We start from the raw sequence: 53,645 nt of genomic DNA, 5'->3' as shown, positions 1-53,645 counted from the left end.
CGACGCACACACTTGGCCTATATCGAACCAACTCCAACAAGGTGGGGTTCCGCTATGGCCAGGTTTCTAACTTACGACCTCAACCCAACGCACTACCCTGACATAATCGCGTTGCTGTTAACATGACATATTGACGTTGCCACGACAGGCAGCCTCCAGTGTGTTGACTATCGGGGTAAGTTTCGGATAGAAGATTGTCATTATGCCATGGGTTAAACGTTCATCGACAACTAATCGCTTCTATTGGATTGTCGCCGCGGTAGCATCGGTCATCGTCGGTGTCTCCGCCGGTTATTCCTGGTGGGGCGATACCGCTTCAGTGGTAACCATCGTCGAACAGGAGCTGGCGAACTCGCAAGCCCAGGTGCGCATGTTGGAGAAGCGTATAAAAGCGCTTGAGACCAAGGTCGGCATCGACGGCGAGACCGCTGCCGTAGCTGAACACTCGGTCAAAGCCTACTAAGCGTACCGTACGTATATTCAGCAAAATTTTTTCGCCTACCGAGAGCACCCTTAACTTGACGGGGTGACCATGTTGAAGTTTTCCACCGATCTCATTTTCATCGCGCTGATCGCGACTTTGTGGCTTGGTGCTGGCGACGCCCAAGAACTCAAGAAAATAAAGATCGGCTACCCGGCCATCTCTTACAATCAGATTCATATTTGGATCGCCAAAGACGCCGGCATTTACCGCAAACACGGCCTCGATGCCGAAGTGATTTTTTTTCGCGGCGGCCAGATAGCAACGCAAGCGTTGGTCGCCGGCGATCCGCCCATCGTCAACATTGGTACCGTGGTACAAGCCGGCTTGCAGGGCCACGACATCGTGCTGATCGCGTCGTCGGAGTCGGCGTATAATTATTCGGTAGTCGCGCGGCCGGGCATCAGCCGCGTCGAACAGCTCAAGGGCAAAAAGCTTGGCGTCAGCGGTTTCGGCTCGGCGTCGCATAACGCTTCGCTAATTCTACTTAAAAAGTTCAACCTCGAACCAAGCAAAGATGTCGCGCTGGTCGTCGCCGGACCGACCATGGAGCGATTGAGCGCGGTGGAATCGGGCCGCATCGAAGCGACCATCCTCACGCCGTCGGAGTTGCCGCGGGCGCGCCGCCAGGGTTTGGTCGAAGTTTACGACATGCTCGAACTCAACGTCGAAGTGCAGGGCAATGGTTTTGCCACTTCGCGAGGATTTATTCGCAGTCAACGCGAGATTGCCCTAAGCGCGCTCAAGTCATACGTCGAAGCGATTTATTTCATCGGCCGCAACCGCGACGAGGCGAAACGCATCGCCGGCAAGTACATGCGCACCAACGAACAAGATGTTTTGGACGCCACCGTCGATTGGTTCGTCAAACGAGTCGCCAAACGGCCCTATCCAACGTTGAAAGGCATTCAATATCTGCTCGACGAAGTAGCGCCCAAGGTGGCTCAAGCGAAAAGCGCCAAGCCGGAGCAGTTTGTCGACTTGTCGCTGCTTCAACAGTTGGACAAAGAGGGTTTCTTTGGCGAGATGGCCAAGCGCTATCCATAAAATTTCTCCTGCGATCAACCCTAGTCAAACACGGAGGTACGCTCATGAACCTAAAAATCGGCGACCGTTTTCCCGACATCGAATTGCCTGATCAAGACGGCCAAGTGGTGAAACTGTCCGAGTTGGTCGGCAAGTTTCCATTCATTCTAACTTTCTATCGTGGCTACTGGTGAGCCAAATGCCAGGTGCAGTTGCGCCATTACGTCGAACTACAAAAAGAATTAGCGGTAAACTATTGCAAACTCGCTGTCTGCTGCGTCGATTCGCCGGATATCAACGATGCCTTCCGCACCGGACTCGGCGCGCAGTTTCCGTTCTTGAGCGATCAGGAGCGCAAGGTCGTCAAGCTGCTCGACATGACCGAGACTTCCAAGAGCATGGGCGTGACCGCCATGCCGCATACTTTTTCCCTCATGCCGGATCTGACGATTCACAACCTCTACAACGGCTATTGGTACTTAGGCCGGCCTACTTTGGATGAGCTGCGCGCTGATTTGCGCGCGATGTTGCGCAAAGTTCGACCGGACTACGAAGGGCCGGTGGGCTAGTGGTTGCCTGCTGTTGACCTGTGGGTTGAAAGCGTGGCGGCGAATCGGTAGTATTTTCTCATGATTACTCCCGAAGAGATTAAACAGACGCTATCCCAGGCGCTGCCCCTTGAAGTGATTGAAACCCAGGATTTGACCGGCGGTGGCGATCACTGGCAGGTGATCATCGTTTCGCCCGCCTTCGAAGGCAAAGGTCTGTTGGAACAGCACCGCATGATCAACGAAGTCTTGAAAGTGCCGCTGGCCGATCAACGCATTCATGCGCTGTCTTTGAAGACTTATAGTCCGGCGCAGTGGCAGAAGCTCGGTGCTTAACATTTCGGATACAATTTTCAAAAAAGGAGACAGAACTATGGCCGAAGATGTCATGACGAAGATCGACGACAAGGTAAAGAACAACAAGGTGATGGTCTACATGAAGGGCACGCCGGATTTTCCCCAGTGCGGCTTTTCCGCCCACACCGTGGAAATTCTCAAGTCCTACGGTTTTCCCTTCGCCAGCGACGATGTGCTCGCCGACTCGGCGGTGCGGGATGGGATTAAGCGCTATGCCAACTGGCCGACGATTCCGCAAATCTATATCGACGGCAAGTTCGTCGGCGGCTGCGACATCGTGCACGAGCTGCACGAGCGCGGCGAGCTCGAGCCGATGCTCAAGGCTGCCTTCGCAAAGTAAGAATAAAGAAAAGGGCCCCGGTTCTAAAAGATTCGGGGCCTTTTTGCGTCTAATTGCTAGAAGGAGGGTTTATCTGTGAAGACTAACACTATCGCCGCGATATTTTTGACCCTCGTTATGGCAAGCTCGTGCGCCCTGGTAGGCCAGGGTAATTTCGATCAAGGTTTGAGCCTGTTCAACCAAGGCCGTTTCGCCGCGGCGATTCCATACCTGGAGGATGCCACGCGCGAGAATCCGAATGCCGCCCAGGCCTATCTCTATCTCGGCCGGGCCTATTTGAGCCAGAGCAACTGGCGCGCGGCGATTCAGCCGCTGCGTACAGCCTTTCGCTTGGCGCCGTCTGAGGCCCAGGGGGAGATCGTCAATCTGATTATCGATGCCGGTTTTGCCTCGGCGCTCAACGAATTTCGCCTGGGTGATTTGCTCAACTCGCCGAGCCGAAGCAAAGATATTCTCTAACTCAGCTTTCCAAGTTCGCTATCCCAACTAACATTCCGAAGGAGATTCGACGACTAAATTGTTGTTAACGGCATTTTTGTTTTTCCTTGCCGCGCATCCTGCGTTTGCGCAGTTTGACAAAGTATTGAAGGGTCTCGGCGGTAATCTTCCTAGCCTCGGCGGCAGCAGCGCGCTCAGCGACGCTAAGATCGGCTCGGGGCTTCAGGAAGCGCTCAAAGTCGGCACCGAAAATGCGGTGGGTCAAACCGGCGCGGCGGACGGCTTCTTGATGAACAAAGCGATCAAAATCTTGATGCCCAAGAGCCTGCAGAATATCGAGAAGCCGCTGCGTTTGGTCGGCTACGGCCCGAAGATCGATGAGTTCGTCGTCGGCATGAACCGCGCCGCGGAAAAATCGGTGCCGTTCGCCAAGAAAATTTTCTGGAACGCCATCGCCCAGATGAGTTTTGACGATGTCAAGAAAGTTTTAAGCGGCGGCGACAGCGCGGCGACCGAATTTTTCAAATCGAAGACCACCAAGCAGTTGCAGGAAGCCTTCTTGCCGTCGGTCACCGACGTGATGAATCAAGTCGGCGTCAACCAGCAGTACAATGCGCTGGTAGGCAAGTGCAAAGACGTGCCGTTTTCCAAGAACATCACCTTCGACGCCAACAAGTACGTGACCGAAAAAGCCACCGACGGTATTTTCTTTGTCGTCGCTCAAGAAGAGAAGAAGATCAGAACCAATCCGGCGGCGCGGGTGACGGACTTGCTCAAGGAAGTGTTCGGCAACGTGAAGAAGTAAGCTTTTAAATTAGACAAGAGCTATAACGGCGAGCAGAGTGGTCTGCTCGCCGTTTTTTTTGTCGCGGTGAAATCTTGGCGCCTAACTCAGAAGAAGTTTAACCACGAAAAACACGAAAGGGGGGATTCCGAATTTCGTGAGTTTCGTGTTTTTCGTGGTTAATTCTTCGTCTCGGATCAATTGGCGAGCGACGCCATCAATCTGCCGTAGCCGCTGACTTCCTGCTTCACCTTCGCCATCTTGAGCGCGTGCCAGATGTAAGCCTGCGAGCTGGTGATCACCGGTTTGCCGATTTCATGTTCAAGTAAATCTACGTCGGTGATGGTTGGCCAGCGCGGGCAGGGGACGAATATGCCGTCAGCTTCGGGCGCCGACTCGTAGAGGCGCTTGGCGATTTTATAGGCGGCGTGTTCGTCCATGTCGGTGATGTCGGCGTTTTTGCGCACGCCGTAGCCTTGGATCTTTAGAACTTTAAAACCGGAGGCTTCGAGGAAGGCTTTCATGCGGTCGTTGAGCGTGTCCTCGTGCGGTGTGGCGACGACGAGCTTGTGAATGCCCAGCGATTTGAGCGCGGCGATTTCACCGGTGATGCCGGGTGCGACCGGTACGCCGAATTTGTCACTGAGCCGTTTGCCCATCTCGATGTCGCTGCCGTAGCCCAACTTGGTAAACAGCGGCGAGCCGCCGATGATCACCGAGTCGCACTTGTTGTCGACCAGATCCGCCGCTGCTACTTCGATACTCTGCAGCTGCCGTTCGAGATCGGCATCGACCAACTGCCTGATCGTACCGGTACTGTTGAGCATCATGAAGCCGGCCGGCAGCATCTGATAAAATTCATAAACCAACGTGTCGCCGCGCGACGGCGCGACGTGACCGATTCTTACACGCCATCCGTACATTTTTCTTCCTCCTATAGTTAGTTGCTTGTGAACGAACTCCGATCCGCGTTCGAGCGCTGACTTCGGACCACTGACTTCTGGCTTCTGTTTTCTACCAATTCAACCACGCGCCATTCACATGAATGGTTTGCCCGGTGACATAATTATTTTCATCCTGAACCAGGAAGAGCGCGGCGCTGGCGATATTTTCCGGTTTGCCGGTGTGGCCGACGGGGATTTGCGCTTCGGCGGCGGCCCAGGCTTCGTTGCTGTAGTGGCCGCGCACCTTGGGGGTTTCGATGCGCCCAGGAGCGATGGCGTTGATGTTGAGACCGTCTTTCGCATGTTCGAGCGCCAGGGATTTGGTAAACACCGCGACGCCGGCCTTGGCCGTCGCGTAGCTGGCGCGGCTGGCGTTGCCGGTGAAGCCGTAGATCGACGAGATGCTGACGATCTTGCCGTAACGCGCTTTGATCATGGTCGGCAACACGGCTTGGGAGCAGAGAAACACCGATTTCAAATTCATCTCGATGACGCGATCCCATTCCTCTGCGCTGGTGTCAACGACGTTCTTGCGCTCCGCGCCGCCGGCGACGTTGACCAGGATATCGATCTTGCCCCAGCGATCGAACGCCGCTTTGACCATGTCGTTGACGGAATTTTTTTTGGTCACGTCGCTAACGATTGGAATTGCGTCGCCGCCGCCGCCGGCGATTTCTTTGGCGCGCGTTTTGGCGGCGTCGCCGTCGATGTCGGCGACGGCGATCTTGGCGCCTTCCTTGGCGAAACGTTGCACGATGGCGCCGCCGATACCGCCACCGCCGCCGGTGACGATGGCTACTTTGTTATCGATCGTTCCCATAAGATGTCCTCCATCATTCGAGCTGATGATTTAAGAATATTTCACCACAGAGTTCACGGAGATCACAGAGTTCGGAGCAAGATATGCGAATAGGTCGTCTAAGTCCTGGATGCGTTGCACTTTCGGGTGCTCGAATCTTTGGTTGTAGGGCCGGTGCGGCATCATGACCACGGCTTCGGTTTGGGTCGCCACGTCTTCGCAGTTTTCATGGCGGTCGTCGACGAAAAGTTCGACTTCTAGTTGGCGTACCAATTGAGATTTTACTTCTTGGGTGAAGTGCACCACCGGATTTTCTATCCCATGGCCGCGCAGCCAGTCGCAGGTGATCTGGTTGATATCGTAGGTGTCGCGCACCCAGCGGTGGGTGATGAAGACCACGTCGTTGTCGCGGCCGACCCGATTGAGCGCTTGCCATTGGTCCGGCGACGGCAGCGGCGCGAGCACGCGCCAGAACTCGGCATCGTAGGAGGCATCGACCATGCAGTCGTAAATCAGTTCCTTGGTTAAAAACGGATGGTGTTGAAAGTTGGGGTCGGTGATTGATGCCGGGTCGATGGCCGGGCCGCCGACGCGCTGTTCGAGCTTCTGTAAAAATGGTGTGACAAAATCCGCCAGCACGCCGTCGATATCAAGAGCGATCTTCATCGAGGCCACAATCTAGGCAATATGATGCGAGGCGTCAACCGCGGGAGAAAAATCCGGGTCCGAGTTCCAGACCCTTCACGCCCGCGAGCTTCCTTGACATGCTTCCACGGTGCTGATTATCGTGGCGGCAGTTCATCTGTCACCGAATACAAGAAGGATGCTTCATGGATTTCAATCTGCCCGAAGAATTGCAAATTCTCAAAAACACCGTGCGGCGCTTTGTCGACAAAGAACTGATTCCGCTCGAGCGCGAGTATCGGCCCGAAGGCGAAGAAATGCCGGAACATTTACTTCGTCCGTTGCAGGAAAAAGTTCGCGCGCTCGGTCTGTGGATGCTCGACGTGCCGCAGGAATACGGCGGCGCCGGTTTGGATTTGCTCAGCCGCTGCGTGATTCAGGAGGAAGTCTCGCGCACGGCGGCGCTGCCGTTTCGCGCCAATCCGTTGTTCGGTCCCGACGTGCGGCCGATTCTTTTCTACGCTAACGACGAACAGAAGCAGCGCTTTCTCCATCCGGTCATCGCCGGCAAGCTTTCGGTTTGCTTCGCCCAAACCGAACCCGACGCCGGCAGCGATCCCGCGGGCATGCGCACCAACGCGGTGCGCGACGGCGACCACTACATTCTCAACGGTACCAAGCGTTTTATCAGCGGCGCCGGCCGGGCCGACTACGCGCAGGTGATCGCCGTCACAGATCAGGAAAAGCGCGCCCGCGGCGGCATCAGCTGTCTGATGGTCGACATGAAAAGTCCCGGCGTGGTCTTGGAAAAACAATGGCACACGATGATGGGCGACGCCCCCTGGCAAATCTTTTTCGACAACGTGCGCGTGCCGGTGGCCAATCGCATCGGCCAGGAAGGCGAGGGCTTTTCGCTGGGACAAAAGTGGATCACCTCGGGCCGCATCAAGGGCCACGGCGCGCGTAGCGTCGGCATCGCCCAACGCGCCCTCGACATGATGATCGAGTATTCCAAGGTGCGGGTGACGTTCGGCCAACCGTTGGCGAACCGCCAGGCGATTCAGTTCATGATCGCCGACTCGGCGATGGAATTGCACGCGGCGCGCTCGATGGTGTACGAATGCGCCTGGCGCGCCGACCGCGGCGAAGAGGTGCGCAATTTGTCCTACATGGTCAAGATCGTCGCCACTGAAGCGGCGAGCAAGATCGTCGACCGCTCCATGCAAGTGCACGGCGGCTTGGGTCTCATGAAAGAGTTGCCGCTCGAATGGTGGTACCGCCAGCTGCGCAGTATTCGCATCACCGAAGGAACGCCGGAAGTGCTGCGCTGGCGCATGGCGCAGCATTTGATCCGCAGCCATAAGTAGTAATGGGATGATTGACCGCAAAGTACGCAGAGAACGCAAAGGGGAAATCGGAATGTCTCTCGCAAAGGCGCCAAGGCGCAAAGGTAGAAATTGTTGTCATTTCGACCGAAGGGAGAAATCTGTATTAGATCCCTCGAATCCTCTCGGGATGACGGGCTCTTGCCCGTCACTTTGCGTCTTTGCGCCTTTGCGGGATAAAACTCCGAATCCGAAATCGATTCGCGCAACAAATCAACGTGCGTAACAGAAGGAGAACAAAATGATATCGCAGATCCGCATTTACACGATCAACAAGGGCGAGCTGGATAATTTTCTCAAGCACTTCAAAGACGACATCATCCCGCTTCATCAAAAGATCGGCGTGCCCATCGTCGGCACCTGGGTGAATCGGCCGCAAAATGAATTCATCTGGGTGCGCAGCTACAAAGACAAGGCCGAGATGGAGGCGAAGGGCAAAGAGTTTCAAGCGGCGGTGGCCGCTGCCGGCGTCAAACTCGGCGGCAACGTCGCCAAGATGGAAGTGCGCGAGGTCGAAGCGGCTTTTGCTTAGAAGGTGAACGCGCATCGCTTTATTGCCAACGCCAGTCGAAGAACGAGCGGGTAAGCCCCGTCGTCACCGAGGAGTATTCATCATGGGAAGGATTTTAGTATTCTTGTACGGCCTGGTGAGCTATCTGATTTTTCTCCTTACTTTTCTTTATGCCATCGGCTTCGTCGGCAATTTTGCGGTGCCGAAGTCGAGTGACTCTGGCGCCGACTCGCCTTTGGCCGCGGCAATCGTGATTAACCTCGTCTTACTTGGCCTGTTCGCTGTGCAGCACAACATCATGGCGCGGCCGTGGTTCAAGAAATGGTGGACTCGGGTCATTCCTCATTCCATCGAGCGCAGCACGTTCGTGCTGTTTGCCAGTTTGTTGCTCGATCTTTTGTATTGGCAGTGGCGCACGATGCCCGGTGTGATCTGGAACGTCGAAGGCGACGTGGGGCGAAATCTTCTTCTCGCGTCGTTTTGGATCGGCTGGTTCATCGTCCTTCACTCGACGTTCATGATTAACCACTTCGATCTGTTCGGCTTGCGCCAGGTCTTTATAAATCTTCTCGGCCAGGTGTATCGCCCCCTCGAGTTCAAAAAGTCTGGGTTGTACCATTTGGTGCGTCATCCGCTGATGCTCGGCTTTATCATAGCGTTTTGGGCAACTCCGACGATGACCACGGGCCACTTGCTGTTTGCGGTTGTCACCACGGTCTGGATCCTGATCTCGATTCAATTCGAAGAGCACGACCTGATCGCCGCGCATGGGGAAGATTACCAGAGGTATCTGAATGAGACATCCATGTTGTTGCCGATTCCGAAGAAAAAATGACGGCCGATGTCGCAACCGGTTGTCGCTAGAGTTTGCCGATGACAGCCTCGGCGAACATTTCAAGCACGGACTCCTTCGATTGGCCGAAGGGGATGATCGTCAGTTCGCCGATATCGAACGACAATAGATTTTCTACTTGCCGTCTGACTTCCTCGGGCGTGCCGGCGAGGGCGAAGCGTTCGACCCATTCATCGCGCACCAAGTGCGCATGTTCCGGGCCCATGTGGTGGTAGGTGTCGTAGTGCTGCCAGAGACTTTCCACCGCCTTTAGATCTTCTTCATCGGTAAGTTTACCCATGCGGTGCAATCGGCCGAGATGAGTCATCGCGGTGCGGGCGATTTTTCCTTTGACTTCGTTGCGCGCTTCGCGTGAATTGTTCGCGATGCAGCAGGGCAGGCGGTAGACGACTTTTACTTCGGATGTTGGACGGCCGACTTCGGCGCAGCATTGTTTCAATGTGGCGATGGTGTCGTTCAACGTAGAGACTTCGCCGGTGTAAACGATGCCGTCGCCTAATTCGGCCGCGAGCCGCATTACTTTTGGCGCGCGAGTGCCGAGGTAGATGGGGATTCTCGCAGCGCCGGCGAACACGCAGTGAACGTTCCTGCCGTTCATTTCTACGGTCTCGCCGTTTAAGAGTTTTCTGAGTGTCCGCATGGCATCGGCCATTTCTTCGCTGGTGAGCGGTTTCATGCCGATATTTTCCGGACCGGTGGCGCCGACGCCGATGCCCAGTGCGGCGCGTCCCGGCGCAAGCTCGGCCAGCGTCGCCATGGCGCTCGCCGTCACGGTTAGATGGCGCACTTGCGGATGGGTGACGCCCGGCGCGATTTCAATCCGCTTGGTCGTCGCCGCGATGGCGCCGAGCATCGTATATAGCTCGCGCCAGATCATGTGGGAGTCGCCAAGCCAAAAACGTTCAAAGCCCAAGGCTTCAGCGCGCTGGGCTAACTGCACTCCCTCGCGCGCATTCTCGGTGGCGAACAGGCCGACGCCAAATTTTATGTTTGCCGAGTTCATGTCTTCAACTTTTCCCGCGACGACCTGAGCGCGTGGGTCGCCGCGACATCGAGGGTGAGCGTTTTAGCATCGATGATCACACCGTAATTCTGCTTTGCGCCGTCGATACTAACGTAACGGTCGAGCACGTCGCCGAGGACCCGTTCCGGGTCGCGTTCGAAGGGATCGCCGAAACCGCCGCCGGCGTTGGTCTGCACGCGCACGGTGTCGCCGGCTTTGAGATTGACTTCGCGCACGCCATCGGCGACTTGGACGCCGTTTAAGAAAACATCGCCGACCTGCGCGCTGGCGCCGCCGAAAATGCCCCAGGGCGGCATCTTGCCGCGGAAGCTGCCTTTCAAACTGCGCACCGGCACGCTGGCGTCTTCAAGCGCTAAATAATCCCGCGTGCTGCCCATGCCGCCGCGAAATTGGCCGGCGCCGCCGGAGTCGGGGGTTACACTAAATCGAGTTATGCGCAGAGGAAATTCGCTTTCGTTGATCTCGATCGGTCCGGGACGAAATTGTCCCGCGCCCAACGGCCCGTGAATTAAATTGACGCCGTCGCGCCCGTTGGTCGCGCCTTGCGCGGTGTTCAACAGTTCCATCAACACCCACGATTTTCCCGCCGGCGAGGTGCCCATTAACCGGATTGACCCGCCGCCGCCGGCGGAGGCCGCGGCGCGTTCAGGACAAAATTCACCGAGAGCTTTGACCGCCATGTCGCAAACCAAGTGGGCCAGCGGCGTGTAGTGCGATACGGCGGCGCCGGGGTTCGGACAGACGATGGTGCCGGGACGAAATTTTGTTTCGACGACCTCGACGAAGCCGTGGTTGAAGGCGAGATTGGCGTCGGTCATCGCCATCAGCGCGCAGTAACAACTGTTCTTGACCATCGGCGTGACCAGGTTGACCGCGCCTTGGGCTTGCGCTTCGGAGCCGGTGAAATCGAACAGGATGCGCGCGCCGGTTTTGGTAATTTTCAAATGGGCGCGGATCGAGCGCTTGAGATCGATATTGTCGTGATCGAGCAATCCTTCGGCTTCATGGCTGCCGTCGGGCCAGGCGCGTAAGGCGGCGCGCAATCGGCTGGCGATGCGCTCGATCAATTCATCGCTGGCGCCGCTGACGGTGTCGGCGCCGAAGCGGGCGCATAGTTCTTGTAAACGGCGCGCGCCGACTTTGCACGACGCCACTTGGCCGCGCAGGTCGCCGAGGGTTTCGGTGGGGATGCGGCTGTTGGCGCTGACGATGTTTTCGATGTCGCGATTGATTTTACCCGCGCTGTGATACTTCACCGGCGGCAGCACTAAGCCTTCTTCCCAGAGATCGCGGGCGGCGGTGAGGCCGCGGATGCCGCCGAGATCGGGTTTGTGCGCCAAGGTGCCGCTGTAGCCGACGATCTTGCCGTCGAAGAATACCGGCATTAGCGTGATCGTGTCGGAGGTGTGGGTGACGTTGCCTTCAAACGGATGATTGAATAGCAGAACATCGCCTTCGGCCAATTCTTCGGCAGGAAAATAGCGCGGCAGATGTTCCTTCACCGCCGAGAACGACGCGAAATGGAACGGCAGCTTTTTCGACACGGCGATGGTGCGCAGTTGGGCGTCCAACAAGCCGGCGCTGCCATCTTCCGATTCGCGCAGCACGGTGGAGTAGCCGCTGTGAAATAGCACCATGCGCATTTCTTCGACGATGCTGGCGATCTTGGAATTGACGATCTCCAAGACGATGGGGTCGGCGCGCACGCTCATCGGCTCACCTCGATGACGATATTGCCGAAGGGATCGACGTAAGAATTTTGGCCGGGATGAATCACTGTTGTCGAGTCTTCTTGCTCGACGATCGCCGGCCCGGCGACACGATTGCCGCAGGCGAGCTTTTCCCTGGCATAAACCGGACAATCGAGCCAAGCGTCGAAGTAGGCGCGGCGCCTGCCTCTCAACGCGTTCTTGGCGCTTTCACCTGTGAACGGCGCTGGCTTCGGCTCGGGCCGGGGCACGGGCAGTATCGCGGTCAGATGATAGTTGACGATCTCGACTTTTTGATCGCTGGCGCGAGTGCCGTACTGTTGTTCGTGGCGTTCGTCGAAGAGACGGCGCCAATTGGGCTTGTCCGTTTCATGCAACGCGCCGCAACCAACCGGCACGCTCAGTTCGTATTTCTGAATCGCGTAGCGCAGGTCCAAGGCGCGGGCGAAACGAATTTCCTCGGCGGAAATTTTTTCTCCCTGCAATTCGTCGCGCGCCGCTTGTTCGAGTTCTTCGAAGCGCGTTTGCACTTGCGCGGCCGTGACGGTGGCCAAATCGCCGATACGCGTGCGGATGTAGTCACGCTTGAAATCCGCCACCAGCAAACCCATCGCCGAAGCGACGCCGGGTGCGGGCGGCACGATGACGCGGCCGATCTGCAACTCTTCGGCAAGTTTGGCGGCGTGCACCGGACCGCAGCCGCCGAAGGCGACCAGCGCATATTCGCGCGGATCTTCGCCGCGCGCCACGGTCACCAGGCGCAGCGCTTCGACCATTTGCGAGTTGACGATCTTAACAATGCCGTCGGCGGCATTTATCAAGTCGAGAGCTAACGGCTGAGCGATCCGCGTTTCAATTGCTTGTTTTGCCGCGGCGCCGTTGAGCTTCATGCGTCCGCCCAGGAAAAAATCTGGATTGAGCCAGCCGAGAACGACATCGGCGTCGGTCACCGTCGGCGCCTTGCCGCCGTTGGGATAGCAGGCGGGCCCCGGATCGGCGCCGGCGCTTTGCGGGCCGACCTTGAGCATGGCGCTGGCATCGATCCAGGCGATGCTGCCGCCGCCGGAGCCGATCTCGACTAAGTCGAGTGAGGGCACGCCGAGCAACCATTCGCCGGCTTGAAAGCGCGACACGACGCGCGGCTCGCCGGCTTCGATCAGTCCGGCTTTGGCGGTGGTGCCGCCCATGTCGAAGGAAATTACTTTTTGGTTTCCGGTCAAGCGGCCGATGTGGGCGGCGGCGAGCACGCCGGCGGCGGGACCGGATTCGATAATCTGCACGGGAATTTTTTTCACTACGCCGGTGGTCAAACTACCGCCGGTGGATTGCATGATGTAGAGCCGGCGGCGAAAGCCGCGTTCGCTCAGTGCGCGTTCCAAGCGATCGACGTAGCGCGTCACCACCGGCGCGACGTAGGCGTTGGTGACGGTGGTGGCCAAGCGGGTATATTCACGTATCTGCGGCAGCACTTCGGACGATAAATAAACCTGCGCCGCCGGCGCGATTTCGTGGATCAACTGCCGGACTCGCTGTTCGTGCTGGTCATTGAGAAAGGAAAAAAGAAAACAGACGGCGACCGATTCCGCGTGCGCCTGCGCTAGCGCGCTCAAACGTTCGCGCGCCGCAGCTTCGTCAAGCGTGGTGACGACGCGACCTTGGGCGTCGACGCGCTCGGGGATTTCGATGGTTTTACGTTGGGGTACCAAGAGCCGCGGCTTGGGATAGCAAAGATAGTCGTAGGCGCCGGGACGGATTTGACTCAGCTCAGGAGTTTCATAAATGCCGCTGAAGCCTTCGGTGATGACCAACCAAGTGTCGCCGCCCTTTTGCTCCAAGAGGGCGTTGGTCGCCACGGTGGTGGCGTGGCTGAGCAGCCTAGCGTCTTCGGGTTTGCGTCCAGCGTGAAAATATTGATCGAGAGCTTCGATGACGCCCTGGGTGAGATCCTTGGGCGTGCTTAACACTTTCAAATTGAAAAACTCGCCGTTTTCTTCCTCGAGTACGCAAAGATCGGTGAAGGTGCCGCCGATGTCCGTGCCAATGCGATAACGCGCCATTTAAAAATTGCTCAGCGGTACTGGCCGCGCTGCGCTAGTTCGCGCACCAGGCTGTCGTCCATGAAGCTTTCCGGCGCGGCGGTTTTCGCCTTGGGATCGCTGCTCTGGCGCAGGACTTCAACGATACCGTCTTTATTCGGCTCGGGAATTTTCGCGATATATTCGACGCCGTATTTATAAAGGGTCTCAAGAATTTCCGGTTCGTCCTCGCGCATATATTTCTTGATCACGCCGAGGCTGAACGGTTTGTCGCTGTTCATGCGCTTGATGCCGTCGGAGTAGGCTTTCATGAACGCCAGCGCCATGGGCCGGTTTTTTTTCACAAAGCTACGCGTGCTGGCGATGGTCGAGTAAGGAAAATAGATTCCCGCCTTGGTCATGTCGATGAGCAGTTTGGCGCCGCCCTTTTCGGCGCGCAGGCTGTTGGGCGGCGCGATGGGCGCGGCGAACACGGCGCGGGCCAAGAGCGAAGTTGAAAGGCCGCGGTGGCCGCCGGCGATCTGCAACACGGTCACGTCTTTGGCCGGGTCGAGACCGTGGCGACGCAGCACCTGGCGCATGGCGAAATCGGTGGACGAGCCGAAGCGGGTGACGCCCACCGGTTTGCCGCGTAGATCTGGCACCGTGCGGATTTCCGGCAGCGCCATAAAATGCACCGCGGGGACGATGGAGATGCCGCCGATGTAGATTGAGTCGGCGCCTTTCAAGGCTGACTCGACCGGCGGTTCGCCGCCGGCGAGAACGATGGGCGCTTCGCCGGCGAGCATAGCTTGGATCGCGGTGGTCGCGCTCTGGACATAAACCAGTTTGACGTCGAGCCCTTGTTTGTCGAAGTAGCCGGCGTCGTGGGCGACCCAACAGGCGAGGAATAGGCCGCTAATCGAGGCGTAGACGACGTTGAGCCGATCGATGGCTCTGGCCGATGTCGGCGGAGAAATTATTGCCAGCGCGAGGGCTAGATAGAGCCAGCGTAATTTCATCACAATCTCCTCCTCGTGCGCCGAAACAACGACAGGGCGAAAGAATTTATCGTCGGCATCTCTTTGTCTCCCCGTGCCCAGATTTTGTCAACAAGAGCGCGGAAAGTTTTTCCGCGAACGATAGCGTCTGGCCGCGGACTGTGGTAAAAAAAATGTTCAACAAAATTCCATCCCATAGGAGTGTTCGATGCAACAAGAAGTCTTAGACCAAGTAGACCGCGAGCGTGTCGTCGAGTTGGCGAGTAATTTAGCCAACATCGTCAGCATCACCGGCGACGAAGAGAATGTCGCTAAATATCTCGGCAGCGAATTCGAACAGCTCGGCATGAAAGTCGAGTATCAATATGTCGAAGACGGCCGGCCCAACGTCGTCGGCACTTTGAAAGGCAGCGGCGGCGGCGCGACTTTGATGTTCAACGCGCATATGGATCACTTCGATGCGCCCCAGGAGACTGTCGTCGACGAAGATCGCATCTACGGCCGCGGGTTGGTCAACATGAAGGCGGCGTTTCCCTGCTACATCGAAGCGGTGGCGGCGCTGCAGAAGGCCGGCGCCAAACTCAAAGGCGATCTGATTATTGCCGGCGTCGTCGGTGAAATCGAAAAAGCCCAGGTCGGCAGATTCTACGGCAAGGAATATCGCGGCGCCGGCGTCGGCGCGCGTTATTTGATGGATCACGGCGTGATGGCCGACATGTGCATCATCGGCGAGCCCACCGGTTTGCAATTGCAGATCGGCAACTCCGGTTTGCTTTGGGCGCGCGTCAGCGTCGACGGTCGGGCGACCAAGTTCGTGCTCGCCGCCTGCAAAGTCGCCCAAGCGATTCAAGATTGGGAAAAAGACTACCAGCGCAACAATCCCCACAAGTTCATGCTGCCGACGGTGCAGATCGGCGCCATCGACGGCGGCAACCCGTTCAAACCCGGCACGCGTCCGACGACGGATATCTTCGTCATCGTCAAAATGTTGCCCGGCGCCGTGCCGCTGGCGATCAAGCGCGACATCGAAGCGGTGTGCGAGCGCGTGCGCAAGCGTGAACCGGATATTCTCGATGTCCGTGTCGATCTTTACTTGACCACGCCCGGCTACGAGATTTCCAAGAGCGAGCCATTGGTGAAAGTGATGGAGGGCGCGCATCGGACCGTGTTCAAAGGCCCGGTGCCCTACGCCAAACCGATTCGCTACGGCATTACCAGCGACGGCTCGCGCATTGCTCAGTACGGCGTGCCGGCGATCACCTACGGTCCCGGTTTCGGTACTCATCTCGTCGATCCGACGGAGACCAAAGCGGGCGAAGAATGGGATTCGCCCACCGGCGTGCGCCGCGGCGTCGGCATCACCAACATGGTGAACTGCACGAAAGTCTACGCCATGGCGGCTTTGGATATTTGTAATCGCAAGAAAGAGGAAGTGGCGAAGAGGTAAGGAAAGAGAAAAGGGTTGAGAGGAAAGGTTTGTCCGTGAGTATGTTTCGAATCTCTAGCTTTTCTCTTTTCTCTCAAAGCTCAATGTTATGAATCTAACATTTGCGCACTATCGCAATCGTTTCTGCATGTTTCGCACTTACTACGCGTTGGCCGTCGGTAAGGTGAAGGCGGACGGCATCGATATGAATGTCATCGAGCTGCCCGATCCGCCGAGCAAGGAGCAGGAAGACGCTTTGATCAATGGCGACGTGCAGGCGGCGAACTTATATTTGCCGAACTTTCTGCGCCGTAAGTTACAAGGCGCGCCGATTCTTGGTCTTGCCACCGAATGGAAATCCACCCTGAAAGGCAACGGCGTCTTCGTACGCGACGACGGGCCGGTGAAGACGGCGAAGGATCTTGAAGGACGGCTGATCGCCACTCATCAGGGATTGCACGCGATTCATCAGTACTTGCTGCGCAAAGCCTACGGCGTCGACGATTCGAAACTGCGCTGGGAAGGCCATCCGCAGGAAAAATTGCTCGGTGTCTTGCAGGCCGGCAAGGCCGATGCGGTGGTGCTGCTCGATCAGTTTTTCTTTCGCGGCGAGGTCGCGCCGGGCGTGCGTTGTCTTTACACCGACGGCGAAGCTTGGCAAAAGCTCACCGGCTTCGACGAGATGATCAAGCATATGGTGGCGGCGCGGGAAGATTTACTGCGCGATCACCCCGGCGTCAAGAATACTTTGCTCCAAGCGTTCCGCGCGTCGTTCGCTTATAGTGAAGCCCATCTGGAAGAAGTCGCCGATGTATTTTTGTCGCGCTACGAAGGCGATCGCGAAGCGCTGCTCGCCTCGGCGCGCTATCCGCGCATCGAGTTTACTTTCACTGCAAAGGAACAGCAGCTGGCCCAAGCGGAGATGCAGCTGCTGGTCGACGTCGGCCAGATCCCACGCACGGCGCCGATCGCTTCGTTGTTCGCGACCTAATCGTTTGCTAATGTTCGCCGACCCTACACACCGGCAAGTCGATGTCACAGCTTTGATTCGGCTCGCCGGTGCGTTTGTTTTTACCAGCATGCTTTCATCTTGCGCCAACCTGGCCCGTTCCGACGATGCGGCACTACTACGCCAAACCGCGAGTTTAATCGACGCAGTTAAATTATTCGGTCAGAGCCTCGGCATACAGCCCACCGAGGCGTTACGGCGCACGGCGCAGGCCGGGCCGACGTTGTCGATGCTCTGGCTGTGGATGCAGCGCGACGGCACGCTGGCCTTGAACCGGCCGGTCGATATTCGTCTCGCCATCGGTCTCACTAGTGAAAATGAAGTGCCCAAGCTGGAGCAAGTCTATCGCGTCGACGGTTACAGCGTTTATCATCGCCAGGGCAGCGAGTTCGCCGATCCGCGTTCGGTGGCGACAGTCGGTTTCGCGGAGGAGCCGATTGTCCGGCGCGTCAAAGTGATTTTGCATGAAGATCTGCACGGCGACGTGAATTTCGCTCTGCCTTGGGAAATTGAAGAGGCGATCGTCACGCCGCTCGGGTCCCTCGCGGCGCTGGAATATTTTCGCCAGGCGGGGAACGAGAATAATCTTGCCAACGCCGTTACCTCGGTGGCGGAGGAGCGCAAAGTCTCGCGCGAATTGCAGGCTCTGGTCGCTCAAGCCGAGAAAATCTTTGCTGCGGAAAAAGCCGATTCGGCTAAAGAAAAAATTCTTGCTCTGCTGCCAAATTTTTCCAGCTATCAACGTCAGTTCGAACGGCAGACGCGCGGTCAGCATAGCGGCACGGTGTTGGAAGCCAAGCTCAGCCACGATCTGGCTTACTATCGTTATTTCGATGACATCGCCGGGTTGGCTGAGCGGGCGCCGAGTTTGGCCAAGTTGATCGAAGATCTTAAGCGATTACCGAAAGACGCGACGCCGGTGACGACGGAAAAGTTTTTACGCGAGCTAAACGCGAGTTACGGCGCGGCGTCGAAGTAATATTGCTTATCGCTTGGAATCGCCCTGGATGCCGGCCTGCGCCGGCATGACGAAAAAGTTTTGCCGCGCTGTTTGATCTAATTGTCCAATGGCCAGTTTCCTTAAATCCGATACCAGCCTGGGTGGGCTTGGCGCGCTTTACGGCGGCAGTTTGCTCTCGGGCGGTTGGACAATGGTGATACCGACGATACCGGTTCTCGCCCAGCACTTCGGTATTTCCGCCGCCGCCGCGGCACAGATCGTCACGGCAATTGCCTTGGGCCGTTTCGTCGGCACGCCGATCAGCGGTGTGCTCTTGGACCGCGTGGGGGTGCGCGCGGTGGTTGTTTGGGGCGCGGTGATCGTCAGCGGCGCGGCGTTCCTGGCCGCCCTTTCGCCGTGGTTGGTAGGAATTCTCGCGCTCTGTTTTGTCATGGGGCTCGGTGACAGCATCTGGGCGCTGGGACGTGAAGTCGCCGGCGTCGACTTGGCGCGCCTCGATCAGCGCGGCCGCGTGCTGTCGACGTTGCACGGCACGCACAATGCCGGCACCGCGCTTTGTCCCTGGCTCGGCGGGGTGTTGACCGAGCGCTTCGATTTTCGCGCCGCGTTTCTGGCCTACGCATTGTTCGCCGCCGTGTCGGTTGTGCTCGGCTTGGGCGCGCCCAATGTCAAAGCGAGTCCGGCGCCTGCCGCCAAGCCGCGCCTCGCCACTGGCTGGAATCTCGCGGCAGCGCGTGAACAGTGGCGCGGCTTGCGCGATTTATTTTCGCAAATCGAGCCGCAATTTCGTTCGACCTATATCGCCCTGGTGGTGGCGACTTGGGCGAGCCACTCCTATCGCATCACGATGCAAAGCATGTTGCCGCTTTACGCCGGCACGGCGCTTCATTTTTCGCCGTCGGAAATCGGCCTGCTATTTTCTATTTCCGGCGTCTTCGTATTCGCCATGATTATCCCGTCGGGGATCATCATGGATCGCGTCGGCCGCAAATGGGCGACGGTGCCGAGCACCGGCTTGCCGGCGCTGGCTTTTCTGCTGCTGCCGTTCACCAACAGCTTTATTCAACTGGCGATCATTCTCTCGATCACCGGAATGTGCAACGGTTTGTCGTTGGGCTCCATGTCGGTGTCGACCTTCGACGTCGTGCCAGCCCACGCTCGCGGCCGCTTACAAGCGGCGCGGCGCATGATCGCCGAGATGGGCGGCGCCCTGGCGCCCGCGGTCGGCGGCTTTCTCGCTCACACCTTCAATCCCGGCGTGCCGTTTTTAGTTTACGTCCCGGTGCTGATTTTCGCCGCGGCTTATTTGGCGCTGGCGGGACGGGAAACGTTGGAACGGTGAATCGTGTTCGTGATCGTGGCTCGTGTTCGTTTCCGAATTCTCACGATCACGTTCACGAGCACGAACACGAAAATATCGAATGGTTGATTTAAGTCGCAATAACCCCAAGGCGCTCAGTCTCGGCGCTCTTTACGTCAGCACCTTCCTGTCCGGCGCTTGGGCGATGATTATTCCGACCATTCCCGGGCTGGCGCGGGAGTTCGGCGTTTCCGCCGGCGGCGCGGCGCAGGTGATCACGGCGTTCGCTTTCGGCAAGATGGTGGGGACGGTGATCGGCGGCGTACTGCTCGATCGCAAGGGGACGCGGTTTGGTTTGGTCGGTGCCGCAGCGGTTGCGGCGGCGGCGTCTTTGGGCGCGGTGTTTGCGCCGTGGTTTTTGTTGCTGCTGGCGATCGGTTTTGTTTTGGGTGCCACCGATACGCTTGGCGCGGTGGCGCGTGAGATCGCCGCCATCGATCAAGCGCCGAGCAATCAGCGCGGCCGAATCGTCAGCAGCCTGCACGGCACGCACACCGTCGGCGCGGCGTTCTGCCCATTTCTCGGCGGCTGGTTGACCGAGTTGTTTAACTACAAAGCAGCGTTTATCGGTTACGCGGTCTTCAGTGTGATGTCAGTTTTCTTGGGAATGCTCGTGGCAAATTCTCCGGGCGAAGCGCATGGTTTGTCGTCGGCAGTTGGCGTCGCGAAAGGTTGGGGCTTGGTTGGACTCAGAGAGAGAATCGGCGGGCTCGCGACGCTCTATCGGGAGATTCGTCCGGACCTACGATCGACCTATAGCTCCATTGTCTTCGCCACCATGGTCAATCAGTCCCAGCGCATGATCGTGCAGAGCATGTTGCCGCTCTACGCCGTGCGCTACATGCACCTTTCGCCGAGCCAGGTCGGCATGCTGTTCACGATATCCGGCGTGGTGATTTTCGCCATGATGATTCCCGCCGGATACTTGATGGACCGGGTCGGCCGCAAATGGTGTACGGTGCCGAGCACGGCGATTCCGGCGCTGACCTTTGTTCTGATCCCGCTGACCAGCAGCTTTATCCAACTGGCGTTGTTGATCGGAATCTCCGGTGTCGCCCAGGGATTGTCACTCGGTTCGCTGGCGACTTCGACTTACGATGTCGCGCCGCCTCATGTGCGCGGCCGCTTGCAAGCGCTCCGGCGGACGGTGGCGGAGCTTGGCAGCGGAATGGCCCCGTTGATCGGCGGCTATCTAGCCAACACCTTCAATCCCGGCGTGCCGTTTTTAGTTTATGCGCCGCTGCTGCTTTTGTCGGCGACATTGCTACTCGTGGTGAGCAAAGAAACTCTCGATCGATAACGTCGCGGTTGATGTCGATCGGGACAGGGGCGATAAATCTTTCGCCCCTAAGAATCTCTGACTTTCGCAATGAGGATTTGTCGGATGTGGTGACCGAAGGGAACCGCATCGCCGGTAAGAGGTGGTCGCTCGATGCGGTTCGCGGACTAACCATATCCTACGTACTCTTGAAAAACTCTAACTCATCACCAAGGCACAAAGGGCGCGAGAGGTTTGAGCGCAAGGGCAAGGCACGCCTTGCCCCTACAACTTCGTGCCTTCGTGGTTAATCGCTCTTTAGGTGTTTTGACAGGTCGTGATAAACCAGTTATGCGAACGGTAAGAGGTCACTGCAATGGATCCATCTGAAAACCAACTGATCACTCGCGTCGGCGCCGGCACGCCGGCGGGGGAGACGCTGCGAAAATATTGGCTGCCTGTCGGTTTGTCCAGCGAGATCGATGCGACCGCGCCCAAGTTGGTTCGTTGGCTCGGCGAAGATTTGCTTTTGTTCCGCGATGAATTTGGCCAGGTTGGATTGACCCAGCCCAACTGCCCGCATCGCGGCACATCGCTCGACTACGGTTGGATCGAAGCCGGAGGGATTCGCTGCTGCTATCATGGCTGGGTGTTCGATGTGCAAGGCCGCTGTTTGGAACAGCCGGGGGAACCGCCGGAGAGTAATTTCAAAGACAAGATTCGCTTAATAGCTTATCCCGTGCGCGAACTCGGCGGCATGATCTGGGCTTACATGGGGCAAGGCGTTGCGCCGGAATTGCCTAACTATCATTTTCTCTTGCGCGACGACGGCGAGCGGCAGTTTTCCAGTTACATACGCGAGTGCAATTACATGCAGCAGTTGGAAAATTGCCTCGATCCAGTGCACGCGACGATTCTCCACGGCCGAGCGGTTGATGGTTTTCCCGCGGCGCCGGAGTGGATGGAGACGCCGGAATTCGACGTGACCATGAGCGAGACCATGGCGTATTACGTGGCGCGCCGCAAAGGGCCAGAGGCCGGCACCGAGTGGCATCGCGAAGTGGCCTACGTGCCGCCGATCATGGTGGTGCATCATGGCGGCACGTTGCCCGGCGATCCCTTGGCCGAGATGGTCGATGTCTCCTGGCGCATGCCCATCGACGACTACAACACGCGTTCGATCACTTTGCGATTTTTTCCCCACGCCCAAGGCAAACGCGGCAATCAGGAAAAACAGGCGCGGCCCAAACCGCAGCTGCTCATGCGCGGCACGCGCCGGCAGTGGGACATGGCGAGTATCAACGGCCAAGACAACGCCGCCCAAGTTGGCCAAGGCGCGCTGGTGGATCGCTCACTTGAACATCTCGGCTTCTCCGATCGCGGCGTGATCTTGGTGCGCAAGCTTTGGAAAAATGTCGTCGAACAATCTCTGCTCGGTGAAGAACCCGCCAACTTGATTCTGGATCCGGCGCAAAATCGTCTGGTGCACGTCGATGTGATCGAAAGATTGGTGAAGGCAGAGGAGCTGCGCGATTATGTGCCGAATATTGTCTATGTCAGCTGACGTGTTTGCTCTTATTCCCCCCTTTGAAAAAGGAGGGCGAGGGGGGATTTCTCTGCGCGCGCCGAAGAAAATCCCCCTCTGTCCCCCTTTTTCAAAGGGGGATGTTTTCACTTTACGCTTTTTTGCCTGGATGCTCATAGCCATCATTATTGGCATTCCTCAAACTCATGCTGGTGAAGCGCGTCCGGCTTGGCAGCAAGAGTGGGAGAAGATTGTTCAGGGAGCAAAGGCGGAGGGGCAAGTCACGGTCTACGTGCACAGCACCTACGTTCCGGTGCTCAGTTCGGGCGCTTTTGAAAAAGCTTTTCCTGGCGTCAAGCTGACGATTGTCAGCGGCGTGGAGAACGATCTGGAGCGGCGCGCCGGCAAGAATCTCGCCGATGTTTTCATGGTCGGCGTGCTGCGCAGCTATGATTTCATGGAGGCGAAATATTTGGAGCCGATCAAGCCAGTGCTGCTGCTCCCCGAAGTTGTCGACGAGTCCAAATGGTGGCAGGGCAAACATTTCTACAGCGACCCGGAGAAGAAATTTTTGTTCCGCTATGTCGCTTCGGCGCAGCACGGCCAGATTTCCTACAATACTCAAGCGATTCGGCCCAAAGAGTTCTCCTCGTTCTGGGATTTTCTCCAGGCCAAGTGGAAGGGGAAACTCCTCGTGCGCGACATTCGCTTGCCGGGCACCGGCGGCAGCGCGATTCGGCTATTTTATTATCATCCCGAGATGGGACCGGAGTTCGTGCGCAAACTGTTCGCCGAAATGGACATCACTTTGTTTCGCGACCGGCGTCAGGGTTTGGATTGGTTGGCGACGGGAAAATTTCCGATCTGTTTTTGGTGCGAGGATATCGACAAAGCAAACGCGCTAGGTCTGCCGGTCAATACCTTCGGCCGCATGAAAGAAGGCGCGGGTTTGAGCGCTGGGCAGGCGACGCTCACCTACGTCAATCAAGCGCCCCATCCCAATGCGGCGAAGCTGTTTATCAATTGGTTTTTGTCGCGCGACGGCCAGCTAAACTTTCAGAAAGCCTTGGGCAAGGCGGACGAAGGCTCGCCGGATTCGTTGCGCATCGATATCAACAAAGACGACGTCGATCCCAAGAGCCGGCGCATTGACGGAGTAAAATATTTGGACACCGATCAATGGCTGGCGATGAAGCCGGTGCTTAAAGTGGTGGAGGATGCCTTGGCGCAGGCGGGTAAAAAATAACGTGGCGCAATTTATCGTCTTGATGCGAAGGTTGCTCAAAGCGTCGAGCAGACGCACGGCTCGATTGCCGCTGTTAGTGTTTTTCTGCGCCGCTGCGTCGAGCTTTGCCGCCCAAGCTCCTGCTAACTGGAAAGTCGATTGGGATTCCACTGTTAAAGCGGTTGAGAAAGAAGGCCAGCTGGTCGTCTACGGTCCGCGCGGGCGGGATCAGGAGATGCTCTACGGCGAAATTGTTCCAAAAGCATATCCGAAAGTCCGCGTACACTAAGGAAAATTCGCTGCGCATCGACATACCCAAAGAGGGCATCGTCGAACCGGAATTCTTGCTCGATCCCAAGCGGCAATATCTATTCACCGGCTTGGAAGAGCACAAGAAAAAAATCAACGAGTTCGAGCCCTGGCTGGAGTCGTTGGTGGTCAAGAAGTAATTTCACCGAACGCTCTCCTAACCAAGAAAGGCACTTATGAAACTGGCGACTTGGAACGTAAACTCGCTCAACGTTAGACTGCCCCATGTATTGGAATTCCTTGCCGCGCATAAGCCCGATGCGTTGTGCTTGCAGGAGCTTAAACTCGATGATCCAAAGTTTCCGATAGCGGAAATCAACGCGGCCGGTTATCAAGCGGTGTTTTCCGGACAGAAAACTTACAACGGCGTGGCGATTCTGTCGCCCATGGCCGCGATGGACACAAGCATGGGGATTCCCGACTTCGACGATCCCCAGCGCCGGGTGATCGCCGCGACGGTCAACGGCGTGCGGGTGATTTGTGTTTACATTCCCAACGGTGAGAGCGTCGAATCGGACAAGTACAAGTACAAGCTCGATTGGCTCATGCGCCTGATCGTCTGGTTGAAACAGGAAATGGCCAAGTATCCAAAATTAGCATTGCTGGGCGACTACAACATCGCGCCGGAAGATCGCGACGTCTACGATCCCAAGTTTTGGACCGGCAAAGTGCTATTCAGCGAACCGGAGAAAGCCGCGTTCAAGGACATGATCGCCCTGGGCTTGACTGATAGCTTTCGCATGTTTGAACAGCCGGAGAAGTCTTACAGTTGGTGGGATTACCGCATGAACGGTTTCAAACGAAACCTCGGCGGGCGCATCGACCACATCCTGCTATCGCCGGAACTCGCCAAAGGCTGTAAGAGCTGCACCGTCGACCGCGACTTCCGCGCCAAGGAGAGGCCTTCCGATCACGCCCCGGTGATCGCGGAGATTTAGGATTCGGAAGGTTGGCCGCAAAGAACGCAAAGGTCACAAAAATGACGGAGGATGAGGTCAAGCACTTGTGCGATCGAGTGCGGCAAATTGCCTATGATATTCATGTGTATCTGGGGCCGGGACATCTGGAAAGAGTTTACGAAGCTGCGCTGGTGCATCGTTTGCGCAAGGCCAACATTGTCGTCGAACCGCAACATCCCTTAAACGTCTACGATGAGGATGGAACTCTACTCGGCGAATATTACGCTGACCTGCTGGTGGAAAGCGTGCTGATTGTCGAGATCAAGGCTGGCAGAGCGCTCGCTCTGGAACATGAAGCTCAAATCCTTGGTTATCTTCGTTCGGCCAAACTCGAACATGGATTATTGTTGAACTTCGGTTCGTCCAGGTTTGAAATTCGTAAGTTTGTCTGGTCGCAGTATCTGAATCGTCAACGCTCCTTAAAGTGACTCACGCCGAGGCCTTAGCGAATATTATTTTGTGTACTTTGCGTTCTTTGCGGCCATTCACATCCTATCCGAAATTATACATCTTGGCGCAGTTGTCCCACAACCATTTGCGTTTCATTTGTTCGGTGAAGGGTTGCTTTAAGAACGTGTCGATGGCGTGGGGATATTTGACGTCCAGGTGGGGGTAGTCGGTGGAGAAGACCATGTTGTCTTCGAGGCCGTACTCGGGAATGTGTTTGGCGGTGATTTCGTCGCATTCGACGGCGCCGTAGCAGTTGCGTTGGAAGTATTCCAGCGGCGTCATCGTTAGCTCGGGATATTCCGCCACGCCGGTGGTTTCGGCGTATTCGCCCATGCGCCAGAGCAGCCACGGCACCCAGGAGCAGTTGCCTTCCAGAAAGGCGACTTTTATTTTTGGAAAACGTTCCATCACGCCGCCAAAGATCATATCGCCGCAGGCGAGCATGTTGGCGAAGGGAAAGCCGAAGGTGTTGAACATCGAGAAGGTCGAGCAGATGTGAAAGAACGCCGGCTGCGGTAGATAAACCCGGCCGGCTTCGTGGAAGCCCACCGGTAGATTCAACTTCTCGCACTCGGCCCACAACGGATCGTAGTAGGGATCGCTCCATTTTTTATTGTTGACGTGGTTGGGCCGGAGAAAGATGCCGCGGAAGCCGTAGTCTTTTACGGTGCGGCGGATCTCTTCAATCGATCCGCTGATGTCGTGGGGCGCGACCATGGTGATGCCGAACATGCGCTTGGGATCGGCCTGGGCGAAGTCGTGCAGCCAGTCGTTGTAAGCGCGCGCGATGGCGGTGGCGAAGTCGGGATCGAGGCCGTCGATGCCGAGCACGGTGAGCGCGCGAGTCGGAAATAGAAACGCGACATCGAGGCCTTCGTTATCCATCGCTTGGAGCTGCGATACGCCGTCGAAGTTGCGTTTGCCGGCCTCGCCGTATTTCTCCTGGAAAAAATCCTGGCGGTATTTCGCCAGCGCGGGGTTTTCCGGTTGGCGCGGGATCGGCATCACTTTGCCTTCGACTTCGACGCCGAGGTCGCGGAAGGCGCGGTTCAATCCTTTGGGCGCGCGGTCGATATATTTCTTGTCGATGTAGCGTTGCCATAAATCCGCCGGTTCGAACACGTGCATGTCGGAGTCCATCGCTTTGAAGCCGTTCTTTGCCATTCTGATTTCTCCTTAGTTCGGATGCTGATTCAGGTTCTTGTGTGAATCGTGCGTTGCTTGAAACGGATTTGTTCCCCACGAAGGACGCGAAGGGTTCGTAAGGAGGGCAAGGCTCGCCTTGCCGCTAGAACTTCGTGTGCTTCGTGGTGAGAGGTTTCTTTCTCCTAAGCTCGGGACGTTCATCATTGCACCGGCGATAAATATTTCAGCTCTTCTTTCATCTTGGGCGGCAGCGACAGCACTTCGGCGACCCACTTTTCGCTTTCTTCGCCGGAGACATAATTGATGTCGAGTTTTAGCTTATTGGCTTGCGTAAGAAAATCTCCATCGGCCAGGGTCGCCTTGAAGGCTTGGCGGAGGATCGCCAAGCGCTCCTTTGGGGTGTTGGGCGCGATTGTCAACGGCCGCGAGTATTCCATCTGCGCCATGTACGCGCGATAGGCGCGCAAATGGTTTTCGTCTTTGATCGCTTCGGCAATGAGCGTTACGCCTTTGGCTTCGGTTTCGGGCACCCGGGCGTGAAGGATAAACGGGATCAAACGCTCATCGCCTTTGCCGTCGAGCAGATCCTTTTGCGTTGCCAAGACTGAGTCCCAGTTGGTGCAGTGGCCGTCGACCTCGCGGCGCTGCAAGGCGATCTTGATTTGTGCCGTGCCTTGGTAGCCCGACACCACGGCAAATTTGCTGCCGACCATCTTGTTCAACAACAGCGGCATGTCGATGCTGTGCGAGCCCGGACCGGTGCCGCCCATGCGCAAGGTTTTTCCTGACTTGACGATTTCATCCATCGTCTTGGGTCCAGCGAAACCCATGATCAAACAGACCGGCACGCTCTTGCTCGGCGCGCCCAACCAGCCGAACTTGCGCGCGTCAAACTTGACGTTGCGGTCGCCCATGACCTGGTTGAAAACCAGCGCGCTGTTCCAAATGCCGACCGTCAGGCCGTCGGGCTTGGCGTTGTTGTAGAGATAATTCGCCAGCACCAGGCTGCCGGCTCCAGTCATATTGTCGACCAACGTTGTTGGGTTACCGGGAATATATTTGCCTATGTAACGCGCCAGGGTGCGCCCATAAGTATCGTAGCCGCCGCCGGCGGCTTGGCCGACGATGAAGCGCATGGTTTTGTCTTTGTAGAAATCTTGAGCCGCCGCCCAGCAGACAGTGAGCGACAGGAGAGCTAGGCTCAAAGTTAGCGACCGAAGCGATCTCTGCCATATCGTTTTCATGCTGGGGTAGAATTGCATAAATGGTGCGTCCAGGTCAAAAGCGCTGGCGTCAATTTGAGATCGGCTTCTAACGATCTCGCTAACTTGTCTAATATTGAACAGATATAGCTATGAAGCCTGCCTACAATCTTCGACTAGTGTGAATACTGTACATTGAACAGGAGGTTTCTCATGGCTGCGATTGCTCCGGCGTTGGGAATGATTTTAATAATAGTGGTGATTCTTAAATTGGCGCGGCGTAGCGCCTACAAGGCGAAGCCGGTCGCGAAAGTTTGAAAGGCGGTTACTTGCATCAATACAAAAACCATCCCATTTACGGCATCGGCATTCCTGGGCGCGATAATGAATGGCATTGCCGGGGCTTGGTCTTCGATCCCATCGATCAGGTGACGGAGATCAAGAGATTCGATTTTGCCGAGTTGAGTTTCGCGACCAAGCAGGAAGCGGAAGATCATGGCCTCGATGTCTGCAAAAAATGGCTCGACGATCCCAGCGCCGTCGGCGAGTTGACCCCGCCGCCAACTCCTGTGTGACGGTTGGCCGATCTAGTTTGTGGCGGCGGACCGAAAGTGATCGCGAGCCAAATTGTCGGTTAAATTCCCACCAATCTGCAAGCGATTGATTCAGTTTTGGATTTATCTGTACGGGCAGCGCCTACACCGGCCTGGCAAATGGTTTTGTCTTGGCAAAAATCTTGAGCGAGAGCTGGCTGGTAATTCGACAGCAGGAAGTTTAGCACGGGCGAGATTGCCAGGACGGCGACGGAACGCGACAAGAATTTAGTTTTTGAAATAGGCTGTCCAGATATCACCCTTCGCCGCCGTGACTTCGTCGACATTCCTGGCGGCGCCGTCAGAGTCATAATCGAATTGTCATTCCGAGTGAAACGATGAATACTTCTTCAACGAATCGACATTGCGATAGGTCGACACGAATGGCTGGGACCGCATCCGTGAGTGAATTTTGTGCGCTGCACGGACATTTTGATTTTTTCCTTACCAGTTGAGCCACGCGCCGTTTACGTGAATCGTCTGGCCGGTAATATATCGGTTTTCGTCCTTCACGAGAAATAACGCCGTCGGGGCGATCTCGTCGGGCGTCGCCCATCGTTTCAGAGGTATTGCCGCGGCTTTCTCAGCCCACTCGGCATCTCTGTAATGACCCCGGAGACGGTCCGTGGCGACGCGGCCCGGCGCGATAGCGTTGACGTTGATGCCGTCGCGCACGACCTCCAGCGCCAGCGACTTCGTAGACACCGCGACGCCGGCTTTGGCAGCGGCATAGCTCGCGCGAGTAGCGTTGCCGGTGAAGCCATAAATCGAGGAGATGCTCACGATTTTTCCATGTTTTTGCGCGAGCATCGTCGGCAGGACCGCTTGGGAACATAAAAAACCGACTTCAAGTTAAGGTTAACGACCTGGTCCCACTCAGCATCCTCTATGTCGATGACCTCTTTGATTCGCGAGCCGCCAGCAACGTTCACCAGGATATCGATTCTCCCCCATCGACTCGCAGTCTCGCGCACCATCTGTTGCACCGAAGCTTTATTCGTAACATCGGTGAAGTCGAAAACCGCCTCACCGCCGTTGGCGGTGATTTCCTCGATCCGGCTCTGGGCGGCCTTGGCGTCGATCTCAGCGATAACGATTTTCGCCCCTTCGCGCGCGAAGCGCAGCGTAATGGCGCCGCCAATCCCTCCGCCACCGCCGGTGACGATCGCAACTTTGTCTTTCAGTTCGAGCATGCAAACCTCCAGCTATAGGTTCCATTCCAAGCGAAGCGTGAAACTATCTCGGCGAAATTGCAGGTGCCAGTTGACGATTTGGCTCCGAAGCGTGTCGATGAAAGGGGGCAACAATAATGACCCACGCTCCGTCAACACCAAGAGTCCACTCCATTTGTCGAGCGAATCTAAAGAAAACCACTGAGGCCGTCAACAGGCATGGTGACTTTGCCTTGACTGCCATTGAGATTCCAGCGTATGTCTTGCCCGAAGCTATCAAGCTGAACCGGTAACTTTCAGTTGCGAATTTAAGCATTGGTCACAGGGAGGGGAGCCATGTCCAACCTAAATGGTTTGCCGGTCATCGATGCCGACGCCCATGTGCTCGAAACCGAGCGCACATGGGATTACCTGGAGCCCGCCGAAGAGAAATATCGCCCGCAGCTTTTTTCTAGCCCGAATAACCCGCGGCAGTACTGGGTCGTCGACGGAAAAATCGCCGGCGTTCGGTTCCTGACGCTCAGTGAGCGCGAGCTCCAGACCATGTCGGAAAGAATCGGCCGTAATGTCGAAACTCCACAGGGCGCTCGCGAGTTGCACGATGTCGGATTGCGACTTAAGCACATGGACGAGCTGGGCATCGACATTCAGGTGTTGCACAACACCATGTGGATCGAGCAGGTGTCGCAGCATCCCGACGTCCAGGCTGCGCTATGCCGGAGCTGGAACCGCTGGCTCGGCGACATCTGGCGGCAAAGTCAAGGAAGATTGCGCTGGTCCTGTGTCGTTCCGACGATGGTGATCGACGAGGCGATCGCGCAGGTCAAAGTGGCAAAGCAAAACGGCGCCGTCGCGGTCTGTCTCAGACCGCTGGAAGAGGGGCGACGTCACCTCACGGCCCCTTATTTCTACCCGCTTTACGAAACCGCGGATCAGCTCGACATGGCTATCGCCGTGCATATCGCCAATGGCAATCGCGATTACTGCGATCTTTACCGTTCTACTCCGGCTAGCCCGGTGGCTATGTTCCGGGTGCCCACTGTGGCCGCATGTTTTAGCCATTTTATGAGTGAGGTGACGCAGCTCATCCCGAAATTGCACTGGGGCTTTATAGAAGCTTCAGCCGAGTGGATACCCTGGATCTATCGCGAGGTGGAGATTCGCTATCGTTCGACCGGGAGACAGTTTTCTAAAGACGTGTTTGGTGAATACAACGTCTATGTCACCTGCCAGACCAATGACAACATTCCCCATATTCTCAACTATGCGGGCGAGCACCGCCTGGTCCTTGGCACCGACTACGGCCACACCGATTCGGCCAGCGAGATCGATGCGATCACGGAGTTTAACCGGCTCGAAGGGATCGCTCCCGCGGTGAAGGAAAAAATTCTCTGCCACAACCCCAAGGCTCTGTACGCTTTGTGAGAGGAAAGGTAGCTATGCCGGTGTTGAAGACAATCGTACTGTTACTATTTTTAGCCGCCGTCAATCCGCAATCGGCATCCGCCCAGTCCGTGCGATTGAGTTACACGGGCACGCCGGGCTTTATGACGCCCTTTTGGCTGACTCATGACGCCGGGTTGTTAAAAAAACAGGGACTCCGCGGCGAGATAATCATGGTCAGCGGCGGCGCGCTCAATCTCCAGGCCTTGATTGCCGGGGAAGTTAATTTTGTCAATGCCGCAGGGCCGGCGCTAATCAATGCTGTGCTCAAAGGCGCCGATCTCACGATCATCGCATCGGCCTATAATTTCTTGCCCTACGGTTTCGTCGTCGCAAAGGATATCCGCTCGCCCAACGACCTTAAGGGCAAACGAGTCACCCTCTCCGGATTCGGCGGGCTTGAAGAATTTGCTATCCGCCTGGCCTTGGATAAGTTGGGAGTGGACCCGAACGGAGTAACCTTCCTGCGAAGCGGCGCAGATGCGGTCAGGATTGCCGCCCTGGTGTCGGGCGCGGCATCTGCCATGGTGGTTTCACCGCCGTCGCTTTTCAAAGCCGAAACTCTGGGATTGAAAGTCCTACTGGATTTCGGCGAACTTAATTTTAGTTTCCCAGGATCGATAATCGTGGCCCGCCGATCCTACGTCGCCGAGCAACGCGGCACGGTGAGTAAATTTTTAATGGCGTACATCGAAGGGCTGCATCTGTTTAAGACCAACAAGAAGCTTGCGCTGCAGGTGATGCAAAAATACATGAAACTAAACGACGTAGATCTATTGTCCAAGTCGATTGATTATTATGTAAAGAACACCCCGCTGGTGCCGTTCACCGAAGCGACCGCCGTCAAGAATGCGTCTCCCGCCGATAAGACGGCAACGATCAAACCCGAGGATTTTTACGATAATTCGCTGCTTCGAGAAATCGTCAGTTCAGGTTATGTCGACAAGCTCGAAAGAACAGCTAAATGACCCCAAAACTCTGCGGCGACCGCCAAAGTCGAGCCGGCACCTCGGTGACTCGGTGATCTCAACCTCGAACAATTCCAACAAAATCGTCAAATGGTAGGCGGACATTTCCTCGCGAACCGGCTGACGGTTTTTAGTCGGGAACGTCAGACTCAACAGGCCGGTCTCGCGCGGCGGCAGTCGTGCCGATCGTGGCGATGTTTGTCATTTTCATTTTTTTTCTGTCTAGCAAAAGGGGCGCGCCGACAGGCAAAAATAAAAAGTTGGTGCGAAAATCGTTTTGTTGGCACCACCGGCATCCGACCTGCGCGTTGCATCGGACTGACGAACCCGAGCGCGGTTTTTTGAGTCCATCTTCACCGACAAGCCGACGACAGACCAGCGATTCACGGTTGACTGTCGCTGCTCCTGCGCTATTGTCGCTTTGGGAGCCTGAAATTCATGGATGAAATTCGAATCGTCGACACTACCCTGCGTGACGGCGACATCAGTCTGTGGGCCTATGGCATGACCACTGGCATGATGCTTCCGGCCTTGCGCCATCTCGATGAGGCTGGTTTTGACTCGATCGAATTCTTCTTGCATCAGAGATTTAAAAAGTTTGTCCGCGAGCACAAGGAGGATCCTTGGGATTGGTTGCGTTTGGGGACCAAAGAAATCAAGAAAACCCGGCTGCGCTACCATGGCGGACTGCATAGCGGTTTTGAGTTCATTCCGGATTGCATTCGGCGACTGGTCATTAAGACCATCGTCAAATATGGCGTCCATTTAACCCGTACGTCGAGCTATTGGAACGATTTTACCGAGGTTGGTCACGAGGCGGATGAGCTGCGCAAGTTCGGCATGGAATCGGTCGTGAACCTGATCTATTCGATCTCACCTCGCCACACCGACGCCTATTACGCTCAAAAGGCCAAGGACGCGGCGGCGATCAAACCCTATCGGATTTGTTTCAAGGATGTCGGCGGCATGCTGACGCCGGAGCGCACCCGCGACTTGGTGTGGTTGATCAAGCAAAACATCGGCGATGTTCCATTGGAGTTTCATGCCCACTGCAACAATGGGCTGGCGCCGTTCAACCTCCTCGAAGCGGTCAAGGGAGGCATCCGTATCGTGCACACGGCGATTCCGCCGCTCGCCAACGGATCGTCGCAGCCCTCGGTGTTCAACGTCGCCAGCAATCTGACGGCCTTGGGTTACCAGCCGCTGGTGAACCTCGCAGCGCTGGGGCCGGTGAGCGAGCATTTCCATTTCGTCGCCAAGCGCACGGGCTTGCCGGTGGGCGCGCCGCGTGCGTACGAACAGTCCTGGTACCGCCATCAGGTGCCCGGCGGCATGATCTCCAACTTGCAACACCAGTTAAAATTGATGGGCAAAGGCGATAAGCTCGATGAAGTGCTCGAAGAGACCGCCGTGGTGCGCGCCGAGCTCGGCTATCCGATCATGGTTACCCCGCTGTCGCAATTTGTCGGTAGTCAGGCGGCGATTAACGTGATGGTCGGTGAGAGATACAAAGAAGTGACCGATCAAGTGATTCAATACGCGCTGGGGATGTGGGGCAGGGAAGGCAGCGACAACATGGACCCGGCCGTCAAAGCGAAAATTCTCGACCGAACCCGTGCGCGCGAGATCGCCAACATGGAGCACGCCGAGCCGACGCTGGACGAAGTGCGCCGGCAGTACGGCGGCGCGCACTTGTCCGACGAAGAACTGCTTTTGCGCTACTATGCCGGGCCGGAGTTTGTCGATGCTTTGAAAACCGCGCCGCCGAGAAAAGAATATCTCGATGCGCGCCTGCCGTTGATTCGGCTAGTCGAGGAGATCGGCCGGCGAAAGCGACTCAGCTTTGTCTCGATTTGCAAAGGCGACTTTTCACTTAGCCTGCAAAATAGAAATTGACCGGCCGAGCACGGGTTTTTCGTAAAGAGGAGTTTTACATGGTTAGAAGGATGTTTTTAACTTTACTGGCGATTGTCGTGAGTGGCAGTGTGACGGCGACGGCCGCAACGAAAGATAATCTGGCGATCGGCTATACGGCGATTACCGGGATCAAGGCGGGGCTGTGGATTGCCGAGGAGGCCGGCATCTTTGAAAAGTACAACATCCAGCCCCATCTGATCTTGATCACCTCCGGTTCCAAGATGGTTCAGGCGATGCTCGGCGGCGATCTGCCGCTGGCGGGCGCGGCGGGCAACGCGGCGGTGGACGCGAACTTGGCGGGCTCCGACATCGTGATGATCGGCGCATTGGCCAAGGTGCCGGCGTTTTACATCATGGCGCTGCCGGAGATTAAATCGGTGGAAGATATGCGTGGGAAAGCCGTCGGCGTGACTCGCTTCGGCTCTTCCAGCGATTTCACCATGCGCTATCTCTTGCGCAAAGCCGGCCTCAACCCGGAGCGCGACGTGACCATGATTCAAGCGGGCGATTTGTTTGCGGCGGCCACTATGCTCAAAACCAAGGCGATTGTCGCAGCCGCGTTTTCCAGTCCGATCAATTTAAAAGCCCAGGAGGCCGGCGCGCGGGAGTTGATGAACATGGGCAAAGCGGGAATTTACTTTCCCCACGACGCGTGGATGGCGCGGCGTTCGTACATCAATGCCAATGAAGATTTACTGCGCCGGTTCATGAAAAGCTACTCTGAAGGTGTGGCGAAACTTTTCAACGAACCGGAGCTCGCTAAGAAAGCGATTCGCCGTTTTACCAGGACGACGGATGCCAAGGTGGTCGACGCCGTGTACCAGTACGCGGTGGACTATGTTGAAAAGATTCCTTACAACACGCGCGAAGGTGTCGTCGAAATCTTGAATCAGGCGGCGCCACGCAATCCAAAAGCGAAGGACGCCAAGCCGGAAAGTTTCTACGACGACCGCTTTGTCAAAGAACTCGAGGCACAGGGATTTTACCGGCAGTTGTATAAATAAGTCGCCGGTCGATGAATGGCGTGGCGATTCACATTGACAGTGGGGAGAACCGCGGAGGAGAAAAATTAGAGTTTGTCAGGATAGAATCGTAACCAGGTTGGACGGAGGGTCTATGAAATTTTATACGAATAGATTTATTTCCGTGTGCGCCGTGATTTTGGCGTTAGCCGGGGTTGCCAAGACGACGGCCGCTGAGACCCGCGTCTCCGTGGGCGTCACCGAAACCATGGAGACGTTCAATCCTTATGGGGAGAGCGTGTCGCTGATGTACAGTGTGTGGTGCCAGGTTCTGGGCTGCCTGGGCACTTATGATTTCGAGCAGTGGAAACACGTTGGCCTGCTCGTCGAACGCTGGGAGACCAAAGACCCGAAGACGTGGTATTTTTATCTAAAGAAAGAGAATCGCTTCCACGACGGCTCGCCGGTCACTGCCGAAGACGTCGTCCACTCGCTGCGGCGCACGCGCGACGATCCGTACAGTAAACAGCGCCAATTGATCGCCCCGGTGGCGAGCGAGAGTGTGGTCGACACCTACACCGTCAAAGTGGTCACCAAGGAGGCCACCGCGCCGCTGCTCGATTATCTCTTCGACCGGATCATCATCACCAGCAAAGCGGTCTACGACAAGTATGGTCCGGATGTGGCCGACCGCCAGTATCCCATCGGCGCCGGGCCGTATAAGTTCCGAGAATTGATTCCCGGCCAACGGCTGGTGATCGGCAAAGATCCGCGCCATCCGATGTGGAAGCAGCACAAGCAAGCGCCCGATGAAATCGTCTTTCGCATCATGCGCGAGGCGGAGCAGCGAGTGACGGCGCTACTCAATAACGAAATTCAGATCGCCATGTTCGTGCCCTCTCATATGCGCGAGCGGGTTGAGCGCAGCGTCAAACATAAGATCGTCAAATTCAACAGCGCCGAGGTGATGTTTCTGGCGATGATGCCGAAGTTTAAGCCCTGGGACAACAAGCTCTTGCGCCAAGCGGTGGCGCACGCCATCGACCGTGAAATGATCGTGAAAACAATCCTGCGCGGCGAAGCCGACCGTCTGGAGGGCCCGGTCGCCAGCGGCATGTATGGCTACGATCCCAACCTTCAGCCGCGCCATATTTACAATCCGGAAAAAGCCCGAGAGCTAGTGAAGCAAGCTGGCTTTTCCAACGGCCTCGATGTCGAACTTTTTACGCCAGTGAATCGTTACACCTTCGACAAGCAACTCAACGAAGCGATGGTGCCGATGCTTACGGCCGTCGGTATTCGGACCAAGCTGGTAACGCCCGAGTGGGCGACGCTTTGGGCCAACGTCCAAGTGGGCAAGGTGCCGTTCTACTACATGGGCCGCGGCAGCGTTGTCGATCCAAGCGCCTATCTGTCGCAATACTTCGAAACCGGCGGCTCGCCGCGCATCGGCTATTCGAATCCGAAACTAGACGAGCTGTTATCGCAGGAGCGCCAGACTTTCGATCCCGAGAAGCGTAAGAAAGTCCTCGGCCAAGCGATGAGCTTGATTAACGAAGAGGCGCCGGCGACGTTTCTGTGGCGCCATCAGCTTTATTTCGGCATGACCAAGAACATCGATTACGCGCCGCTCCCCAGCGAGCGGATTTTTGGCTGGAACATCAAGATTAAGTAACAAAGGAGAATCTATGAAGCAGGGGAGTCTTAGGTTGTTGGTGATTGCGCTTGGGTTTTCGGTTGCGCTTGGGTTGTCGGCGAACACAAGCGGCGCGGCTGAGACGCGCATATCCATCGGCGTCACGGAAACCATGGATACGTTCAATCCCTACGCCGACAGCGTGTCGCTGATGTACAGCGTGTGGTGCCAGGTGCTGGGCTGTCTCGGCACCTACGATTTCGACAAGGGTCAGCATGTCGGCTTGGTGCTGGAGCGCTGGGAGGTCAAGGATCCCAACAACTGGCTGTTCCACGTGCGCAAAGGGCTCAAGTTTCACAACGGCACGCCGGTCACGGCGCACGACATCGTCCACTCCATGGGCCGCACGCGCAATGACCCGCAGAGCAAGCAGGTGCAAAACATTTCGGCGGTGGCGAGCGAGAAGGCGCTCAACGACTACACCGTTCAGGTCACGACGAAAATTCCCACCGCGCCGCTGCTCGATTATCTCTTCGACCGGATTATCGTCACCAGCAAAGATCTTTACGATAAGCATGGACCGGAGATCGCCGACAAGCAGTATCCCTTCGGTGCCGGGCCGTACAAGTTCCGCGAACTGATTCCCGGACAGCGCTTGGTGATCGGCAAAGATAAGTCCCATCCGATGTGGAAGCAGTATCCGCAGGCGCCCGATGAAATCGTCTTTCGCATCATGCGCGAACCGGAGCAACGGGTGACGGCCCTATTGAATAACGAGATCCAAATCGCCCAGTTCGTGCCGCCGCATCTGCGCGAGCGCGTCGAGCGCAGCGCCAATCACAAGATCGTCAAGTTTCACAGCGCGGAACTGATGTTTTTAGCGATGATGCCGAAGATCAAACCCTGGGATAACAAACTGGTGCGCCAAGCGGTGGCCTACGCCATCGACCGCGATACGATCATCAAGACGATTCTGCGCAGCGAAGCGTCGCGCCTCGATGGGCCCATCGGCGAAGGGCAGTACGGCTACGATGCCAGCCTGCAACCGAAGTACAGTTACAATCCGGAAAAGGCCAAGGAACTGTTAAAGCAAGCCGGCTATCCAAACGGCGTCGACGTCGAATTGCAAACTCCGGTGGGGCGCTACACGCTGGATAAGCAGCTGAGCGAAGCGATGATTCCCATGCTCAACGCCGGGGGATTTCGCGCCAAGCTCGCCACTCCGGAGTGGGCGACTCTGTGGGCAAATGTGCAAGTAGGGAAAGTGCCGTTCTACTACATGGGCCGGGGCGGCGTGGTCGATCCCAGCGCCGCCTTGGCGCAATATTTTGAAACCGGCGGCTCGCCGCGCATCGGTTACTCCAATCCCAAAGTCGATGAGCTGCTCAAGCAAGAACGGCAAACCTTCGATCCCGTCAAGCGCAAGAAGGCTTTGGCCGAAGCGATGAGCCTCATTACGGAAGAAGCGCCGGCGCATTTTCTCTGGCGCCACCAGTTGCTCTTCGGCATGGCGAAGAACGTCGAATACCGGCCGCTGCCGAGTGAGCGCATCTTCGGTTGGAATATGAAGGTGCGGTGAGGGGAATGGAGTAATGGAGTGTTGGGCCGAGGATTGAGAATCGAGCATTGCGGATCGCGTTCGGTGCTTTTGGATCGACGGGGCGGCCCCAGTACTCCAAAACTCCACCACTCCAGTACTCCAATTCTTATTTCATGCCGATCTGCCGAAAGAAGCCGGCGTCGTCGAGCTCTTTGACCACGCTATTATCGATGAAGTGATCGGGGTTGGCCTTCCTGGCTTCGGCGACGGGGCTTTGTTTGAGGATTTCTAGGATTCCTTCGCGCGGGATATAGGGCGGGCGGGCGATGTAGTCGAAGGCGTATTGCCAGGCGGCTTCGATCAGCTCGTCGCTCTCGTCGCGGGTGTACTTCTGAATGATTTTCTTGCCGAGCTGCTTGTCGGTGATCAAGCGCTGTAACCCTTCTGAATAGGCTTTGAAAAAATTGCTCACGACTTCACGATTCGCTTTCAAATAGCTGCGCCGCGTGGCGTAGGCGGATTGGGGAAAGTAGATGCCGGCCTTGGCGAGATCGAGCAGCGGCTGCGCGCCGGCGCCGCGGGCGCGCACATGGGTCGGCGCGGACAGGGGCGCCGCGACGATCAATTTTTTTGACAGCGCCGCGGCGAGCTCGGGCATGCCGCCCATCTGTAAAATATTGACGTCCTTGTCGGGGTTGAGGCCATGCTTTTGCAGTAAATAGCGCAGCGCGAAATCGGTGGACGAGCCAAAACGAGTGACGCCGAGAGTCTTGCCTTTCAGGTCGGCGACGGTTTTTATTTCCGGCGCGGCCATGATGTAAAATGCCGGCACGTTGGCGACGCCGCCGACGAACACCAACTCGGCGCCGCCCAGCGTGGCTTTGACCACCGGCGTACCGCCGGTCAGGCCGATGGGCGACTCGCCGCTCAGTATCACCCGCGTCGCTTGGAGCGCGGTGGGGATATAGACTAACTTCACGTCGAGGCCGTATTTGTCGAAATAGTTAGCTTCGGCGGCCACCCATAGGCCGGCCATGACGCCGCTGATGGCGGGGTAGATGATGTTCATCTTGAGCTTGGTTTGGCCCGAGGCGCTAGATGTTGAGAGCAGCGGCCAAAGCGCCAGGGCTATGAGCAGTTTAGCGACCATGGGCGGAAGATACTTGGTGCTGAACCAACCTGTCAAACCGGATCGGCGATTGACTGATCGGGCGACTTTGCGTAGGAATGAGTCTGTTCCGCGGCGCGTTTTGAACGCCTGGGATTTTGACTAAGGAGAATTTTCGAATGGCGAAAACAAGAGTCGGTTACGCCTTAGGCTACGGCAAATTCACCAACGTAAGAGAAATGTCCGATGTCATGAAGCAGGCGGAAGAGCGCGGCTTCGAGATGGCTTTTTTCTCCGAGACCGTCGAGCTCATGCGCGATTCGGTGAGTTCGCTGGCGGCGATCAGTTTGGCGACCAAGAACATGGTCATGGGCACGACCCAGATCGTGCGTCTGCGCGGTCCGGTGGTGATGGCGCAGTCGCTGGCGACCTTGGATGAACTTAGCGGCGGGCGGATCACCGCCGCGCCGGGAGCTTGCACCAAGAGCCACGCGCGGGTGCATGCGCTGCCGCAGGATGTCGGCGCGACGCCGACCGAAGTGCTGCGCGAATATATCGAGTCGATGCGTTTGCTGTTCAGCGGCGACAAGGTTTCCTATCACGGCAAGTTCGTCAACTTCGATAACGTCGGCCTAGGCTGGAAGCCGGTGCGCGCGCATATTCCATTTTACGTTCCAGCGACGGCGACCATCGGTTTGAAGCTCGCGGGCGCGGTCGGTGACGGCGTTATTTTGAATGCCGTCTGCTCGCCTGAATATACGGCAAACGCGCTCAAGATCATCAAAGAGTCGGCCGAGCAAGCCGGGCGTGACTTTTCGAAATTCTTTGTCGCGCAGATCATCAACTGCTCCATCGAAGACGATCATAAAAAAGCGCTCGACGCAGTGCGCTGGGAAGTGGCGACCAAGCTCGACCCGGTGCAAATTTCGTTTATCGCCGCGCCGAAGATGAAGGTCGGTGAACCGTACATTCACAAAGAAGATATTCCGCTGTTCGAAAAGGCCCACGCCGCGGGCGGCATGGAAGGGTTGATCAAAGCGATTCCCGACTCCTACGTCGAAGGCATGACCGCCAGCGGCACGCCGGACGAAGTGAAAAAGCGCGTGCAGCAATACCGCGACGCCGGCGTCCAGGTGCCGCTGCTGCGTCCGGCGGCGGCGCATCAGACCCAGCGGTTGTTGGATCTGTTCGCTCAATAGCTAAATGGGTTTCGAGTTCGGCGTTTCGGGTTGCGAGTTTTGACCCGGAACTCGAAACGCGTAACCCGAAACCAATGTCCATGTACAGAGTAGCCATCGATATCGGCGGGACCTTCACCGACATGCTGTTAGTTGGCGACGATGGCAGCGCCGTCATCGCCAAGACTTTGACCACGCCTGGCGATCCGAGCTTGGCGGTGGAGAATGCGCTGCGGCCGGCGTTCGATGATGGCTCGGTGGACGCCCGACAGCGTGGCACATTGATTCACGGTACGACGCTGGTCACCAATGCGCTGATCGAGCGCAAAGGAGCACTCACCGCATTGCTCACCACGGCTGGCTTTCGCGATGCGGTGGAGATCGGCCGGGAACATCGCTACGAGCTGTACGATCTCAATTTAGATTTGCCCAAGCCTTTAGTACCGCGCCATCTGCGCTTCGATGTGCCGGAACGAGTCGCTGCCGACGGCAGCGTGCTACTCTTATTAGACGAGCCGTTTGTCCGCAGGTTAGTTGCTGAGCTGCGCGACAAAGGCATCAAAGCGATCGGCGTTTGTTATCTCAATAGTTTTCGCAATCCCGCCCATGAAAAGCGCACGGCGGAGATTATCGCTGAGATCGCTCCGCTGATCCGCGTGTCGCTCAGCTCCGAAGTGGTCGCCGAGATCCGTGAGTTTCAGCGCACCAGCACGACGCTGGCGAATGTCTACGTGCAAGAGCGGGTTTCGGATTATCTCGCACAACTGCAAGCGCGTTTGGATCAGATCGGATTTCGCGGCAGTTTTTTCGTCATGCTTTCGAGCGGCGGCATTGCCACGCGAGAAACGGCTTCGCGCTTTCCCGTGCGCTTGCTCGAATCCGGTCCCGCCGCCGGTGCGATTGCCGCCGCCGAAGCGGGCATGCGCTCGGGCCATCGCGATCTACTTTCCTTCGACATGGGCGGGACGACCGCTAAACTCTGCGTCATCGACGACGGCCAGCCGCTGAAAACTCACGAGTTCGAGGTTGACCGTGTTTATCGATTTCGCAAAGGCAGCGGTTTACCGGTGCGCATTCCGGTCATCGATATGATCGAGCTCGGCGCCGGCGGCGGCAGCATCGCGCGGGTAGATTCGCTTGGACTTCTCAAAGTCGGGCCGGATAGTTCGGGCGCCGACCCTGGACCGGTCTGTTACGGCCAAGGCGGCACGCAGCCGACGGTGACCGATGCCGATCTCGTTCTCGGTTATCTCGACGCCAATTATTTTCTCGGCGGTAAGATGAAGCTCGATGTGGACGGCACCAAGAAAGCGCTGGAACGCTTAGGCCAGCCGTTGAAGATGTCGGCGGAGCAAGTCGCCTGGGGCATTCATCAGATCGTCAATGAGAACATGGCCAATGCCGCGCGCGCTCATTTGGGCGAGCGCGGCAAAGATCCGCGGCGTATGCCGATGTACGCCTTTGGCGGCGCCGGTCCGGTGCATGGTTATCGGGTCGCGGAGATTCTCCGCTTGCCGGCTTTGATTTCGCCCTTCGGCGCCGGCGTCGGTTCGACGTTCGGTTTGCTCGCCGCTCCGTTGGCGTTCGATTTCGTGCGCAGCGCTTACAGCCGCATGGACGAGCTTGATTGGAATTTGGCCAATCGTTTGCTCGATGAAATGGCCAAGGAAGGTTGTCAGGTTTTAGAAAATTCCGGTTTGACTAAAAAGGATATCAGCTACCGACGCACCGCCGACATTCGTTACGTTGGCCAAGGACATGAGGTGTCTGTTGCATTGCCGGATGGAGTATTGAGTTGGAATGACTTAGCTCGCGTGACGGTCGAATTCGAACGTACCTACGAAGCGCTCTACGGCCGCAAGGGACCGGACGTAGCGCTCGAAGTAATCAACTGGCGCGTGGTCGCGAGCGGGCCGCGGCCGGATATGAATTTGAAACTTGCGCGCGCATCATCGAACAAACGTAGCGATGCGCGCAAAGGTTCGCGCTTGGCGTTTTTTTCCGAAACTAATGGTTACGTCGAAACCGCGATCTTCGATCGCTACGCGCTTGAACCCGGAATGGAATTCGCTGGGCCGGCGATCGTCGAAGAGCGCGAATCGACTTTGATCATCGGCGTGAGCGGCCGGGCGCGGGTCGACGAACGCTTGAACGTCGTTGTTGGAATAGGCGGGATGCACGATGGAAAATAAAGTCATCGATCCGGTTACGCTGGAAGTGATCTGGAACCGATTTCTCTCGGTGGCCAACGAGCAGCAGGACGCGCTGATTCGCACGGCGTTCAGCACCATCGTCCGCGAAAGCCAGGATCTCGCCTGCGGCATGTTCGACACCAAGGGGCGGATGATCTCGCAATCGATCAGCGGCACGCCGGGCCATATCAATGCCATGGCGACGTCGATGAAACATTTTCTTGCGGCGTTTCCGCCAGACAAGTTGGCGCCGGGCGATGTTTTGATTACGAATGACCCCTGGCAAACCGCCGGACAGATCAACGACATCACGATCACCACGCCGATTTTCAAGAACGGCAAGATGGTCGCGCTGTTCGCCAACACTTGTCACAGCGCGGACATCGGCGGGCGGATTCTTTCCGCCGAAGCGCGCGAAGTTTTCGAAGAGGGACTGCGCATCCCGATCATGAAGCTGTTCGACCGCGGCGAGCCGAATAAAATACTCATGCAGATCGTCCGCACCAACGTGCGCCAACCGGATGAGGTGATCGGCGATTTTTACGCCCAGACTTCGTGCAACGAAACCGGCGGGCGGGCGCTGCTTGAAATGATGGATGAGTTCAATCTCGATTCGATTGACGAAGTCGCGGAAGAAATTATCCGCCGATCGGAAATTGCCGTGCGCGCCGAAATCGCCAAGCTGCCGAGCGGCGAATGGTCTAACGAAACCTGGAGCGACGGTTTCGAAGAACCGATCGTCGTCCGCTGCAAAGTGAAAGTCGCCGGCGACGAAATCTTTATCGACTTCACCGGCTCCTCGCCGCAGAGCACGCGCGGTATCAACGTCGTGCTCAATTACACTCACGCGTATGCCAGCTTCGCGATCAAGGCGGCGATCTGTCCCGACGTGCCGCATAACGAGGGCAGCTTTCGCCCGGTGCATGTGAGCGCGCCCGAAGGTTGCATTCTCAACGCCCTCGATCCCGCGCCGGTGGCGAGCCGCCAGGTGATCGGCCATTTCATTCCGAGCGCGATCTTCGCGGCGCTGTCCGGGGCGATGCCGGGACGGCTGATGGCGCCGGGCGCCGATCCGATTTGGCTGAGCGTTTGGCGCGGCCAGAATCCGCCGTTTACTTTGACCGTATTTCAAGTCGGCGGCACCGGCGCGCGTCCAACGAAGGATGGTTTGAACGCCGTCGGCTTTCCCAGCGGCGTCGCCGGTGTGCCCGCCGAAGTGATCGAGAGTTTGTCGCCGGTCGTGTTGAAGCGGCGCGAATTGCGCGCGGATTCCGGCGGGCCGGGAACTTGGCGCGGCGGTTTAGGACAATTGACCGAATTCGCCCGGCGCGGCGACGGCAAATGGAGCGTCAGCTCCATCGCCGACCGCACCGAATATCCCGCGCCCGGTTTGTTGGGCGGTAAATCGGGCGCGCCCGGCGAAGTTGCCATGGATGACGGCAAAAAACTCCACGCCAAGGCGCTCAAAGACTTGACCGCCAAAGATGTCGTCCACGTCAATCTGCCCGGCGGCGGCGGCTACGGCGATCCGTTCAAACGCGAAGCGAAAAAAGTTCTTTGGGATGTCATCGAAGGGTACGTCACGGTGGAAGCGGCGGAAGAAAAATATGGCGTAGCCGTCGCTTACCACGGCAAGGCTGATGCGTTAGTCAGGTTACCTAAGGAGTGGCAAGTTGATGCCGTGCGGACGGCAGCGCTTCGAGGGAACAGGTAATTTCAGATTACAGATTCCAAATTCCAGATTTTCGGTCCGAAGAATTTGGAATCTGGAATTTTGAATTTGCAATTGAGGTAATCTGAACATGAATCTGCAAGGTAGAGTAGCTCTGGTGACCGGCGGCGCCGGCGGGATCGGCGGCGCCGCGGTGCGTGCGCTGGCGCAGGCGGGCGTGAGCGGCGTGGCGATCAATTATCGCAAGTCCAATGACGAGGCTGAGGCGCTTGCGGTGGAGCTTGAACGCAGCGGCGTTACGGCGATCGCTATTCAAGCTGACGTTCAGAGCGACGCGCAAGTGCGGGCGATGATCGGCAAGATTCACGATCGGTTCGGCCGCTTGGATATATTGATTAACAACGCCGGCGTGACGCATTGGGTGAAGCTGGCGGATCTTGAAGGCCTCACGGATCCGATTTGGGATGAGATTCTCGACGTGAACGTGAAAGGCGCGTTTCGTTGCGCCCGCGCGGCGCAGAAACTGCTCGAAGCGAATCACGGCATGATCGTCAACGTCTCGTCGATTTCCGGCGTGTTGGCGCCGTCGACGATGTCTTCACTAGCATACGGAACGGCGAAGGCGGCGCTGATTTATATGACCAAAGGCTTGGCCGTGGCGATGGCGCCCAAGGTGCGCGTCAACTGCGTCGCGCCGGCGTTTACCGATACGCCATGGATGAGCCAGCACTTCGGCGCGGATTACCAGCAAGTGATTGCCAAAGCGTCGGCAGGTTATCCGCTGCAGCGTATCGCGACGCCGGACGATATCGCCGGCGCGATTCTCGGGCTGATCACCGGCGGTGATTTTGTTACCGGCCAGACGCTGCTGGTGGACGGCGGGCTAAGTCTGAGTTGAAAATTCCTTTCCCACCCTCGCCCATTCCGATGGGAGAGGGAAGGGTGAGGGCGGTCACCTGATACCCCTCATCCTAACCTTCTCCCGCAAGGGGAGAAGGGATATGAATAGAAGAATTGCTATGGATAGAATTAAATTGATTGCAGAATTACATGCCAGCCGTTTAGTCGCCGTGGTGCGTTCGAAAACACCCGAAGACGCTCTCTCGCTAGCGAATGCCGCGGCTGCAGGGGGCATCAAGTTTATCGAAATCACTTTTAGCGTGCCCGGCGCGTTGGACGTGATCAAAGAGTTGTCGCGGCGTAGCGGTATTCATGTCGGTGCCGGCACCGTACTGGCTTCACAGCAAGCCGAGCGGGCGATCGGCGTTGGCGCCCAGTTCGTAGTTTCGCCGTCACTAGAATTAAATCTCGTCGGCCTCTGCCACACGGCGAACATCGCGTGCTTTCCCGGCGCGGCGACGGCGACGGAGATCATCGCGGCGCAGCGCGCGCATGCTGACTTGGTGAAGATCTTTCCGGCGGACTTGGCCGGCGGCCCTTATTTCATTCAGCAGATGCACGGACCGTTTCCCGACGTGCGGTTCATGGTTTCCGGCGGCGTGAATTTAAAAAATGTGAAAGAGTATGTCGAGGTTGGCGTGACGGGGATTTGTCTGGGCAGCGCCTATCTTGGCGGCTTGCTCGAGAAAAAAGGCCAGAAGCCGTTCGTCCAGGAAATGCAAAAGTTCGTGAAGGCAGTCGCCCAAGCCCAAGGAAAGAACTCTAAACGAAAATGAAACCGCTGCACTTAACCCTCGCCTGCGAAGACTACGACCGAATGCGGCCGCTCAAAGACGGCATCGTCAAGCCGGAAGGCGTCGAGCTCAACTACATGGTCATGTCGGTGGAAGAGATCTTCTGGCGCATGATGAAGTACGAAGAGTTCGACGCGTCGGAGCTATCGATGGGCGCGTTTCTTACCGCGGCATCGCGCGGTCGCCGGCCGTTTGTCGCGATCCCGGTGTTTCCTTCGCGGACCTTTCGTCACCGCTGCATCTTCGTCAACACCGATCGCGGCGTTAAAAGTATTCAAGACTTAAAAGGCAAACGCATGGGCGTGCCGGAATATTCCATGACCGCGGCGGTGTGGCTGCGCGGTATGTTCGAGCATGAATATGGCGTGCCGCCATCGGCGATTCATTGGGTGCAGGCGGGCGAAGAACATCCCGGACGAAAAGATCGCGTGGACTTTGAAATGCCTGCGGGGGTGACGATGGAAAGCCGCCCGGACACCACGCTCAACGCCTTGATCGAGACCGGCGAGATCGACGCCATGATGTCGCCGCGCATGCCGACCTGTTTTCTCCAGGGCTCGCCGAAAGTGAAGCGCTTGTTTCCCAACTATCGCCAAGTCGAGATGGACTATTTCAAAACCACCGGCCTGTTTCCGATCATGCATGTGCTGGTGATTAAGAAATCGATCTACGAGAAAGAGCCCTGGGTAGCGCAGACGCTTTATAAAGCGTTCTGCCAGTCGAAGGATATCTGCATGCGCGATCTTTACGACACCAATATTTTACGCGTGGCGTTGCCATGGACTTCGGCGGAATACGAAGATACCGCGGCGTTGATGACTAGCGATTATTGGCCTTACGGGTTGGAACCCAACCGCAAAAATCTTGAAACACTCAACGGCTATCTGTTAGAACAGGGACTGACCAAGCAGAAGCTTGTCTTGGACGAACTCTTCGCCCGCGAGACGGTGGAAGGGTTTAAGATTTGATGATTAGGCGGCCAGCCGCTCAAACCGAGATGCGAAAAGTTACGCCGCCTCTGCGTGTAGGCGTAGGCCAAGGACTGTGGCAACTTTAATGACAGTAGCGAAGCTAGGGTTGCCGTTTGCGCTCAACGCTTTGTACAAACTCTCGCGACTGAGTCCCGTCTGTCGCGCAACTTGGGACATGCCTTTGGCGCGCGCAATGTCACCGAGCGCACGAGTAATGCCGGCAACATCGTCGGGAAAGTCGGTAAGCCAGGCATCCAGATATGCGGCCATCTCCTCAGGGGTGCGCAGCTGTTCGGCTACGTCATAGGGAACGGTTTTGGTTTTTGCGATGAATCTCTTTGTTTTTTTTCGCATCGTCATCCTCAAAGGTTACGAGCTAAAGCGATGGCACGCTTGATATCTTGTTGTTGGCTCGATTTGTCGCCGCCTGCAAGCAAGATGATCAATTCACCGCCACGCTCAGTGTAGTAAATCCGATATCCCGGTCCCACATCAATTTTCAATTCGGAGACGCCCGCGGTTAGCTTTCGATGTTGTCCGGGATTGCCATGGACCAACCGATCGACACGGACTTGTATGCGCGCCCGTCCGACGCGGTCTTTCAGCGAATTGATCCAGATCCTGTAACCCTCTGTCATGAGGACGCGCATGTTGAAGTGTAGCCTATGCGCTACAGTTGTCAAGGACGGCGCGGCAAAACCTGTCGGTTAAGAAGTTGCTGCCTCAGCATTCCAGGTTGTTTGGCCGACATCGCGAGAGATAAATTCACTCACCGATAATCCCGCATCTGCCAGGGCGTGAAGACGACGATTTGGGTTGGCACTGGCAATGCCGTTTTACTGAAAGTCGCTTTGTGCGTGTTCAGATATTTATTTGGATAGCCTTTGACGAACATGTCCAACAGATGCGTGCTTTCACGGTAGTGCATCGGGATAGCGATCTTGGGTTTCAACTGCTGCAAGACTTCGCGCGCGGTGTCGGGCGGCATGGTGAAGGTGCCGCCGATGGGGATCATGGCGATGTCGACTTTGCCGAAGGCTTTGATCTGTTCGTCGGTGAGTTTGTGGCTCAGGTCGCCAAGATGGGCGACGCAGATCGCGCCGAGGTCGAAAACAAAGGCGGCGCCTTTGAGGGCGTTGCCGAACTGCTGCTGATAGACCGGCACGGTGTAGACCAAGATGTCGCGCACGGTGGTGCTGATCTTGTTCCATTCGGCGCCGTAATTCGCTAGGCCGCGCAGGATGACCGGTTTGCCTTGAGCCAACTCGACGTAGTTGTGGTTGGGATGTTCGCGGCCGACGGTGACGGCGTGGGGCGCGACGGTCGGCGTTGGATAGAAGCCCGGCGCGACGGGGTCGGTGACGATCTTGGTGCCTTTGCTCGAAGTGATCTGAAAAAAATTGTGACCGAAAAATTCGATCGTCACATCGGGTTCGGCGGCGTAGGCGGGTTTCGTCCAGCTTGTGGCGACGTCCAATTCGCGACATGAGGCATGCGCCAGACTGGTCGGCAAGTAAACTACGAACAATAGTAGTGCCGCGAACGCTTTGTCCATGTTTCGCCTCTTGTTTATGTCGCACCTATCCGAAAGCCCATCTGTTCGGCTTTGAAAAAGTCAGCGACATATTCGTTGGCCGGCTGGCGCAGGAGATTTTCCGGCGTGTCGGCTTGTTCGAAGCGGCCGTTGCGCATGACCGCGATGCGATCGGCCAGCGCCATGCCGTCGGCCAGATTGTGGGTCACGTAGAGCGTGGTCAATCTATTCTCTTTATGAAAGCTGAGAATCTCCTGGCGCATCTTCAAACGGTTGGGCGGATCGATGTTGCTCAGCGGTTCATCCATCAGCATGATCTTGGGCGAGGTGACCATGGCGCGGCCCAGCGCGACCCGTTGCTGTTGCCCGCCGGAAAGCTCGCTTGGCTTACGCTGGAAGAAGCCTTCTTCGATGCCGACTTTCCAGGCTAGCGGACGGAGAAATTCGACGATCTTTTCCTTGGACCATTGGCGCACCCGAAGCGGAAGTGTCAGGTTCGAGTAACGGTTCTCGTCGAATACTTTCATGTGCGGCCAAAGCGCGAAGTTTTGAAAAATCATCTGCACGCCGCGCCGTTCCACGGGCACGTCATTCATCGGCACGCCGCCGATAAAAATCGTCCCGCTGTCCGGCGTTTCGAGACCGGTGATCAAACGCAGCGTGGTGGTCTTGCCGCAGCCGCTTTCGCCGACGATGACCAGGAATTCGCCGGCGTTGACATCGAGGGTGGCCTGATCGACGGCGGTGACGTTAGCGAACTTCTTCGATAGCTGGCGCAGCGAGAGCGATGTCATGGGCCGATGGTAGTCAAGGACTGGAAAAAAAACAATCGCAGAATGCGCTGGCATGGGGCGAATATCTTGGTTATGATGGCGGACAATTCGCCGGTGCCGTGCCGGCAATCTATCGGAGGTTTTATGGCCACTCTCCTTGGACCCGAAGAACTGATTCAAGATTTGCAAAACACTCTACAGCAACGTCATCCGCGGCCTCATCCGATTCGCCAGCTGTTGTTATCCGGCCGACTGACGAAAGACCAGCTCCAATGGTGGGCGCGCAATCAGTTTCATGAGTTCCGTAACATCCATCGCTTCTTCGGCATTCGCTATCAAAAATGTCCGGTGCCCGAGTTGCGCCGCATGCTGCTCGAGAACATGGTCGAAGAAGAGGGCGAGGATTTATTTGGCGGCAAGTATCCCAGCCATCGCGAACTGTGGGTGCAGTTCGCCAACGGCTTGGATATCGCGAGTGACGACATTATCAACTACGAACCTCTGCCGGGAATTCGTGCGGCGCTGGAGATGTATGTGTCGTTGGTGCAGCAGAGCCATTGGGCCGTGGCGATCGGCACCGGTTTGGTTTTCGAAGGGGGCGGGCCGAAACGGATGAAGGAGGAGCGCGAAGCGATCGAAAAGTTTTACAAATGGATTCCCCTCGACAGTCTGAATTTTTTTCGCGCCCATGAATATCATGACGAAGGCCACGGCGACATGGTCACCAACGTGATCAAACGGCACTGCATGGAAGAGAAGCTCCAAAGCGACATGCGCGAAGCCGTGCGCCAACGCGGGGACATTATGTGGCTGCAGAACGATTGCATTTACAATGCGTTTGTCCGGCCGCAGTTGGCGGCGGCGATGATCGAGGAGATTGAAGGGCGACGAGAATAGGAAAAAGTTAAATTGCAGAATGTAAATTGCAGAATTCATAATGGCTGACAAAATTATCGATCTGCGTAGCGATACGGTGACCAAACCCTCCGCGGCCATGCGTCGAGCCATGGCGGAGGCGGAAGTTGGCGACGATGTTTACATGGAAGATCCGACGGTCAATCGGTTGCAGTCGCGCTCGGCTGAATTGTTCGGTCGCGAAGCCGGACTGTTCGTGCCGTCCGGCTCCATGGGTAATCTCGCCTGCATCATGGCGCAGACCGAGCGCGGCCAGGAAGTGATTTGCGAGGCGGCGGGCCACATTTACAATTACGAGATGGCTTCCATGGCTGCGCTTGCGGGAGTTTTGCCACGCGTAATTCCGACAAGCGACGGGATCATGAGTTGGGAACAGATCGTGCCGGCGATCCGCGAGAGACATTACACCCGGCCCCAAACCGCCTTGGTCGCGCTAGAGAATACCCACAACATGGCGGGAGGCACCGTCTACCCAACGGCATTGGTCCAGACGATCTGCGACAAAGCTCATGACGTCGGTTTGAAAGTTCATCTCGACGGCGCGCGGGTGTTCAACGCGGCGGTGCATCTCGGCGAAAACGTGGCCCGGATGACGGCTAAATTCGACTCGATTCAATTCTGCTTTAGCAAAGGACTGGGCGCACCAGTGGGCTCGATGATCGTCGGATCGAAAGAGTTGATCGAGCGCTGCCGGGTGATTCGCAAAATGCTCGGCGGCGGCATGCGTCAAGCCGGTGTGCTCGCCGCGGCCGCGCTGGTGGCTCTGGAAGAAGGGCCGAAGCGGCTGCACATCGATCACGACAATGCCAAGCGGTTGGCCCAAGGCTTGGCGCAGATTCCACGTATCCGCATTCAACCTGAAAACGTGCAGAGTAACATCGTGCTCTACGATGTCGGTGAGACCAGTCTCAGCGCGGCGGCGTTCGTGGGTGGGTTGGCCGAGCGTCATGTCCTCGGTGGAGCGGTGGATAGCCACCGCGTGCGCATGGTCACCCATCTCGATATCGCTAGCGCCGATATTGAGCAGGCGATGTACGCCATCAGTGCGGTCCTCGGCCAAGGTTTTTAGTCCCTCGCGCTGCCGCAAAGCTCAAAACCAGCTTCAATTCTTTCGCGGGCGGCTCTGCCTGTTCTGATATTCCGCTGACTCGCGCCAGGCGTTTAGTCTATGCGCTGCACCGAATCTCTGCACGGATTGCGGAGCTTTTGTCCCCGATTCGGTCAAAAATACGCTGGCATAGTGCTTGCCATCATATGGGTGGAGGACACAAACATGAATAGCGCACGCATCCCTTGGCATATCTTTCTTGACGCTCTCGCCGATCAACGCCGCTCCAAGTTGGAATCCTGGTTGGTGCGTTGGAGTTTCGGCAACGAAGGCGTTTATATCGCCAATCGCAAAAACAGCGTCAGTCGTGAATCTGGCAGCCGCAACGATTCGATAAGCGTCAGGCAACCGTTGATGCTGGTCAAAACCGAAGGGTAGCGTGACTTGTGGAGCATCATAAAAAACGCCGACAAAACGGCCAAGCCCTGATCGAGTACACACTACTGCTCATGATGGTTTCCATGGTGTTTTGGGTTGGCGTTAAAAACAGCGACCTGAGCCAACAATTGGGGCTGGCGTGGAGCCGGGTCAGCGATTGTGTTGCGGCGCCGCAGGCCTGCGACTCGGCATCGTAGGTTGCCCAGCGCAACGAGCTGTATGGTAAATTTTATGCGTCCCCGAAGATTACACTGGAACATGGCAACGCAGCCAAGCGCACCGCTAGCGGATTACTCGTCACCGAGCAAGCCGACGCTGCGAGCGACGCAGCAATTGTTGAAGAGTTGGATCGACAGCTTACCGCGCTTTCCGCGACGCGCGCGGTTCATCTCCAAGGTCAAGCGCATCGCCGCGGAAACTCGCGCGGCGCAGCGTTTCGAAAAGCACTGTGCCAAACAAGTGGTCCTCAACCGGATCAGCACGCAATTAAAAGAGATCGCCAACGGGCTGGAGAGAGCCATCGAGCGGGAAGCCAAGGAAAAAGGCGAAGGGATTTTAACCTACGAGATCGTCCAGCCCGACACGGCGGAGGCGAAAGTCTTTCCCCAGCTGCCCCGAAGTGGCCGAGCGCTGATCATCGAAGACGATATTCGTCAGGCGCCAGGGTTCGCGCAATTGACGGCCCAGTGCGCCGCCATCGGCGTCAAGCTGGAACTGATTGAGCGCTGGTCGAATATCGACTGGAATCCGTTTCTCGGCGGCAACGCCGATTTGGTTTGGCATATCACGATTTCTGGCTGGTAGATCTTCGTTCCTCGCGTCAGCTCAAGGCGTACAACGCTTTGGCGTTGTGCGAGAGAATTTTTTCTTTTACTGCCGGTGCGATACCTTCCATCTTTTGAAATTCGTTGATCGCCGTCACGGCGCTCGACGGGTCGGTGTGGCCGTAGTCGGTGCCGATCACCAGCCGATCTTCGCCACAGCAGGTGACGATGTAGGGCACGTCGTCGTTGGTTTGGCAGGTGACATAGATTTTATATTCGTCGAAAACGTTGGTTGGAAAGCTGCGGCCCTGGGCGCGGTAGCGGATGGCGGTTTCGCGGGCGATCCAGGGGACCCATTGGGCCGAGGCTTCGATGAAGCCCCAGCGTAGTTTAGGAAACTGCTGATGCAGTTCGCTCATGATCACGTCGAAGCAAGCGGTTACCGTCGGCACGCGGAACTGGGCGAAGCGGCCGGCCGGCGCCGTGCGATAGAGATCGGCGTTTTCGGGATTGCCATTGGCGATATGGACGACGATGGAGAGATCCAAATCGCTGGCGGCTTGGTAGATCGGATAAAAATACGGATCCGATAGATGTCGGTCGCCTTCCAGGGGCCGCATGCAGACGGCCACGCCGCCATTCTCCTTGGCGAATTTAATTTCGCCGATGGCTGCGTCGATATCGAGGGCCGGCACGACGCAGGAGTAAAATAATCTTCCATGGCTTTGCTTTGAAATATCGGCGAGCCATCGGTTCCAGCTGCGGCAAACCGCGACCTCGGCTTGTCGCCGGGTGGTAATCTGCTCGATCCAGAAAGTATTGTGCAGCACCTGGACGTCAATGCCCAACTCGTCCATATGTTTGAGCCGGAGCTCGACGTCGTCGAGTTCCCGTGCCGCTTGCGGCGTGGCAAAGTCGCGCCCGGCGCGCTGAGCGAAGTCGCGCAGTTCCTGCTCGGAGAGAGTGAGAAAGCGGAAGCCGGCGATCTTGTCTTCCATCACCCAATATTGGCGCGTGGCATCGTCGGGGGTGGAAAATAGTTTTGGCCGGTACTGTTTGTCCGCCTCGGCAAGATATTCCCATGTCCGCTCGGTTTCGATGACATGGGCGTCGGCGTCGATGATCGGAAATGAATGGGCCATTGGCTTAGCTCCTTTCACTGCGCTGAAGGATGTCACGACCTTAGTGCGGTTGGCGTGGCGCTGTCAAGATGAATCGCTCCGGCCTGGGCTCGGTTCACCGCCCAAGCATCAATCTCCCTGTCCCGCGGCCGGTGCGTCGACTTTCCGTTTCTTCTAGTTTGATTTTCCACTGTCGTGGCAACGTCAATATGTCATGTTAACAGCAACGCGATTATGTCAGGGTAGTGCGTTGGGTTGAGGTCGTAAGTTAGAAACCTGGCCATAGCGGAACCCCACCTTGTTGGAGTTGGTTCGATATAGGCCAAGTGTGTGCGTC

General features: G+C 56.9%; 57 protein-coding genes. 40 read left to right on the top strand and 17 right to left on the bottom strand.

Annotated elements, in window-relative coordinates; translation table 11 throughout:
* Positions 1–202: 202 nt before the first annotated feature.
* The 8 genes from EXR70_08395 to EXR70_08360 all read left to right on the top strand — a co-directional run bounded on the left by EXR70_08395 (position 203) and on the right by EXR70_08360 (position 3,995).
* Positions 203–463: a hypothetical protein gene (locus EXR70_08395; protein MSP38494.1), complete on the top strand. Its 261-nt coding sequence runs from the start codon at positions 203–205 to the stop codon at positions 461–463.
* Positions 464–532: 69 nt separating this feature from the next.
* Positions 533–1,528: an ABC transporter substrate-binding protein gene (locus tag EXR70_08390; GenBank protein ID MSP38493.1), complete on the top strand. Its 996-nt coding sequence runs from the start codon at positions 533–535 to the stop codon at positions 1,526–1,528.
* Between the two features lie 44 nt (positions 1,529–1,572).
* Positions 1,573–1,701 carry a redoxin domain-containing protein gene (locus tag EXR70_08385; protein ID MSP38492.1) on the top strand — a complete coding sequence of 43 codons (129 nt, stop codon included), beginning with the start codon at positions 1,573–1,575 and terminating at the stop codon, positions 1,699–1,701.
* A 12-nt stretch (positions 1,702–1,713) separates the two neighbouring features.
* Positions 1,714–2,076 carry a redoxin domain-containing protein gene (locus EXR70_08380; GenBank protein MSP38491.1) on the top strand — a complete coding sequence of 121 codons (363 nt, stop codon included), beginning with the start codon at positions 1,714–1,716 and terminating at the stop codon, positions 2,074–2,076.
* Between the two features lie 60 nt (positions 2,077–2,136).
* Positions 2,137–2,391: a BolA family transcriptional regulator gene (locus EXR70_08375; GenBank protein MSP38490.1), complete on the top strand. Its 255-nt coding sequence runs from the start codon at positions 2,137–2,139 to the stop codon at positions 2,389–2,391.
* A 37-nt stretch (positions 2,392–2,428) separates the two neighbouring features.
* On the top strand, positions 2,429–2,752 hold the full coding sequence (gene grxD / locus EXR70_08370) for a Grx4 family monothiol glutaredoxin (GenBank protein MSP38489.1): 324 nt from the start codon (positions 2,429–2,431) through the stop codon (positions 2,750–2,752).
* 75 nt (positions 2,753–2,827) lie between these two features.
* Positions 2,828–3,211, top strand: coding sequence for a tetratricopeptide repeat protein (locus EXR70_08365; GenBank protein MSP38488.1), 384 nt, complete (start codon positions 2,828–2,830; stop codon positions 3,209–3,211).
* A gap of 58 nt (positions 3,212–3,269) precedes the next feature.
* Positions 3,270–3,995 (top strand): DUF4197 domain-containing protein, encoded by a 726-nt coding sequence (locus EXR70_08360; GenBank protein ID MSP38487.1) that lies wholly within the window; start codon positions 3,270–3,272, stop codon positions 3,993–3,995.
* 176 nt (positions 3,996–4,171) lie between these two features.
* Here the strand turns inward: EXR70_08360 and EXR70_08355 are convergent, their stop codons facing one another.
* From EXR70_08355 to EXR70_08345, 3 genes are all read right to left on the bottom strand, one after another.
* Positions 4,172–4,897, bottom strand: a complete 726-nt coding sequence (locus EXR70_08355) for a hypothetical protein (protein ID MSP38486.1) — start codon at positions 4,895–4,897, stop codon at positions 4,172–4,174.
* Positions 4,898–4,988: 91 nt separating this feature from the next.
* Complete coding sequence (locus tag EXR70_08350; protein MSP38485.1) at positions 4,989–5,738, bottom strand: SDR family oxidoreductase; 750 nt, start codon at positions 5,736–5,738, stop codon at positions 4,989–4,991.
* A gap of 30 nt (positions 5,739–5,768) precedes the next feature.
* Positions 5,769–6,383: a hypothetical protein gene (locus tag EXR70_08345; protein ID MSP38484.1), complete on the bottom strand. Its 615-nt coding sequence runs from the start codon at positions 6,381–6,383 to the stop codon at positions 5,769–5,771.
* A gap of 164 nt (positions 6,384–6,547) precedes the next feature.
* Between EXR70_08345 and EXR70_08340 the strand changes: the two genes are divergently transcribed.
* The 3 genes from EXR70_08340 (at position 6,548) to EXR70_08330 (ending at position 9,072) form a co-directional block, all read left to right on the top strand.
* Positions 6,548–7,708, top strand: a complete 1,161-nt coding sequence (locus EXR70_08340; protein MSP38483.1) for an acyl-CoA dehydrogenase — start codon at positions 6,548–6,550, stop codon at positions 7,706–7,708.
* 259 nt (positions 7,709–7,967) lie between these two features.
* Positions 7,968–8,258, top strand: a complete 291-nt coding sequence (locus tag EXR70_08335) for a hypothetical protein (protein ID MSP38482.1) — start codon at positions 7,968–7,970, stop codon at positions 8,256–8,258.
* Between the two features lie 82 nt (positions 8,259–8,340).
* Complete coding sequence (locus tag EXR70_08330) at positions 8,341–9,072, top strand: isoprenylcysteine carboxylmethyltransferase family protein (protein MSP38481.1); 732 nt, start codon at positions 8,341–8,343, stop codon at positions 9,070–9,072.
* A 25-nt stretch (positions 9,073–9,097) separates the two neighbouring features.
* On the opposite strand, the gene EXR70_08325 is transcribed toward EXR70_08330, so the two are convergent.
* Genes EXR70_08325 through EXR70_08310 form a run of 4 tightly spaced genes read right to left on the bottom strand, consistent with a single transcriptional unit; the run spans position 9,098 to position 14,860 of the window.
* The gene (locus tag EXR70_08325; GenBank protein MSP38480.1) at positions 9,098–10,093 is read right to left on the bottom strand and encodes an LLM class flavin-dependent oxidoreductase; all 996 of its coding nucleotides are present in this window, start codon (positions 10,091–10,093) and stop codon (positions 9,098–9,100) included.
* A complete protein-coding gene (locus EXR70_08320; GenBank protein MSP38479.1) occupies positions 10,090–11,826 on the bottom strand; it encodes a hydantoinase B/oxoprolinase family protein in 1,737 nt (578 codons plus the stop codon). The genes EXR70_08325 and EXR70_08320 overlap by 4 nt, the downstream gene beginning before the upstream one ends.
* Positions 11,823–13,880, bottom strand: a complete 2,058-nt coding sequence (locus tag EXR70_08315) for a hydantoinase/oxoprolinase family protein (protein MSP38478.1) — start codon at positions 13,878–13,880, stop codon at positions 11,823–11,825. The genes EXR70_08320 and EXR70_08315 overlap by 4 nt, the downstream gene beginning before the upstream one ends.
* 11 nt (positions 13,881–13,891) lie before the next feature.
* The gene (locus EXR70_08310) at positions 13,892–14,860 is read right to left on the bottom strand and encodes a hypothetical protein (GenBank protein MSP38477.1); all 969 of its coding nucleotides are present in this window, start codon (positions 14,858–14,860) and stop codon (positions 13,892–13,894) included.
* 187 nt (positions 14,861–15,047) lie between these two features.
* On the opposite strand from EXR70_08310, the gene EXR70_08305 reads away from it, so the two are divergent.
* From EXR70_08305 to EXR70_08255, 11 genes are all read left to right on the top strand, one after another.
* Positions 15,048–16,286: a M20 family peptidase gene (locus EXR70_08305; protein ID MSP38476.1), complete on the top strand. Its 1,239-nt coding sequence runs from the start codon at positions 15,048–15,050 to the stop codon at positions 16,284–16,286.
* An 88-nt stretch (positions 16,287–16,374) separates the two neighbouring features.
* Positions 16,375–17,256 carry an ABC transporter substrate-binding protein gene (locus EXR70_08300; GenBank protein MSP38475.1) on the top strand — a complete coding sequence of 294 codons (882 nt, stop codon included), beginning with the start codon at positions 16,375–16,377 and terminating at the stop codon, positions 17,254–17,256.
* A gap of 10 nt (positions 17,257–17,266) precedes the next feature.
* Complete coding sequence (locus tag EXR70_08295; protein MSP38474.1) at positions 17,267–18,253, top strand: hypothetical protein; 987 nt, start codon at positions 17,267–17,269, stop codon at positions 18,251–18,253.
* An 88-nt stretch (positions 18,254–18,341) separates the two neighbouring features.
* Entirely contained in the window at positions 18,342–19,577 is a 1,236-nt protein-coding gene (locus EXR70_08290; protein ID MSP38473.1) for an MFS transporter, read from the top strand.
* Positions 19,578–19,656: 79 nt separating this feature from the next.
* Complete coding sequence (locus EXR70_08285) at positions 19,657–20,895, top strand: MFS transporter (GenBank protein MSP38472.1); 1,239 nt, start codon at positions 19,657–19,659, stop codon at positions 20,893–20,895.
* Between the two features lie 334 nt (positions 20,896–21,229).
* On the top strand, positions 21,230–22,417 hold the full coding sequence (locus EXR70_08280) for a hypothetical protein (protein MSP38471.1): 1,188 nt from the start codon (positions 21,230–21,232) through the stop codon (positions 22,415–22,417).
* 130 nt (positions 22,418–22,547) lie between these two features.
* Positions 22,548–23,624 (top strand): hypothetical protein, encoded by a 1,077-nt coding sequence (locus tag EXR70_08275; protein ID MSP38470.1) that lies wholly within the window; start codon positions 22,548–22,550, stop codon positions 23,622–23,624.
* Between the two features lies 1 nt (position 23,625).
* Complete coding sequence (locus EXR70_08270; GenBank protein ID MSP38469.1) at positions 23,626–23,892, top strand: hypothetical protein; 267 nt, start codon at positions 23,626–23,628, stop codon at positions 23,890–23,892.
* Entirely contained in the window at positions 23,855–24,052 is a 198-nt protein-coding gene (locus EXR70_08265) for a hypothetical protein (protein ID MSP38468.1), read from the top strand. Before EXR70_08270 ends, EXR70_08265 begins: the two co-directional genes overlap by 38 nt.
* Positions 24,053–24,088: 36 nt before the next feature.
* Positions 24,089–24,850 carry an exodeoxyribonuclease III gene (gene xth, locus EXR70_08260; protein ID MSP38467.1) on the top strand — a complete coding sequence of 254 codons (762 nt, stop codon included), beginning with the start codon at positions 24,089–24,091 and terminating at the stop codon, positions 24,848–24,850.
* Between the two features lie 41 nt (positions 24,851–24,891).
* Entirely contained in the window at positions 24,892–25,299 is a 408-nt protein-coding gene (locus tag EXR70_08255) for a GxxExxY protein (protein ID MSP38466.1), read from the top strand.
* Positions 25,300–25,363: 64 nt separating this feature from the next.
* Here the strand turns inward: EXR70_08255 and EXR70_08250 are convergent, their stop codons facing one another.
* Entirely contained in the window at positions 25,364–26,485 is a 1,122-nt protein-coding gene (locus EXR70_08250) for an amidohydrolase (GenBank protein MSP38465.1), read from the bottom strand.
* A 182-nt stretch (positions 26,486–26,667) separates the two neighbouring features.
* Complete coding sequence (locus EXR70_08245; GenBank protein ID MSP38464.1) at positions 26,668–27,672, bottom strand: hypothetical protein; 1,005 nt, start codon at positions 27,670–27,672, stop codon at positions 26,668–26,670.
* A gap of 326 nt (positions 27,673–27,998) precedes the next feature.
* Here EXR70_08245 and EXR70_08240 point away from each other — a divergent pair, with 326 nt between their 5' ends.
* Complete coding sequence (locus EXR70_08240) at positions 27,999–28,244, top strand: hypothetical protein (GenBank protein MSP38463.1); 246 nt, start codon at positions 27,999–28,001, stop codon at positions 28,242–28,244.
* Between the two features lie 462 nt (positions 28,245–28,706).
* On the opposite strand, the gene EXR70_08235 is transcribed toward EXR70_08240, so the two are convergent.
* On the bottom strand, positions 28,707–29,072 hold the full coding sequence (locus EXR70_08235; protein MSP38462.1) for an SDR family oxidoreductase: 366 nt from the start codon (positions 29,070–29,072) through the stop codon (positions 28,707–28,709).
* The gene (locus tag EXR70_08230; protein MSP38461.1) at positions 29,042–29,455 is read right to left on the bottom strand and encodes an SDR family NAD(P)-dependent oxidoreductase; all 414 of its coding nucleotides are present in this window, start codon (positions 29,453–29,455) and stop codon (positions 29,042–29,044) included. Before EXR70_08230 ends, EXR70_08235 begins: the two co-directional genes overlap by 31 nt.
* A gap of 315 nt (positions 29,456–29,770) precedes the next feature.
* On the opposite strand from EXR70_08230, the gene EXR70_08225 reads away from it, so the two are divergent.
* The 6 genes from EXR70_08225 to EXR70_08200 all read left to right on the top strand — a co-directional run bounded on the left by EXR70_08225 (position 29,771) and on the right by EXR70_08200 (position 37,939).
* Positions 29,771–30,859, top strand: a complete 1,089-nt coding sequence (locus tag EXR70_08225; protein ID MSP38460.1) for a hypothetical protein — start codon at positions 29,771–29,773, stop codon at positions 30,857–30,859.
* Positions 30,860–30,873: 14 nt separating this feature from the next.
* On the top strand, positions 30,874–31,845 hold the full coding sequence (locus tag EXR70_08220; protein ID MSP38459.1) for an ABC transporter substrate-binding protein: 972 nt from the start codon (positions 30,874–30,876) through the stop codon (positions 31,843–31,845).
* A gap of 438 nt (positions 31,846–32,283) precedes the next feature.
* Entirely contained in the window at positions 32,284–33,741 is a 1,458-nt protein-coding gene (locus EXR70_08215) for a biotin carboxyl carrier protein (protein MSP38458.1), read from the top strand.
* A gap of 38 nt (positions 33,742–33,779) precedes the next feature.
* Positions 33,780–34,766 (top strand): ABC transporter substrate-binding protein, encoded by a 987-nt coding sequence (locus tag EXR70_08210; protein MSP38457.1) that lies wholly within the window; start codon positions 33,780–33,782, stop codon positions 34,764–34,766.
* Positions 34,767–34,878: 112 nt separating this feature from the next.
* A complete protein-coding gene (locus EXR70_08205) occupies positions 34,879–36,399 on the top strand; it encodes a peptide ABC transporter substrate-binding protein (protein MSP38456.1) in 1,521 nt (506 codons plus the stop codon).
* A 13-nt stretch (positions 36,400–36,412) separates the two neighbouring features.
* The gene (locus EXR70_08200; protein MSP38455.1) at positions 36,413–37,939 is read left to right on the top strand and encodes a peptide ABC transporter substrate-binding protein; all 1,527 of its coding nucleotides are present in this window, start codon (positions 36,413–36,415) and stop codon (positions 37,937–37,939) included.
* Between the two features lie 127 nt (positions 37,940–38,066).
* Here EXR70_08200 and EXR70_08195 read toward each other — a convergent pair whose 3' ends face one another.
* Complete coding sequence (locus EXR70_08195) at positions 38,067–39,050, bottom strand: ABC transporter substrate-binding protein (GenBank protein MSP38454.1); 984 nt, start codon at positions 39,048–39,050, stop codon at positions 38,067–38,069.
* 137 nt (positions 39,051–39,187) lie between these two features.
* Here EXR70_08195 and EXR70_08190 point away from each other — a divergent pair, with 137 nt between their 5' ends.
* The 6 genes from EXR70_08190 to EXR70_08165 all read left to right on the top strand — a co-directional run bounded on the left by EXR70_08190 (position 39,188) and on the right by EXR70_08165 (position 46,712).
* Positions 39,188–40,207 carry an LLM class flavin-dependent oxidoreductase gene (locus EXR70_08190; GenBank protein ID MSP38453.1) on the top strand — a complete coding sequence of 340 codons (1,020 nt, stop codon included), beginning with the start codon at positions 39,188–39,190 and terminating at the stop codon, positions 40,205–40,207.
* 74 nt (positions 40,208–40,281) lie between these two features.
* The gene (locus EXR70_08185) at positions 40,282–42,378 is read left to right on the top strand and encodes a hydantoinase/oxoprolinase family protein (GenBank protein ID MSP38452.1); all 2,097 of its coding nucleotides are present in this window, start codon (positions 40,282–40,284) and stop codon (positions 42,376–42,378) included.
* The gene (locus EXR70_08180; GenBank protein MSP38451.1) at positions 42,368–44,092 is read left to right on the top strand and encodes a hydantoinase B/oxoprolinase family protein; all 1,725 of its coding nucleotides are present in this window, start codon (positions 42,368–42,370) and stop codon (positions 44,090–44,092) included. Before EXR70_08185 ends, EXR70_08180 begins: the two co-directional genes overlap by 11 nt.
* A gap of 88 nt (positions 44,093–44,180) precedes the next feature.
* On the top strand, positions 44,181–44,948 hold the full coding sequence (locus EXR70_08175; GenBank protein MSP38450.1) for an SDR family oxidoreductase: 768 nt from the start codon (positions 44,181–44,183) through the stop codon (positions 44,946–44,948).
* A gap of 103 nt (positions 44,949–45,051) precedes the next feature.
* Positions 45,052–45,726, top strand: coding sequence for a bifunctional 4-hydroxy-2-oxoglutarate aldolase/2-dehydro-3-deoxy-phosphogluconate aldolase (eda, locus tag EXR70_08170; protein MSP38449.1), 675 nt, complete (start codon positions 45,052–45,054; stop codon positions 45,724–45,726).
* Entirely contained in the window at positions 45,723–46,712 is a 990-nt protein-coding gene (locus tag EXR70_08165) for an ABC transporter substrate-binding protein (protein MSP38448.1), read from the top strand. Before eda ends, EXR70_08165 begins: the two co-directional genes overlap by 4 nt.
* A gap of 39 nt (positions 46,713–46,751) precedes the next feature.
* Here EXR70_08165 and EXR70_08160 read toward each other — a convergent pair whose 3' ends face one another.
* From EXR70_08160 to EXR70_08145, 4 genes are all read right to left on the bottom strand, one after another.
* Positions 46,752–47,069, bottom strand: a complete 318-nt coding sequence (locus EXR70_08160) for a putative addiction module antidote protein (GenBank protein MSP38447.1) — start codon at positions 47,067–47,069, stop codon at positions 46,752–46,754.
* Between the two features lie 8 nt (positions 47,070–47,077).
* A complete protein-coding gene (locus tag EXR70_08155; protein ID MSP38446.1) occupies positions 47,078–47,365 on the bottom strand; it encodes a type II toxin-antitoxin system RelE/ParE family toxin in 288 nt (95 codons plus the stop codon).
* Positions 47,366–47,484: 119 nt separating this feature from the next.
* Positions 47,485–48,270 (bottom strand): hypothetical protein, encoded by a 786-nt coding sequence (locus EXR70_08150; GenBank protein ID MSP38445.1) that lies wholly within the window; start codon positions 48,268–48,270, stop codon positions 47,485–47,487.
* A gap of 14 nt (positions 48,271–48,284) precedes the next feature.
* Complete coding sequence (locus EXR70_08145; protein MSP38444.1) at positions 48,285–49,097, bottom strand: ABC transporter ATP-binding protein; 813 nt, start codon at positions 49,095–49,097, stop codon at positions 48,285–48,287.
* Here EXR70_08145 and EXR70_08140 point away from each other — a divergent pair.
* The 5 genes from EXR70_08140 to EXR70_08120 all read left to right on the top strand — a co-directional run bounded on the left by EXR70_08140 (position 49,050) and on the right by EXR70_08120 (position 52,227).
* On the top strand, positions 49,050–49,919 hold the full coding sequence (locus EXR70_08140; GenBank protein ID MSP38443.1) for a hypothetical protein: 870 nt from the start codon (positions 49,050–49,052) through the stop codon (positions 49,917–49,919). The two genes, EXR70_08145 and EXR70_08140, sit on opposite strands and share 48 nt — an antisense overlap.
* Before the next feature lie 40 nt (positions 49,920–49,959).
* Positions 49,960–51,006 (top strand): aminotransferase class I/II-fold pyridoxal phosphate-dependent enzyme, encoded by a 1,047-nt coding sequence (locus EXR70_08135; protein ID MSP38442.1) that lies wholly within the window; start codon positions 49,960–49,962, stop codon positions 51,004–51,006.
* A 204-nt stretch (positions 51,007–51,210) separates the two neighbouring features.
* A complete protein-coding gene (locus EXR70_08130; GenBank protein MSP38441.1) occupies positions 51,211–51,423 on the top strand; it encodes a hypothetical protein in 213 nt (70 codons plus the stop codon).
* Between the two features lie 8 nt (positions 51,424–51,431).
* Positions 51,432–51,620, top strand: coding sequence for a Flp family type IVb pilin (locus EXR70_08125; protein ID MSP38440.1), 189 nt, complete (start codon positions 51,432–51,434; stop codon positions 51,618–51,620).
* 61 nt (positions 51,621–51,681) lie between these two features.
* Entirely contained in the window at positions 51,682–52,227 is a 546-nt protein-coding gene (locus EXR70_08120; protein ID MSP38439.1) for a hypothetical protein, read from the top strand.
* Between the two features lie 16 nt (positions 52,228–52,243).
* Here EXR70_08120 and EXR70_08115 read toward each other — a convergent pair whose 3' ends face one another.
* Positions 52,244–53,329: a hypothetical protein gene (locus EXR70_08115; protein ID MSP38438.1), complete on the bottom strand. Its 1,086-nt coding sequence runs from the start codon at positions 53,327–53,329 to the stop codon at positions 52,244–52,246.
* Positions 53,330–53,645: the final 316 nt, after the last annotated feature.

It is taken from the genome of Deltaproteobacteria bacterium (assembly GCA_009692615.1).
Taxonomy (GTDB): Bacteria; Desulfobacterota; Binatia; order UBA9968; family UBA9968; genus DP-20.
Note: the sequence above shows the minus strand (reverse complement) of the source record. Positions and strands in the feature narration are given on the sequence as shown.

Excerpts from the sequence above, each read along its gene's own strand:
- EXR70_08395 (MSP38494.1), top strand. The coding sequence starts at position 203 with ATGCCATGGGTTAAACGTTCATCGACAACTAATCGCTTCTATTGGATT.
- EXR70_08390 (MSP38493.1), top strand. The coding sequence starts at position 533 with ATGTTGAAGTTTTCCACCGATCTCATTTTCATCGCGCTGATCGCGACT.
- EXR70_08385 (MSP38492.1), top strand. The coding sequence starts at position 1,573 with ATGAACCTAAAAATCGGCGACCGTTTTCCCGACATCGAATTGCCTGAT.
- EXR70_08375 (MSP38490.1), top strand. The coding sequence starts at position 2,137 with ATGATTACTCCCGAAGAGATTAAACAGACGCTATCCCAGGCGCTGCCC.
- grxD (MSP38489.1), top strand. The coding sequence starts at position 2,429 with ATGGCCGAAGATGTCATGACGAAGATCGACGACAAGGTAAAGAACAAC.
- EXR70_08355 (MSP38486.1), bottom strand. The coding sequence starts at position 4,897 with ATGTACGGATGGCGTGTAAGAATCGGTCACGTCGCGCCGTCGCGCGGC.
- EXR70_08350 (MSP38485.1), bottom strand. The coding sequence starts at position 5,738 with ATGGGAACGATCGATAACAAAGTAGCCATCGTCACCGGCGGCGGTGGC.
- EXR70_08345 (MSP38484.1), bottom strand. The coding sequence starts at position 6,383 with ATGAAGATCGCTCTTGATATCGACGGCGTGCTGGCGGATTTTGTCACA.
- EXR70_08340 (MSP38483.1), top strand. The coding sequence starts at position 6,548 with ATGGATTTCAATCTGCCCGAAGAATTGCAAATTCTCAAAAACACCGTG.
- EXR70_08335 (MSP38482.1), top strand. The coding sequence starts at position 7,968 with ATGATATCGCAGATCCGCATTTACACGATCAACAAGGGCGAGCTGGAT.
- EXR70_08330 (MSP38481.1), top strand. The coding sequence starts at position 8,341 with ATGGGAAGGATTTTAGTATTCTTGTACGGCCTGGTGAGCTATCTGATT.
- EXR70_08325 (MSP38480.1), bottom strand. The coding sequence starts at position 10,093 with ATGAACTCGGCAAACATAAAATTTGGCGTCGGCCTGTTCGCCACCGAG.
- EXR70_08320 (MSP38479.1), bottom strand. The coding sequence starts at position 11,826 with ATGAGCGTGCGCGCCGACCCCATCGTCTTGGAGATCGTCAATTCCAAG.
- EXR70_08315 (MSP38478.1), bottom strand. The coding sequence starts at position 13,880 with ATGGCGCGTTATCGCATTGGCACGGACATCGGCGGCACCTTCACCGAT.
- EXR70_08310 (MSP38477.1), bottom strand. The coding sequence starts at position 14,860 with ATGAAATTACGCTGGCTCTATCTAGCCCTCGCGCTGGCAATAATTTCT.
- EXR70_08305 (MSP38476.1), top strand. The coding sequence starts at position 15,048 with ATGCAACAAGAAGTCTTAGACCAAGTAGACCGCGAGCGTGTCGTCGAG.
- EXR70_08300 (MSP38475.1), top strand. The coding sequence starts at position 16,375 with ATGAATCTAACATTTGCGCACTATCGCAATCGTTTCTGCATGTTTCGC.
- EXR70_08295 (MSP38474.1), top strand. The coding sequence starts at position 17,267 with ATGTTCGCCGACCCTACACACCGGCAAGTCGATGTCACAGCTTTGATT.
- EXR70_08290 (MSP38473.1), top strand. The coding sequence starts at position 18,342 with ATGGCCAGTTTCCTTAAATCCGATACCAGCCTGGGTGGGCTTGGCGCG.
- EXR70_08285 (MSP38472.1), top strand. The coding sequence starts at position 19,657 with ATGGTTGATTTAAGTCGCAATAACCCCAAGGCGCTCAGTCTCGGCGCT.
- EXR70_08280 (MSP38471.1), top strand. The coding sequence starts at position 21,230 with ATGGATCCATCTGAAAACCAACTGATCACTCGCGTCGGCGCCGGCACG.
- EXR70_08275 (MSP38470.1), top strand. The coding sequence starts at position 22,548 with ATGCTCATAGCCATCATTATTGGCATTCCTCAAACTCATGCTGGTGAA.
- xth (MSP38467.1), top strand. The coding sequence starts at position 24,089 with ATGAAACTGGCGACTTGGAACGTAAACTCGCTCAACGTTAGACTGCCC.
- EXR70_08255 (MSP38466.1), top strand. The coding sequence starts at position 24,892 with ATGACGGAGGATGAGGTCAAGCACTTGTGCGATCGAGTGCGGCAAATT.
- EXR70_08250 (MSP38465.1), bottom strand. The coding sequence starts at position 26,485 with ATGGCAAAGAACGGCTTCAAAGCGATGGACTCCGACATGCACGTGTTC.
- EXR70_08235 (MSP38462.1), bottom strand. The coding sequence starts at position 29,072 with ATGCTCGCGCAAAAACATGGAAAAATCGTGAGCATCTCCTCGATTTAT.
- EXR70_08230 (MSP38461.1), bottom strand. The coding sequence starts at position 29,455 with ATGCTCGAACTGAAAGACAAAGTTGCGATCGTCACCGGCGGTGGCGGA.
- EXR70_08225 (MSP38460.1), top strand. The coding sequence starts at position 29,771 with ATGTCCAACCTAAATGGTTTGCCGGTCATCGATGCCGACGCCCATGTG.
- EXR70_08220 (MSP38459.1), top strand. The coding sequence starts at position 30,874 with ATGCCGGTGTTGAAGACAATCGTACTGTTACTATTTTTAGCCGCCGTC.
- EXR70_08215 (MSP38458.1), top strand. The coding sequence starts at position 32,284 with ATGGATGAAATTCGAATCGTCGACACTACCCTGCGTGACGGCGACATC.
- EXR70_08210 (MSP38457.1), top strand. The coding sequence starts at position 33,780 with ATGGTTAGAAGGATGTTTTTAACTTTACTGGCGATTGTCGTGAGTGGC.
- EXR70_08205 (MSP38456.1), top strand. The coding sequence starts at position 34,879 with ATGAAATTTTATACGAATAGATTTATTTCCGTGTGCGCCGTGATTTTG.
- EXR70_08200 (MSP38455.1), top strand. The coding sequence starts at position 36,413 with ATGAAGCAGGGGAGTCTTAGGTTGTTGGTGATTGCGCTTGGGTTTTCG.
- EXR70_08195 (MSP38454.1), bottom strand. The coding sequence starts at position 39,050 with ATGGTCGCTAAACTGCTCATAGCCCTGGCGCTTTGGCCGCTGCTCTCA.
- EXR70_08190 (MSP38453.1), top strand. The coding sequence starts at position 39,188 with ATGGCGAAAACAAGAGTCGGTTACGCCTTAGGCTACGGCAAATTCACC.
- EXR70_08185 (MSP38452.1), top strand. The coding sequence starts at position 40,282 with ATGTCCATGTACAGAGTAGCCATCGATATCGGCGGGACCTTCACCGAC.
- EXR70_08180 (MSP38451.1), top strand. The coding sequence starts at position 42,368 with ATGGAAAATAAAGTCATCGATCCGGTTACGCTGGAAGTGATCTGGAAC.
- EXR70_08175 (MSP38450.1), top strand. The coding sequence starts at position 44,181 with ATGAATCTGCAAGGTAGAGTAGCTCTGGTGACCGGCGGCGCCGGCGGG.
- eda (MSP38449.1), top strand. The coding sequence starts at position 45,052 with ATGAATAGAAGAATTGCTATGGATAGAATTAAATTGATTGCAGAATTA.
- EXR70_08165 (MSP38448.1), top strand. The coding sequence starts at position 45,723 with ATGAAACCGCTGCACTTAACCCTCGCCTGCGAAGACTACGACCGAATG.
- EXR70_08160 (MSP38447.1), bottom strand. The coding sequence starts at position 47,069 with ATGCGAAAAAAAACAAAGAGATTCATCGCAAAAACCAAAACCGTTCCC.
- EXR70_08155 (MSP38446.1), bottom strand. The coding sequence starts at position 47,365 with ATGCGCGTCCTCATGACAGAGGGTTACAGGATCTGGATCAATTCGCTG.
- EXR70_08150 (MSP38445.1), bottom strand. The coding sequence starts at position 48,270 with ATGGACAAAGCGTTCGCGGCACTACTATTGTTCGTAGTTTACTTGCCG.
- EXR70_08140 (MSP38443.1), top strand. The coding sequence starts at position 49,050 with ATGGTAGTCAAGGACTGGAAAAAAAACAATCGCAGAATGCGCTGGCAT.
- EXR70_08145 (MSP38444.1), bottom strand. The coding sequence starts at position 49,097 with ATGCCAGCGCATTCTGCGATTGTTTTTTTTCCAGTCCTTGACTACCAT.
- EXR70_08135 (MSP38442.1), top strand. The coding sequence starts at position 49,960 with ATGGCTGACAAAATTATCGATCTGCGTAGCGATACGGTGACCAAACCC.
- EXR70_08130 (MSP38441.1), top strand. The coding sequence starts at position 51,211 with ATGAATAGCGCACGCATCCCTTGGCATATCTTTCTTGACGCTCTCGCC.
- EXR70_08120 (MSP38439.1), top strand. The coding sequence starts at position 51,682 with ATGGCAACGCAGCCAAGCGCACCGCTAGCGGATTACTCGTCACCGAGC.
- EXR70_08115 (MSP38438.1), bottom strand. The coding sequence starts at position 53,329 with ATGGCCCATTCATTTCCGATCATCGACGCCGACGCCCATGTCATCGAA.